The organism is Streptacidiphilus fuscans (assembly GCF_015690355.1).
Taxonomy (GTDB): Bacteria; Actinomycetota; Actinomycetes; order Streptomycetales; family Streptomycetaceae; genus Streptacidiphilus; species Streptacidiphilus fuscans.
Genome location: NZ_JADPRT010000003.1, coordinates 341,339 through 399,009 on the forward strand (window position 1 = coordinate 341,339; position 57,671 = coordinate 399,009).

Here is a 57,671-nt window from a genome sequence, read left to right on the forward strand (position 1 = left end):
CCCTCGCACATCGAGCTCCAGGTCGACGGCGCGGTCTGGCAGTACTTGCCCGTCTACAACATCGGGGCGTTCGGCAGAACACCGTCGGGCACGTGCCTCCTACCCGTGCTGGGCGGTTCGTCCTACAACCCAAAACCCCTGCCTTACGGCAAGCACACCCTCACCTGGGTGGTCACCGACAGCAACGGGGTTCAGGAGAGCGTCGACCAGCCGGTCACCGTGGCAGCGCCGCTGACGGCCACCTGGCCGACCGGCTCCGAGACCCTCGTCACGGGCAGCACCATCCACGTGGCCCCGACCGTCTCGTCGCCCGACGGCTTCAGCACGCTGCAGTCATGGACCGTCACCGACCAGAACGGCAACACGCTCGCCTCCGGCACCGGCGCGACCCCGCCCGCGCTGTCCCTGGCCACTCCGGCGGCTCAGGAGACCGGCGGTCGCCTCACGCTGAACCTGGTATCCAGCGCAGGGCTCACCACCACGCAGAGCTTCACCTACCAGACCGGCTGGCAGACCGCCGCGTTCGCAGGACTCTCCGCAACCTCCGCCGTCAAGGGGACCTGGGTCAAGCTGTCCTCCTCCGCCTGGGCGAAGGTCAACGGCAAGTGGATCAACCCCGGGGTACAGGCCCACGTCCAGTACCAGTGGAGCGTCCCGGGCAGCGGGGTCTGGCACAACGGCTCGGCCTACCCGGTCGGCCCGACCACCGCGCCGCTGCCGACCACCTGGATCAAGGCCGGCAGCAACGCCTGCTTCCGTGCCGTCTACACCGAGGAGTTCCCGCTCACCACCTCCTACGGGACGGACCTGATCCCCGCCACCAGCGCGCCGGTCTGCCTGACCGTCAAGCCCTGAGCTGGCTATCGTCCTCACCATGACTGCCAACGCACGCATGGTCGGCCTTCAGGGCCGGGTGACGGGAACGGTCGGGCCGGGCCTGGTCGGTGAGGTGATGGTGTACGTGCCGGCGCGCGGCGGGACCGAGGCGTTCCTCGCCCATCCCGCCGTGCCCGGCGAGCGGTTGACCGTCGGGACGGCGGTGGTGGTGCAGGAGTACCAGCCGCCGCGCACCGTCTACGTCGCCGCGCTGCTGCCGTCACCGTCCTGACCGACGACCGCCGACCGCCGACCGCCGACGGCGGCCCCCTGACCAGTCACAGCGTCAAATTCTCGTCAAGAGAAGCCCCCGCGCGTTAACACCGCGGCCGGAGGGTGCACACTCTCCGCCGGCCGCCATTAAAAGCCCGCGTTCCTCCTGCGCCACCAGTTCGACGCAGCCACGGGCCGGCGGCGCAGAAGGGGGCATGCGCCGATGTTCATCGGTGTTATCGCGGGGGGCATTGTTGTCGCCCTGCTGATCGTGATCGTGCTGTTCAAGCTCATGTGGCGGGTCGCCGAACCCAACGAGGCGCTGATCATCTCGGGTTCCAAGCACCGGACCGAGGGCCTCGACGAGGGGCTCGGTTTCCGGATCGTCACCGGGCGCGGAACCCTGGTCACCCCGGGCATCCAGGTGGTCCGCAAGCTCTACCTCGACCTCAACGAGGCCGACCTCGACGTCGAGTGCGTCACCAGCCAGGGCATCCCGGTCCGGGTCAAGGGCGTGGTGATCTTCAAGGTCGGCGACGACCACGTCTCCATCGCCAACGCGGCCCGCCGCTTCCTGGACCGCCAGGACCACATGGGCGACCGGGTGCACAACGTCTTCGCCGGTCATCTGCGGTCCATCGTCGGCGGGTTGACCGTCGAGGAGATGATCCGCGACCGCGAGCGGCTCACCGGCGAGACCCGCTCCGCGTCCGGTTCGGAGATGGAGAAGCTCGGCCTGATCATCGACTCGCTGCAGATCCAGGAGATCGACGACCCGACCGGCTACATCAAGAACCTGGCCGCCCCGCACGCCGCCGCGGTCCACCGCGACGCGCGCATCGCCCAGGCGGAGGCGGACCGCGCGGCCACCCAGGCCGAGCAGGAGGCCGCCGCCCGCAAGGCCGAGTCGACCCGTAACAGCGAGATCCTGCAGGCCGGTTACCGCGCGGAGATGGAGAAGGCCGCCGCCTCCGCACGCCAGGCCGGTCCGCTGGCCGAGGCCGCCGCCAAGCAGGAGGTCGTGGTCCAGGAGACCCGCGTCGCCGAGCTCGAAGCCCAGCGCCGCGAGCAGCAGCTGCAGATCGACGTGCGCAAGCCCGCCGACGCCGCCGCCTACCAGACCCGCACCATCGCCGAGGCCGATCGCGACGCCCGGATCTCCGCCGCACAGGCGCAGGCCAAGGAGACCGAGCTCCGTGCCGCCGCCGAGGCCACCCGGCTCAAGACGGCGGCCGGCGCCGAGGCCGAGTCCACCCGGGTCCGCGGTGAGGCGGACGCATCCGCGACCCGCGCCCGCGGCATCGCCGAGGCCGAGGCGGTGCAGGCCAAGGGCCTGGCCGACGCCGAGTCGGCCCGCGCCCTCGGTCTGGCCGAAGCGGAGGCCATCAAGGCCCGCGCCGCGGCCCTGGCCGAGAACCAGGAGGCGGTCGTGGCCCAGCAGTTGGCCGAGAAGTGGCCGGAGATCGTGCAGGCGGGCGCGTCCGCCTTCGGCAACGTCGAGCACATGGTGCTGCTCAACGGCGCCGAGGGCATGGGCGAGATGTTCGCCAAGGCGCTCACCATGGGCGGCACCGGACTGGGCCTGGCCCGCCAGTTGCTGTCCCAGATGAAGGGCGACGGCGAGGGCGACGGCAAGGGCGACGGCAAGGGCGGCAGCGAGCCGCCGACCGTCCCGCAGCAGATCACCGTCGAGTAGCAGATCGCCGTCGAGCAGCAGCTGACACCTGCCAAGCCGAAGGGCCGACCCGTCAGGGTCGGCCCTTCGTCACGTTTCTCTGGGACGTCAGCTCTCGGACGTCTCGGACGTCAGCTCTTGGACGCCTTCTTCACCAGGATGACCACCACGGCCGCCAGCGCCACCACCAGCAGCGCCTTGATGACGAAGGTCATCAGTCCGAAGACCAGGCCCACGATGGCGGAGAGCACCCACCAGGCCACGATGATCGCCAGAATCGGGACCACGATGTTGCGCACCCAGCTGGGGAGTGCCTTCCACAGTTCAGTCATGATGTCCGTCCTCCCCCTCGGGTGTCCTCGTTACGTCTCCGATCGTACGGGCGGATCGCCCGCTCCCGAAGGGTTCCTGCCCCTGAGAAGACCCGGATAAGACCCTGATCAGGCCGTCCCGCGCACCAGGGTCGGGACTCGGGGATTCAGCCCTCCGGAGGGGCGAAGACCACCAGAACCCGCAGGTCCTCACTGATGTGGTGGAAGCGGTGCGGCACCCCGGCCGGAACGTAGACGACGCTGCCACGCCCCACAGTCGTGGTCTCCTCACCCACCGTGATCGCACCCCGTCCGCTGACGATCACGTAGAGCTCGTCCTCACGGTGCGGATTCTGCGTGTCCAACTCGCCGGCACCCAGGGCGTACAGCCCGGCCGACATGTTGCGTTCCCGCAGGAACTGCAGGTAGGCGCCCTCGTTGGCGGCACGCTCGGCATCGAGCTCGTCCATCCGGAAGACCTTCATGGAGCCATGATGGCAGTCCGGTGATCGCCCCGTGTTCGCACGTGTCGACGCGTTCCAAGCTGTGACACCGACATGACCGTCCGGGACTACCGTCGCCCGCGACGGACTGCGACGATCGCACCATGATGAAGTTCGCTCTCAAGATCCTGATCAACGCGGCGGCCATCTGGGTGGCCGCCGCGCTCGTCACAGGCATTCACCTGACCGCGGCCGACTGGCAGCACCAGGCCTTGACCGTGGTCCTCGTGGCCCTCGTCTTCGGCGTGGTGAACTTCTTCATCAAGCCGCTGGTCAAGCTCTTCTCGTTCCCGCTGTTCATTCTCACCCTCGGCCTGATCACCTTCGTGATCAACGCGCTGATGCTCTGGCTGACCTCCTGGACCTCGGGCAAGCTCAACCTCGACTTCCACGTCGACGGCTTCGTCCCGGCCCTGCTCGGCTCGCTGATCATCAGCATCGTCGCCTGGGCGCTGCACCTGGTCGTCCGCGACGACGACTAGGACCGGCCGGCACCAAGACCGGCCGGCACCAGAACCGGCCGGCACCAGGACCAGCACTAGGACTGCCCGAGGATCAGCTCCAACTGACGATCCAGGTCTGCGGCCGTGTGCTCCTGACCCATCGGGAGCACACGGTCGGTGCGGCCGAGGAAGGCGATCAACGGAATCGCCGCGGAGAGCAGCACCGCCGTGCCGTCGGGGGAGTGCAGTTCGATGCGGACGTCCATGAAGTCCTCGTCCTCCCCCGGCACCGGCAGCACCCGGACGTCACCCTCGCCGGTCGGGCGGGTGATCCCGTCCAGCAGGAGTTCGCGACCGAAGACCCAGGTCACCGGCGGGTCGCCGGGCAGGTGGAAGGTGAGCCGGACCGCAAAGGGGTCGGCGGGGTCGTAGACGAGCTCGACATGGGTGTCGAAGGCGAGGTCCTCCGACACCACCAGACTCATCACCAGCTGGCCCTTGACCAGGCTCTGCATCTTCATTGCGGTACCTCTCGATCCCCGACGTCCGTACGGTACTGCGTATGGGAACCATGCTCTCTTCGTCCCCATTCGCTACCAAGGGCGAAGTTTTCAGATGGTGAACGACAGCCGGTCCATCACCGCCCCGACCCGCATGGCGAGCCGGTCGGCAGCTGCGGAGAGCCGATGCGCCTGAGCGACCGGCAGTGACAGACCGATGGTGCACAGCGCGGCGCCGACCATGATCGGTACGGCCGCGCAGACCACTCCTGGCAGGTATTCCTGCTGCTCCAGCACCGGACGCGCCGGATGGCGGGCGTCGAGTCTGCGCAGCAGGACGGTCGAGTCGGTCACCGTGCGCCGGGTCAACGACTGCGGACGGTGACGCGAGAGGTAGTCAAGGCGGCCCTCCCGATCGAGTTGGCCGAGAAGGCACTGCCCGACGGCGTGGGCGTTGCCGGTGACGCGAAAGTCGGCCCACTCCTCGACGGCCGGAACGCCCGGCGCCTCGGAGACGTCGACGACCTCGATCTCGCCGTCGCGGTAGGTGGCGAAGTAGGTGGCCGCGCCGAGTTCGTCGCGCAGCCGGTCCAGGGCGGACGCGATCGCGTCCCGTCCCTGGGAGACCTGGTGGTTGCGGCCGAGCGAGCCGACCGCCTCGCCGAGGACGTACTCGCCGTCGACGCGGCGCAGATAGCCCTCGTGGGTCAGCGTCCTGAGCAGGTGGTACGTGGTGGCAAGGGGGAGTCCGGCCTGACGGGCGAGCTGTTTGGCGGTCGCGCCGTCGCCCTGGAGGCCCACGGCCTCCAGCAGACGGAGCGCGCGCTGGACCGACCCGATCAAGGTCGGCGCGGCCTTCTCCGTCGCCATCGCTACCCCTCCAACCGCCGGACATATGCCATTTGGACGCAACTCCTCCACATAATGCCCTTCAGATCACAGTAATGTCTCGCACCCCAGACGGAGCACCACCCCCGCCAATCGGCGGGGGTGGAAATTTGACCAGGACTTAACCTGCGCACAACGGAAGCAGGTTCGGGTTTGGCTGGATGTCACCTGCGGCACACTCCAGTCGTGGTGGCACAGCACGCTGCAGGAGCAACGCGACACGCGGTACGACACGCCGAGCGACGCGGGGACCGGCCCGCGCAAACGCCCACGGAAGCGCCCGCGAATCCCCTCGCGGATTCGCTCGAGGCCGCGTCCTCCGAGCCGCACCGCCCGCCCGGCCAGGGCCGCGCGGAACGCTCGCCCGCCCGGCACGGCGTCCGCCCGGTGGTCAAGCGCACCGCCCGCGCGATCCTGCTGGACCAGGGGCCCGACGGCCTGGAGCTGGTCATGATCAAACGGACCAAGCCCGGCAAGCAGCCCTACTGGATCACCCCGGGCGGCGGGATGGAGCCGACCGACGCCTCCGTGGTCGCCGCCCTCCACCGTGAGCTCTCCGAGGAACTGGGCGGCAAGGCGCGGGACATCGTCCCCGCCTTCGTCGACACCGTCTCCCACACGCACCACGAGGACGGCCGCGAACTGCACCCGCACGGCGTGAAGATCCAGCACTTCTTCGTCTGCCGTCTGGCCTCGATGGACCTCTCGCGCCGGCACGGACCCGAGGTGGACGAGCCCAACGGCGAGTACGAGATTGTCCGGCTGCCCTTCACCCGCGAGGGCGTCACCTCCGTCAACGTGGTGCCGCCGTCGCTGCGGGCCTATCTGGCGGCCAACATCGAAGGCGTGACCGCCCTCCTCGCGGACGACCTCGGCGCCTGAGCGCCTGGTCGCCTGGTCACCCGATGACCCTGAGCGCCTGACGGAGGCTCAGGTGCCGGACCCGGCCTCGGCCCCGGACTCCGTCCCGGACGAGTCGAGGTCGTCGTGGATCCGCTCGGCCGGAACGCCCGCGCTGAGCAGCATCGCGCGCACCCGCCGGATCATCGCCGACGGCCCGCTGAGGCAGGCCTCGTACCCCTCCCACGGACCGAACCGGGCCAGCACCTCGGACACCATCCCGCGTTCCGGCTTCCCGTCGACAAGATCCGCAGGGTCAGCAGGACCAGCAGGGTCAGCGGCGTCCGCAGCCGCCGCTGCCGTGCCCGCCGGAAGCGCTCGCAGCGTGGCGGCCGAAGTCGACGCGGCTCCGGGGAAGTCGGCGAACTCGGGCTCCGACAACGACGTCCGCACCGTCAGCCACGGCAGCGCCCGGTCCAACTCCCGTAGCCCGGCGTCCGCGTAGCAGTCCTCGGCGCGGCGCGCGCCGTAGAAGACCTCGACGCGGCGGCGCGTCCCCGCCTTGGCCAGCTCCTCCACGATGGCGATGATCGCGCCGATCCCCGTGCCACCGCCGACCAGCAGCAGCGGCTCGGGCGCGGCGGGATCGACCACCATCGAGCCGCTCGGCGGACCCAGCCGCACCACGTCGCCCGGCTGCGCCCGGTGCACCAGCGCGTTGCTCACCCAGCCCGCCGGAACCGCCTTGACGTGGAAGCGCAGCAGCCCGTTCTCGCCCTCGGGAGCGGACGCCATGGAGAACCGACGCCACACCCGCGGCCACCACGGCACCTCGACGTCCGCGTACTGCCCGGCCTGGTACGGGTAGGGCTGGTCCGTGCTGAGCGTCACCACGGCCACGTCCCGGCCGACCCGCTCGACGGAGCGCACCTCCCCCTGCCACCAGGCCGGTGAACTCTGCGCCTCCCTGGCCGCCGCGGCCATCATCACCTGCGAGATCACCGCGAAGACCTTGGACCAGGCCCGCCCGGTCGCTGCGGTCCACTCCCGTCCGCAGTAACGTTCCAGCGCCGCCAGCAGCGCGGAGCAGACGGGTGCGTAGTGCTCGTCCCGCACCCCGTACTTGCGGTGGCTGCGGGCCAGCCCCTCCAGGTACTCGACCAGCTGCGGCGGATCGTCCGCCGCGCGACCGGCCTCCAGCAGCGCACGGAACAGCCGGTCGCGGTGCACGTCCATCGCGGCCGGGAAGAGCGCCCGCAACTCCGGACGCTCCAGGAAAAGCACGGCGTAGAAGTGCGCCGTGGCCCGGTCCGCGATCGGCTCGATCTGGCTGAGGCTCCGTCGGATCAGCACGATGTCCTGCGGTGTCGGCCCGACAGGCCCTCTCGGCATGACCCCCGCGCTGCCCGCCTGAGCGGCCGGGGTTCCGCTTCCAGCTGCGGTCCTGGCACCGGCCGAGGCTGCTGTCTCCGCCCCGCGTCCCACCGTGGACTGGCGCTGACGGGACGCCAGCGGCACGACCGCGACCACCGATCCGGGCAACGGCAGCGGAGGCGGCGGCAACGGGGCCGTCGAGATCCCGGACGGGACCGGCACCGGGGCAGGGACGATCGGCATCGGCGGTACCGGTTGCGCGGGAGCCACGGGCACTGTCCACGCCCGACTCCACGCATCGTCGGGCCCGGCCCAGTTCAGCGCGGGAGCATCGGTGAACATCGGACTGTAGTCCGGCCGTAGCGCCAAAGCCTGCCCAGGCCCGGACGCCTCCGCGTCCCGCGCGCCGTGGTCCTGCTGGTCCTGAAGCTGCGAGGCGGGCGCCTCGGACTCGCGTTCAGGAGCCGCCCCGGGCCCGGAGTCGGGCTCCTCGTGCGGACCCGACTCCGCTTCCTGCTCCAGGAGCGCCGGCTCCCGGAACAGCAGTTCGGAGACGTCCGCGGTCGGCGGGCGGGTCAGCTCCAGAGCCGCCGTGGACGGCCCGGGAGCGGCCTTGGCCGCGTCCACCCGCCTCTCCGCCCGGAGCTGTCGGCGAGGACGACCGTTTCGATTGAGAGCGCTTCCGATCGACACCTGGGGGTTCTCCCGTCGGATCCGTGCTGCTCTCCGCAGAGTGGCACGGGTGCACAGTTGATCCGACAAATAGCGGCAAGAAGGGGGCGCATCCGCCCCCTGCGCGCTACGCTGCCGCGCGCGCCCGCTCCAACGCCTCCGTCACCTCCTGTCCCAGGCGACGCTTGGGCCGCGCGCCCACCACGGTCCAGATGGGTTCGCCCTGCTGAAAGAGCATCATGGTCGGCATCGACAGCACCCCGTAGGCCGACTGCGTGCCGCCGTTCGCGTCGACGTCGATCGTCACCACCCGCAGCTCCTCGCGTCGCTCTTCGGCCAGCTGCGCCAGCACCGGCGCCATCATCCGGCACGGCGGGCACCACGCCGCCGTGAACTCCACCAGCACCGGCTTCTCGCTCGCCAGCACCTCGGCCGCGAAGTCCGCGTCGGTCACCTCGGCGACCAGCTCACTCGTCCCCGCCATCGGTCCACTCCCTCTCGCTCGTCCTCGTCGCCCATATCGGTAGAACGGCTGCACGGCTGCACGGCCTCGCGACTTCGTGGCTACCGGCCTCGCGGCCGTACCCGCCTCACTCCGCGTCGAGCTCGCACCGGGCCGGCGGCGGCTCGTCGGCCGTCACCGCGACCTCGGCACGGGCCAGCTGGGCCCCGACCTGGTCCCGCACCTCGCGCAGCCGCTCGATGCAGGAGTCCAACTCGGCCAGCTTGCGGCGGTAGACGTCGAGCGAAGCCGGGCAGGAGTCACCGCTCGGGTGCCCCGCACGCAGACACTCGACGAAGGGCCGGGTCTCCTCCAGCTCGAACCCGAAGTCCTGGAGCAGCCGGATCTGCCGCAGCAGCCGAAGGTCGTCCTCGTCGTAACTGCGGTAGCCGTTGCCGCCGCGTCGCGCGGTCAGCAGACCGCGCGTCTCGTAGTACCGCAGCGTCCGGGTCGTCGTTCCGGCCCGCCGCGCCAGCTCACCGATGCGCATGTCTTCGACGTTAGACCTTGCCCCTGACGTCAACGCCAGCACGCTGTCCCGAGCAGGTCGAGGCTCGATGTCCGAGGCCCGAGGGCCGACGCCCGGCGTCGACTCAGGCGCGCGAAGTGTTCGCCTGCGCACTCTGCCGCAGGATGGCCGGGAGGGTCAGCTCCGCGTACGTGGCGTTCATCGCCGCGACCAGCGCGTCGGCGTCGTCCGGGTGGGCGGCCAACTGCGTGTCGAACTCCCGCAGGTAGTCGCCGGTGAAGGCGAGCACCCGGCGGGCGTCGTCGTCCTGGCCGGGCGCACGGTGACCGGCGACCAGCCGCTCCGGGCCGAGGCCGCGCACCGTCTCCAGACCGGCGAGCCAGTCCGAGCGCTCCTCGGGCGTGGTGTCAGCGGTCCAGACATGGGTGCCGTTGAAGACCACGTCGCCCGCGATCACCGTCTTCGCCCCCGGGACATGGACGACGGTGGAGGCGTCGCAGTCGCCCTGACCGATGTCCAGCACGTGCACCTCCGCGCCGTCGACCCGGAGCGTGCCCGCCGGCAGCGGGCCGGGGACGATCGGCGCGGAGGTCACGTCGTCCCCGAAGACCTGCCGCCACTGGGCGACCTTGGCCAGCCCGGTCCGGGTGATCGCATCGATCACCACCGGGTCCGCGTAGACGGGCGTGCCCGGGAAGAGGCGGAGCACCTCCTCGGTGCCGAAGTAGTGCTCCGGATGCGGGTGGGTGATCACGATCGCGCTGAGCGACCGCGCCCGACCGGCGATCCATTCGGCCAGCTCACGGCCGGCGCTCCGGGTCAGCTGGGTGTCGACGAGCACGGCGTGCTCCGGACCGAGGATCAGCGAGGAGGTGGCGAAGTACGCCCCCTCGGGCCCGGTGAACACCTCGACCTCGACCTCGATCGCTCCTTGAACGCCGGCCGTGCCCTCGTTGCCGTCGGTGTCCTTCGCCATCGCCCAGCCTCTTCCAGCTCGTCCAGCCGGCTCGTCCCGGCTCACCGGCGTCCGGCACCTACCGCCGCGGACACAGGTCCATCGGCATCATGGCAAATTCCACCGGTTCGTCAGGGATTTCACCACTTCTCGGCGCGCCAGCCAGCCGGGTCGACCGCGCCGGGGGTGGGCCCGTCGAGGGGGTACGGCTCCCGGGTCAGCACGAAGGTGCCCATGTCCAGGTGGCTGATCCCGGCTTCCCGTCCCGCCTCGGCCGCCATGTCGGCGCTGCGCACCACGCGCATCGTCTCGCCGTGCCAGTAGCCGCCCGTCACCGTCCAGGTATCGCCGTCCCATGCCTCACCGTCGGCCGGACGCAGCAGCGAGACCCGCTCGCGCGGGGCTGCCAACTGGACCAGCTCCAGCTCGTTCTCGCCGACCAGGCGCAGCCCGCACGCGGTCGGTCCCCAGTACCAGGGGCCGGTCAGCGCCAGCACCGCCGGATCGCAGGAGCTCAGCGGGCGCCACGGCTCGGGGAAGTCCGGCTCCCGCTCGGCGACGATGCCGACCAGGTCGGCGGCGAGGTCGCTGACGCTGAAGTTCGCGGCCGAGGTGGTGTTGGTCAGCACCACCGCGCCCAACCGCTCCTCCGGAGCGATCCACAGCGCGGCCAGGAAGCCGGGCATGGAACCGGTGTGCCCAGCCAACGCCAGCGTGCCGGTGCGGTTCAGGGCCAGACCGAGGCCGTAACCGTCCTCGCCCGGGGCCTGCGGCTCGCGCATCTCGGCGAGCGTGGCCGCCGACAGCACCCGGTCGTCCCCCGCCGCAAGGAACCCTGCCCAGCGGAGCAAGTCGTCGACGGTGGACCAGAGTTGCCCGGCCGGAGCCATCCGCCCGGTCTGCTGCAACGGCTCGGCGAGGATCACGTCCGCCCACGGATGCACGGCCCAGCCACCCGCGTGCGGCGCCTCCGGGAGGGCCGAGGTCCGTCGCATCCCGAGAGGGCTCAGCACCTCGCGGTGCAGCACGGTGTACCAGTCGTCGCCCCGCAACCGCTCCACCAGCGCGCCCAGCAGGCCGAATCCGACGTTGGAGTAGTGGAACACCCGCCCGGACTCATGCCGAAGCGGCGGGTCCTGCAGCAGGTCCGCGAGCTCGGGACGCAGCGATCCGTCGGTCCGCTCCCACCACGGCCCCGGCGGCTCCGCCGACAACCCGGACGTGTGCGACAGCAACTGGCGAACGGTCAGCTCCCCGGCGCCCGGGCCGACGTCCGGCACGTGCTCACCGAGCCGGTCCGACAGGCGGAGCAAGCCCTCGTCCCGGAGGCGCAGCACCAGCACCGCCACAAAGGTCTTGGTGATCGAGCCGATCCGGAACTGCACGTCCGTGGTGGGCACATGGCCGTCGACCATGCTGCGCGCGCCCCACCAGAGCGGCTCCCCGTCCCGCAGCACGCCCGCGACGACGCCGGGCAGCCGCGCGTCGCGCTGGGCCACCGAGATCCGATGGGCAAGGGCACGCCGGGTCTCCGGCAGCAGGTCGGTGAAGTCGTCGTCACCGACGACATGGCGAGAGTGAGTCTTCGACGTGGGCATGCGCCGACGCTAACGCCCTGGGGGTGACCACCGGAAACGAATTGCCGCGACCGCGGACCAAGATCACCAACTGTCACACGCGTGACACTTGACGATCTTGATCCCTCAATCGCCGAACGCCACCAGCACATTGAGCTCGGCCCGCAACCGCTCGGCCTGCTCACCGCGCCCGGCCCGCTCACATGCCTCGACAGCGGCCTCCCGCTCGGCGACCTCGGCCCGCACGATCGCACGCACGTCCGCCTCCGTCAGCACCCGCCTGTCGACCTCCGCAGCGCCAACCCCGAGCGGGGTCGCCTCGATCGCCAACGACCCGGGCCGCTCACCCTCCGCCCGCCCGGGCTCGGGCCGCTCGACCGCCTCCGCGTTCTCGATCGCCCCCAACGTCGCCCGCAGCACAGACGCGGCCACCCGGTCCCGCCCCTTGAGCGCCACCGTCAGAGCATCCCGCAGCCGCTGCCGGATCGGCACCACGGTCTCGTTCGTCGTCATCCTGCGACGCTATCGCGCAGCCACGTCCACGAGCAGCGCATTTCCCCTTGCGCACCGAACTTGCCCAGGCGCGAACCACACAGGTCCGCGCGCGGCACTCAGCTCTGCGCCATGTCCACAAACCGCGAGTAGTGCCCCTGGAACGCCACCGTGATCGTGGCCGTCGGACCGTTACGGTGCTTGGCCACGATCAGGTCCGCCTCACCCGCACGTGGGGACTCCTTCTCGTACGCGTCCTCGCGGTGCAGCAGGATGACCATGTCCGCGTCCTGCTCAATGCTGTTGTGCAGGATGACCCCGTCCGCGATGAAGTTGTGCGTCCCGAGCACCGTCGCATCGAAGACGGGCTGTTCACCCAGCGACTCGATCTCGACGATCCGGTCCCAGGCCACATCGCTGGTGGCCAGCAGGTCCAGCTCGGCGTCCTGCAGGATGCTCGCCACCCGGGCAAGACGCTGCCTGCTCGGCGCTGACTTGTACAGCGAACTGCCGCAGTACGCCGTGCCCAACTGCTGCTGGAAGGCGCGCGTGGTGACAGATCGTTCCACCATGGCCTCACGCACACGGTCCCAGACCTGGACCGGAATGGTGTCCAGATTGGTGTTGGCGGCCACTGCGGCAAGCCGGTACAGGGCAGCCCCGACGCGCTCGCCGCGCGCGCCGTGCACCCCGACGTCGTGAAGGAAGAGGCGCTGGTCCGTCACGCCGGAGACGTCGACCGTCCACCCTGGCCGACCCTTGGTGTTGCCGACCGCCCTGAGTCGGGCCTGCACATCGACGCGGAGCAGCAACTGCTGCAGATCCCGCGCCAAACGCTCCGACGTGGTCGTGTAGTAGACACGCACCGCGCCGGAGTTGGAGACCGTGACCGACCCGTCCGTCGCCCACAGGTGGCGCAGGAACAGACGGATCTGCTCGTCGGGAAGCCCGAACACCTCCGCCGGAAGGAACTTCTCGTGCGCACGCTTGCCGTACAGACCGAACCGGTCCAGCCACGCCGCGATCGGATTGCGGCGACCGTGCGTCAGGTGGTGCGGGGACGGCAGGTAGACATGCGACCAGGTGCCCTGCGCAACGCGGCGCGGGGTGATGCCGAAGTGCGCGGCAGCCTGCTCCACGGCGGCCAGGTTGGCCGGATCCGCGCTGGTGTAGTGGATCGGCTGCCTGGGCGCTACGCACCCGTCACCCAGCAGGTGCGCCAGCATGACCACCTCGGCGTCGGCCCACGCCACGACCGATGACGGAGCGGGCATCTTGCGGGGCGTCGCCACACGGGTGTCCACGGCCAGCTCACCCAGTGGCTTCCACCCGTCATACGTGAGGAACGGGTGGTTGGCCGTCGCCTCCACCACCCGGCCCGAGGCGAGCCGCACCCGGAAGACCTCCTTGGTGCCGCTCGGGAACGCGTGCGTCAAGGTCCTCGGCACCAGGCACAGCCGCTCGTCCACCGACCACACCGGGATGTCCCGGGCACCGGTGGCCAGCAGCTCCCCGATGGTCACCTCGGCCCCGGTGTCGGCCCGCAGCAGCCGCGTGGACGCGGGAACACAGCCCGACTCACGCAGGTCGGAGACCATCGGCCGCTTGTCGGTGCGCTGCTCGGGACCACGGTTCAGCTGCGACAGCGCGATGACCGGCAGCTCCAGCTCCTTGGCCAGCAGCTTGAGGTTTCGGGACATCTCCGAGACCTCCTGCTGCCGGCTCTCGGCCCGCCGCGAGCCGCCGTTCTGCATCAGCTGGAGGTAGTCGATGACCACCAACCGCAGGTCGTTGCGCTGCTTGAGGCGACGGCACTTGGCCCGGATCTCCATCATCGACAGGTTCGGCGAATCGTCGATGTAGAGCGGCGAGTCGTTCAGGTCCTGCATCCGGCGCGCCAGACGCGTCCAGTCCTCGTCCGTCATGGCGCCCGTACGCATGTGGTGCAGCGCGACCCTCGCCTCCGCGGAGAGCAGACGCATGGCGATCTCGTTGCGCCCCATCTCCAGGGAGAAGAAGACGCTCGGGATCTTGTGCTTGATCGAGGCGGAACGCGCGAAGTCCAGCGCCAGCGTGGAGTTGTGGACGACGATGTCGTCCGCGACGAAGTTGTGCGTGCCGTCCACCGTGAGGTCGAAGACCTCTGCCTCACCCGCCGGGGTCACCGACTCGATCCGGTCCCACTGCACGTCGGACGTGGCGATGTCGGCGAGCGTCTGCGACTCCAACGCCTTTGCCAGCTCCAGCAACCGGTGACGGCTGAGCTGCTGGCCGACATGCCAGTTGTGGTTGCGCGGGCGTCCCGTCCTGGCGCTGATCTCGGCCCAACTGCGGTCGCCCTTCTCGGCCTTGATCAGCTCCCAGACCTCTCCGGGGATCAGGTCGAGGTTCGGCTGACCGACCCGCTCGCCACAGGCCGCCAGCACCTCCTCGACCTGCCGCTCCTTGGAGAAGATCCCGACCCGCGCGGCGAACGTGCGGATCTGGTCGATGTCATGGATCAGCACCTGGAACGCGGGCCGCCGCTCGCCCTGGTACGCCACGGTCCGCTCGACGACCTTCGCCACGATCCCGAGCCGCAGCAACAGGTGCGCGACATCGCGAGCGAGCCGCTCGCTGACCGAGCAGTACCCGATCTGGGGCTGGTTGCCTGGCTCGGAGACCGACGCCCAGCCGTCGGTCGCGTAGAGACGCGAGAGGAAGAGCGCGATCTGCGCCTCGGGGAGGCGAAAGATGTCGCCGGGGATGAACTTGGTGTGGCTGTTCGTCCCCATCAGCCCCCATGCCTTCAGCCGCAAGGTCAGCTGGTTGGCGCCCGGTACCGCGGAGGTGAAATTCACCCGGCACGGATGAACGTGGTCCTTCACCCCGCTGCGGGGGCAGTCGGCATCACTACAAGGCCGGTCGACGGACAGAACGGGCCGGACCAACAGCTCTCGTGCCCACGCGGAGGCGTCCTGTCGAATGGTCTCGGAACAGGCCGTCAGCTCCGGTGTGGCCCGACAGAGCGAACCGTCACCCAACAGATAACCCGTCAGGGCGATCAATGCACTGGGCAATTCGAGGGAAGGCTCTCCCGGAAGGGTGCGAGGAACGGCGATCCGGTCGCCAACACGCAGTTCCTCCAGCGGAACCCACCCTCGGAAGGTTCGGAACGGATGGTTGCCGGTGGCCGTCGTCTCTCGGCCGAGCTGGGTGCGGAGCCGGAACACCGGCCTGATGCCGTTGGGGATGTAGTCGGACGGCGTGACCGTCTGGAAGCGCCCGTTCTCACCAAGAGTGTGGATCTCGAGTCGCTCGCCCGCCCGCCCCCGTGCAACGAACTCGGCGATGCTGATCCGCTCGCCCGTCAGGGAGTTGACTACTTGACATGCACCCGCCAAACATTTACCCATGGCGGGCCTCGCCGCGACCACGATCATCTGGCCCGGGTGGAGTCCATTGGTCAGCGAGTCGAGGTCGGCGAAGCCGGTCGGGACGCCCGACATCTGGCCGCTGCGGGAGCCGATGGACTCGATCTCGTCGAGGGCGCCCTCCATGATGTCGCCGAGGGGGGCGTAGTCCTCGTTCGTGCGCTGCTCGGTGACCGCGTAGATCTCCGACTGGGCGCGGTTGACGATCTCGTCGACGTCGCCCTCCGCCGCGTAGCCCATGCCGGCGATGCGGGTGCCGGCCTCGACCAGGCGGCGGAGGACCGCGCGCTCGTGGACGATCTCGGCGTAGTACTCGGCGTTGGCGGCCGTCGGGACGGAGTTGACCAGGGTGTGCAGGTAGGACGGGCCGCCGACGCGGGTGATCTCGCCGCGCTTGACCAGCTCGCTGGCGACCGTGATCGGGTCGGCCGGCTCGCCGCGGGCGTAGAGGTCGAGGATGGCGCCGTGGATCAGCTCGTGGGCGGGGCGGTAGTAGTCGCCGGGCTTGAGGACCTCGACCACGTCGGCGATGGCGTCCTTGGAGAGCAGCATGCCGCCCAGAACGGACTGCTCGGCGGCGATGTCCTGCGGCGGGACGCGCTCGTAGGCGGCCTCGTCCGCGCTCCTGCCGGAGCCCGAGCCGGAACCAGCACCGGAACCGAAGGACGAGCCGCTGTCACGGCCGCCCCGCCCGTCACGGTCGCGGTCGCCGCCGCCACCGCCTGGCCCGTCGTCCCGTCGGCGCGAGAACGGCAGCCGGTCGCCCGCACCGCCGGAGCCCTGCGCGGCGGTCCCGGAGGGGGACGGGGACCAGTCGTCGTCCGGCGGCGGAGGCACGTCGTCAAAGCCTCCGTCGTCGTACGGTGCCCCGCTCATCGGTGCCGCCCTCCCGTGCCCGACCCACCGTGGGCCGAGCCTCCGAACCTTGCTGTAGCGCTCCATTCAACGGCACCGGTCTGACAATGGCCAAGACGGTTATCCACAGGGCATGTGGATGAAGGCGCATCAACTGTGGACAACTGCCCGGATCCTGTGCACGACGCGGGGGACAACCTGTGGACAACGCTGCCGACATCTGTTGCCACCCGCACTGACCTGCGATGATTATCCCCGCCGCCCGTGCAGGAGAAAAACTTCACAACACGCCCGAAGATCATGACAAACGGTGTACAGGTGGCTGCTCCACGCAGCGGAACCCTGCTCGCCGTAATGAGCAAAAGCACATTGAACCTATTACCTGTGGATGACTACGGTAGGACCATGCGACTGCGCCCCCACGACCGGGAGATCCTCACCCTCGCCGTCCCGGCCTTCGGCGCACTCATCGCCGAACCGCTCTTCCTGATGGCCGACTCCGCCATCGTCGGCCACCTCGGCACGGCCCAGCTGGCCGGTCTCGGGGTCTCCGCGGCACTGCTGGCCACGCTGGTCAACGTCTTCGTCTTCCTCGCCTACGCCACCACCTCGGCCGTGGCCCGGCGGATCGGCTCGGGTGACCGTCGGGCCGCCGTCCAGCAGGGCATCGACGGCATCTGGCTGGCGCTGTTGATCTCCGTCGTGGTGGTCGCCGCGGCCGTGCCGCTCGCCCGCCCGATCGTCGACCTGTTCGGCGCCTCCTCCAGCGCCGCGCCCTACGCCGTCGACTACCTGCGGGTCAGCAGCTTCGGCATCCCGGCCATGCTGATCGTGCTGGCCGCCACGGGCGTGCTGCGCGGCCTGCAGGACACCCGCACCCCGCTGGTCGTGGCCGTGGCCGGTTTCTCCGCCAACCTGCTGCTCAACCTGACCCTGGTCTACGGCGCGGGCCTGGGCATCCGGGGCTCGGCGCTCGGCACGGTCGTCGCCCAGTGGGGCATGGCCGCCGCCTACCTGACGGTGGTCCTGCGCGGCGCCCGCCGCACCGGCGCCAGCCTGACCCCGGACGTGTCCGGGATACGCGCCAGTGCCACCGCCGGAGTGCCGTTGCTGGTACGGACGTTGAGCCTGCGCGCGATCCTGCTGATCGCCACGGCGGTCGCCGCCCGGCTCGGCAACACCGCCATCGCCTCGCACCAGGTCGCCATGTCGCTGTGGAGCTTCCTGGCCTTCGCCCTGGACGCGATCGCCATCGCCGGGCAGGCCCTGATCGGCCGCTGCCTGGGCGCGGGCGACGTGGCGGGCGCGCGGGCGGCGACCCGGCGGATGGTGCAGTGGGGCGTCGGCACCGGCGCGGTGCTGGGCGCCCTGCTGATCGTCGCTCAGCCGCTCTACCTGCCGCTGTTCACCTCCGATCCGGGGGTGCAGCGGCAGTTGCTGCCGGTGCTCGTGGTGGCGGGGGTGATGCAGCCGGTCTGCGGCGTGGTGTTCGTGCTGGACGGCGTCCTGATGGGCGCGGGCGACGGCCCGTACCTGGCCTGGGCGATGCTGGCGACGCTGGCCCTGTACGCCCCGGTGGCGCTCGCTTTCGGCACGCGGGGGCTGGTCGGCCTCTGGGGCGCGATCGGCTTCGCCATGGTGGTCCGGATGGTCTCCATGGCCCTCCGCGCCCGCACCGGCGCCTGGCTGGTCACCGGAGCGGTCCGCGCCTGACGCGCGGGGCCGCTGACGCAAGAGCGCTGACCACAAGAGCGCCGGTGCAGGAGCGTCGGTGCGAAGACGCTGACGCAGGAGCGCATGCAAAAGGGGCGCGGGGTGGAAACCCCGCGCCCCTTTCAGCTCAATTGAGCAATCGTCAGGCGGCGACGACGTTGACGCTGATGGCAGCGGCAACCTCGGGGTGCAGCTTGACGGTGACCTGGTGGGCACCGGTGGTCTTGATCGGCGAGCCGATCTCGACGCGGCGCTTGTCGACCAGCGGGCCGTCGACGGCCTTGATGGCCTCGACGACGTCGCCCGGGGTCACCGAGCCGAACAGACGACCGGCGTCGCCCGCACGGACGGCCAGCTTGACGCTGAGCGCCTCCAGCTTGGCCTTGACCTCGTTGGCCTGCTCCAGAGTCTGGATCTCGTGGATCTTGCGGGCGCGACGGATCGCGTCCACGTCCTTCTGGCCACCCTTGGTCCAGCGGATGGCGAAGCCACGCGGGACCAGGTAGTTGCGGGCGTACCCGTCCTTGACCTCGACGATGTCGCCGGCGTTGCCGAGACCCGAGACCTCGTTGGTGAGGATGATCTTCATGATTCGGTCACCCTCCTATTCAGCGAGCGGTCGAGGTGTAGGGCAGCAGAGCGACCTCGCGGCTGTTCTTCACAGCCGTGGCCACGTCGCGCTGGTGCTGGGTGCAGTTGCCGGTGACCCGGCGGGCGCGGATCTTCCCACGGTCGGAGATGAACTTGCGAAGCAGGTTCGTGTCCTTGTAGTCGACGTAGGTGATCTTGTCCTTGCAGAAGACGCAAACCTTCTTCTTGGGCTTGCGCACGGGCGGCTTCGCCATCGTGTACTCCAGTGTTCGTGATCAAGTCGTGGTGCAGCGCGCCCGAGCATCGGGGCGCTGCGGTACTGAGCGCTGCTTAGAAAGGAGGCTCGTCCGAGAAGCCGCCGCCGGCCGGGGCACCCCAGCCGCCGCCGCTGCCACCCTGCTGACCGCCGCCCGCCGGGGCGCTGGACGCCCAGGGGTCGTCGGCCGGGCCGGACTGCGGGGCGCCTCCGCCCCAGCTGCCGCCGCCCTGCTGGCCACCGCCGCCGCCGTAATTACCGCCCTGCTGACCGCCGAAGCCGCCACCGCCGCCGCCACCGGAGCGCTGGGCCCGGGTGACCTTCGCGGTGGCCGAGCGCAGGCTCGGACCGACCTCGTCGACCTCGACCTCGAAGACGGTCCGCTTCTCGCCTTCCTTGGTCTCGTACGAGCGCTGACGCAGACGGCCCTGCACAATGACGCGCATGCCGCGCTGCAGCGACTCGGCCACGTTCTCCGCGGGCTGCCGCCAGACGTTGCACGTGAGGAAGAGGCTCTCGCCGTCCTTCCACTCGTTGGTCTGGCGGTCGAAGGTGCGGGGGGTCGACGCGATGCGGAACTTCGCGACGGCCGCACCCGACGGGGTGAACCGCAGCTCGGGGTCGTCGACAAGGTTGCCGACAAGGGTGATGACGGTCTCGCCTGCCATGTTCGACCTCTCGGAGAGTCGTGGGGGGGGATTACGGGTGGTGCGGTGCTACCGGAACGTGCCTCCGGGGCCCTTCAGAAAGCAGGTGCGGGCCCGTGGAAAGCAGTGATGCTCAGTGGGTGTCCGGGCGCAGGACCTTGGTGCGCAGCACCTGCTCGCTCAGGTTGAGCTGACGGTCCAGCTCCTTGACGACAGCAGGCTCAGCCTTGATGTCGAGCACGGAGTAGATGCCCTCGGACTGCTTCTTGATCTCGTACGCCAGGCGACGGCGTCCCCAGGTGTCGACCTTCTCCACCGAGCCGCCGCCGGTGCGGACGACGTTGGCGAAGGACTCGATCAGCGGGGAGACAGCGCGCTCTTCGACCGAAGGGTCGAGGATCACCATGACTTCGTAGTGACGCATTGTGGAACCCACCTCCTCTGGACTCATGCGGCCACGGTCTTTCCGTGGCAGGAGGGTCTTCAATACACGTCGGCAACAGTAGTGGCCGCCACTGACAACGCCGTCCCGTGACGGCGACAAAAACTGTGCCAGGGATGACAATGCCCGATACGACCACACCGGTGCAGACGGTCCAGCCTACAGGCACCCGATCGGGGGCTTGAAATCCACCCCCGTATCGCCGCAATCTGTACACATCGGGTATGGACCGCACTACTGTGCGTAGTCAAACCGCTCCCGAGCATGACCTCCCGAAGGAGGCTGGTCCCATGGCTCAGTCAACCGGCCAGCAGCAGCTCGCCCATCGGAACCCCCTGGCAACGCTGCTGAACACCGACGGCAAAGCGCATCCCCTGGAGAACACCCTCACCGCGGTGACCGCGGTCCTGGGCATCATCGCCATCGCCACCTGCGCCTTCCGGAGCCTGCACGTGCTGGCGTCCTGGGCCGGTCTGATCGGTGTGATCACGGCAGGTGTCGCGCAGTACAAGTCCGCGACCACGGCGGAGCGGTTCATCATCGTGGTCTTCGGCGGCGCGGCGGCGGTCGGCCTCGGTATCGGCCTGGCCCATGGCGGCCTCGTTCCCTGAGGGCGGACGACCGGCGGTTACCCGCCGGTCACGGAAACCGCCCGAGCCGACGGCGGGGACGCCACCCGCACCACCCGTCGGCGCCATGTCGGCTCTATGGGGTGCTCCGGCTGGGCAGTAGGCTGCGCACTTGACGCGATCCATGCCCGAGGAGCACCCCCACATGAGCCTGCGCCTGAGGACCATCAGCCGCGAGGAGCACCTGGCCTTCATCCGTAGCCTGCCCTCCGCGAGTCACATGCAGGTGCCCTCGTGGGCAGACGTCAAGGCGGAGTGGCGCAACGAGAGCATCGGCTGGTTCGACGACCGCGGTCAGATCGTCGGCGCGGGCCTGGTGCTCTACCGGCAGCTGCCCAAGGTCAAGCGGTACCTCGCCTACCTGCCCGAGGGCCCCGTCATCGACTGGTTCGACCCGAATCTCGAGGGCTGGCTGCGCCCGATGCTGGACCACCTGAAGGGCAAGGGCGCCTTCACGGTGAAGATGGGCCCGCCGGTGATCATCCGCCGCTGGCAGGCCGAGACCATCAAGAACGCCATCGCCGCGGGCGAGGCCAAGCGGCTGCGTGACGTCGAGGCGGACTGGTACGAGCCGCGCGCGATCGACACCGCGGACCGGCTGCGCCGGATGGGCTGGCAGCAGGGCGAGGACGGCGGGGCCGGCTTCGGCGACGTCCAGCCGCGCTACGTGTTCCAGGTGCCGCTGGCCAACCGCTCCCTGGACGACGTGCTCAAGGGCTTCAACCAGCTCTGGCGCCGCAACATCAAGAAGGCGGAGAAGTCCGGGGTCGAGATCGTCCAGGGCGGCTACGACGACCTGCCGGTCTTCCACCAGCTCTACCTGGAGACCGCCGAGCGCGACCAGTTCATCCCGCGCCCGCTGTCCTACTTCCAGCGCCAGTGGACCGCGCTGGCCGCCGAGGACCCCAACCGGATGCGCCTCTACCTGGCGTACCACGACGGGGACGCGCTGGCCGGGACCACCATGATCACGGTCGGGCAGCACGTCTGGTACTCCTACGGCGCCTCCACCGTGCACAAGCGCGAGGTGCAGCCGAACAACGCGATCCAGTGGCGGATGATGCGCGACGCGTACGCGCTCGGTGCGACGGTCTACGATCTGCGCGGCATCAGCGACACGCTCGACGAGTCGGACCACCTGTTCGGCCTGATCCGGTTCAAGGTGGGCACCGGCGGCCAGGCGGCGGAGTACCTGGGCGAGTGGGACTTCCCGCTCAACAAGCTGCTGCACAAGGCGCTCGACATGTACATGCAGCGTCGCTGACGCCCCGCACCCGCGGCAGCCGACGCCCACGCTCACCTCACGCTCGCTCGCTCGCAACGATCCCGGAAGGCCCCTCCCATGGCGCTCAGTCTCTACGTGGACACCCCTCGCTGGCGTGACCACCAGCGCAAGGTGCTGGGGGCCTTCCCCGGCCTGGTTCCGGTCGCCAAGGGCAACGGCTACGGCTTCCGCAACACGCGTCTGGCGGAGGAGGCCGCCCGGCTGGGCGCCGACATGCTGGCCGTCGGCACCGCCTACGAGGCGGCCGAGCTCAAGGACATGTTCGGCCGCGACATCATCGTGCTGACCCCCTACCGGATCGGCGAGGACCCGGTCCCGCTGCCGCACCGGGTGATCCGCACGGTCGGCACGGTCGAGGGCGTCCGCGCCCTGGTCGGCGGCCGGGTGATCGTGGAGTGCATGACCAGCATGCGCCGCCACGGCGTCGCGCCCGAGGACCTGGCCAAGCTCCGGATGGCAGTCGACGACGTGCGCCTCGAAGGCTTCGCGGTGCACCTGCCGATGGACCGCCCGGACGGCGTCGACCCGCTGGCCGAGACCGCGCGCTGGGTGGACCAGCTGCGCACCGCCGGGCTGCCGCTGCGAACCCTCTTCGTCAGCCACCTGAGCGCCTCGGAGATGGAGCAGCTCCAGGGCTGGTACCCGGAGGTCCGGTTCCGGGCGCGGATCGGCACCCAGCTCTGGCTGGGCGACCACGAGGCGATCGACTCCCGCGGCACGGTCATGGACGTCCACCGCCTGGCCAAGGGCGAGCGCTTCGGCTACCGCCAGCACCGGGTCTCCGGCGACGGACACCTGCTGGTGGTCGCGGGCGGCACCGCGCACGGCGTGGGCCTGGAGGCCCCGAAGAACATGAGCGGCCTCACCCCGCGCGCCAAGAACCTGGCCCGCGCGGGCCTGGCCACCCTGGGCCGCAACACCTCGCCCTTCAGCTGGAACGGCGCCAAGCTCGCCTTCGCCGAGCCCCCGCACATGCAGGTCTCGCTGCTCTGGGTCCCGGGCGAGGTCGCCCCGCCCGCGGTGGGCGAGGAGCTGAAGGCCACGCTGCGGCACACCACCACGCTCTTCGACCGGGTCGTCGACCGGCACTGAACCAACGAAGACGAAAACGGACCAAGATCGACAACTGTCACACGCGTGACATTTGGTGATCTTGGTCCGTTTTCGTTGTCGCGTCTCTCGGAGCCGCCAGAAGCTACGCCCCCGGATCGGCCGCCGTCCCCGCCGCGAAGCTGGTCGGTCCCGCCGGGCTCGTCGAGCGCCGCTCCACAGCGGCGGGCTGCACCTTGACGCCGCTCAGCGTGAAGACGTCGCCCGCGCCGTCCAGCACGCCGCCTGACGGGTCATCACTGCCGTCCGCCCGCACCGGGTCCCAGGACGGCAGCAGGATGTCGCGGACGATCATCACGCACATGAAGAGCGTCCCCATGATGTGGACCGCCACCGCAGCGTGGTACCAGTCCATCGGCAGGCCCTTCTGGACCGTGCTGGAGGTGTACGCGAGGTAGTACCAGATCCCGAGGAAGTAGAGCACCTCGCAGGACTGCCAGATCAGGAAGTCACGCCACCTCGGCCGGGCCAGCACCGCCAGCGGCACCAGCCAGAGCACGTACTGCGGCGAGTAGACCTTGTTGGTCAGCACGAACGCCGCGATCACCAGGAACGCCAGCTGCGCGAAGCGCGGACGCCGCTGCGCACCGAGCGCCAGCCAGGCGATGCCCAGACAGCAGAGCCCCAGCAGCACGGCCGTCAGCGCGTTGACCGTGCCAGTCGAGACGTTGAGCCAGCCGTTCTGCGACAGGATCAGCCAAAACGAGCCGAAGTCCACGCCACGGCTCTCACTGAACGTGTAGAAGGTGGCCCAGCCGCTGAAGTTGGCCACCATGAACGGGATGTCGACCACCAGCCAGGCCACCGCCGCGCCCGCGAAGGCCCGCCAGAACTCCTGCATCCGGCCCGCCCGCAGGCAGAGCAGCAGCAGCGGGCCGAGCAGGAACACCGGGTAGAGCTTGGCCGCCGTCGCCAGGCCCAGCAGCACGCCCGCCCAGACGGGATAGCGGCGTGACCAGAGCGCCATGCCGACCGCGGTCAGCGCCACGGCGAGCAGGTCCCAGTTGATCGTCGAGTCCAGGGCCAGCACCGGCGCCAACGCGAAGAGCAGCGCGTCCCAAGGACGCCGGCGGTGCGTGCGCGAGACAGCGACAACCGCGACGACCGCGCAGATCATCAGCATGCCCGCGTTGACCAGCCAGAACATCTGCTCGCGGTACATCTCCGCGCCCGTGCCCGGCGTCAGTGCCGCAGCGGCCCACATGAAGACGCCGGTCAGCACCGGGTACTCCAGGTACTGCATGCTCGGGTCGGTCGAGCCGGGGATCTTGTCGACGTAGGGGATGTTGCCGGGCAGGTTGAAGCCGCGCAGCGAGAACAGATGCGGAATGTCGCTGTAGCAGGCGTGGTCGTACTGCGCGGTGGCGCCGAAGAACCAGCCGCTGTCGTAGCACGGCACCTTCTGGATCATGCCGAGCGCGAAGATCACGATGGTGAGCACGGCCAGCATCCGCGCCGCCGACCACCAGCCCACGCCCAGCAGGGCGCGGCGTCCCGGCGGCCCACCGAACAGCTCGCTGCCCACCGCCGCGACCGGGTCCTCGTCGGCGGGCACCACCACGGTGTCCTCCGGCGGCGGGACCGGCAGGCGGGGCTGCGGGCGCCGGTGGGCGGCAGCGTCGTCCGCCACCTCCGAGGCGTGCGACGGGCCCTCGGGCGCGGGCGAGCCGGACGCGGCGTCCCCGACGGGGGCGTCGGCCTCGTCGGCCTGGTGGTCACTCGACGTCATACCGCTCATCCTGCCGCACGATCCTTTCCTCAGGTTGTGGACAACGCGCTGCGGCCCCGACCCGTAGGGGGGTCGGGGCCGCAGCGTACCTGCCTCAGCTGGGTCCGGGGGACGGCTCAGCCGTCCCGGCCGGAACCGGCCGGATCAGCTCCGTCAGCCGCCCGGAACGTTGTTGGTTCCGGCTGTCGCCGGTCCGGACGGGTTACCGCCGCCGTGATGGCGTCCCGTCGGAGACGGGTTGGTCGACGGGCCACCGCTCGGGCTGCTGGTGTTGCAGTTGCCGGAGAAGATGTCCGAGATCGAGCACCCGGTGTTGCTGGGAGAGGGCGACGAGGTGTCGCTCGGCTGGCCCGACGGGTTGGTCGACGCGGTGCTGCTTGCCGACGCGGTCGCGCTGGCCGTCGGAGTGGGCTGCGTGGTCGGCGACGGCGCCGGCATACCCGGCTCGTTGGAGCCCAGCTGGGTGAAGGGCTGCGGAGTCGGGAACTGCACGGTCGGGAGAGTGTTCAGTGCGGCCGACATGTAGTCGGTCCACACCTGCGTCGGCATGTCGGCGCCGAAGACCTTCGGGTAGCCACCGACGCCGGCCATCGACTCCAGCTGGCCCTTCACCGGGTCTTCCTTGTAGAGCACCACCGAGGTGGAGAGCTGCGGCGTGTAGCCGATGAACCAGGCCGACTTGTAGTCGTCGGTGGTACCCGTCTTACCGGCTGCCGGACGGCCAAGGGCCTGCGCATTGGTACCGGTGCCCTTCTGGACCACGGACTGGAGGACGTTGGTGACGGTGTTGGCGACCTGCTGGGACATGGCGTACTTCGCCGTCTCCGCAGGCAGCCAACTCTCCGTAGTCCCTTCGTACGTCACCTGCTTGACCGAGACCGGCTCGTGCTCCATGCCCTGGTCGGCGAAGGTCGCGTAGGCGTCGGCCATGCGGATAGCGCTGGGAGTTGACGTGCCGATGTAGAAACCGGCGGTGTCGGTCTGCAGCGAGGACTCGTTCAGCCCGACGCCGAGGGCCATCTTCTCGACATTGCTGTACCCGACGTCCTCGCCCAGCTGCACGTACGGCGTGTTGATGGAGTTCTCCATCGCGTACCGGAGCGTCTGGTAACCCGGCATGGCTGTGCTGTCGTTGGCCTGGTGCAGCAGGCCGTCCGGCTCGGGACAGGCCGAGGTACCGGAGTTGTCCTGAATAAAGCTGCCGTCCTGCCTGTGGATCTTCAGGCAGTCGTCGGCGTTGTACTTGCTGTCCGGCGTGATCGGATTCGCCGTTCCGTTGGGCGTCTGGACCGCGCCGTTCGTCATCGCCGCCGCGAGGTCGATCGGCTTGAAGGTCGAACCGACCGGGACACCAAGGGTGTTGGCGTTGTCGACATAGTAGCCCTTGTCCATGCCCACGCCGCCGTAGATCGCCTTGAGCTCACCGTTCGCCGGGTTGACGGAGGCAGCGCCCACCTGGACGTTCTGGTCGGCAGTACGCACCTTCGGGTTAATGTGCTGCGACTCCATCTTCTGCACGGAAGACGAGAGCGCGTCGACATCGGCCTTGTTGAAGGTGGTGTAGATCTTGTAACCGCCTCGCGCCAGCAGAGCATCGGTCAGCTGACCGCTCGAGTGCGACTCGGCGTAGGTGGTCGCCAGGTCGACCAGGTAACCCACCTGGCCGGTCAGACCGGGGTTGTGCTTCCACTTCTGCGGGCTCGGGAAGCCCTTGGCCAGAGCCTCCTGCTCGTCGGCCTGGGTCATCCAGTTGTTGACGACCATGCGGCTGAGCACGTACTGCCAACGTCCGGTCGCAATGGACAGCGCCGTCTTGTCCGTGTCCACGTTCTGGAAGGTGGACGGCTGGTTGACCGTCGCAGCGATGAAGGCACCCTCACTGAGGGTCAGCTGGTTGGCGTGGACGCCGTAGTAGGCCTCCGCCGCAGCCTCGATGCCGTAGGCGCCGCGTCCGTAGTAGTTGGTGTTGAGGTAGCCCTCGAGCACCTGGTCCTTGGACATGCCGCCGTTCCCGATCTTTATCGAGATCAGGATTTCCTTGAGCTTGCGGGACGCGGTCTGCTGGCTGTTGAGGTAGACGTTCTTGACGTACTGCTGGGTGATCGTCGAACCCGACTGGACGCTGCCACCCGTCGCCATGTTGCGCACGGCGCGCAGGATGGACATCGGGTCGACACCGCTGTTGGTCTCGAACGTCTCGTCCTCGGCGGCCATGAAGTCGTGCTGGATGTCCTGCGGGACGTCCGCCAGCGACACGTTCTGCCGGTTGTAACCGGTGGTCGCCATGACGGTCTTGCCGTCGTCCCAGTAGTAGACGTTGCCCTGCAGCTGGCTGGCCGCGTTCGCGGAGGGAATGCTCACCGACGCGTACGCGTAGCCGACCACGCCGGTCAGACCACCGAAGATCACCAGGAAGGTGCTGAGCACCAGCTTCCACGAGGGCAGCCAGCGGCGGACGCCGCTCTTGCCCCAGCGCGGATAGTCGATGAGCCGCTTGGGCTTCGGCCCGCTCGGCGGCTGCTTGCCGGCGCCGCGGGAGCCGCGACCCGGTCCTGCGCTGCCTCCGCCCCCGCCCTTGCCCTGCGCGGCACGGCGCATCTCGGCACGGGTCATCCGCGGCTGGGCCGCGGTCTGCCCGGGCGCGCCGCCCGGCTGCGGACGGGCCGTGGTCCGGCGCGGCGGCAGGCCGCCGCTGGCGTTGGACCCGACCGAGCCGCGACCGGCAGACGTGGGACCGTCGGGGCGGCGACCGTTCTGCGGCGGTTTGCGCCGATGTTCGCTCATGCTGCTTCCAGCTGCTCCTCGGACTGCAGGCGGTACTGCCTGAAGGCGGTGATCCTGATCCCCCAAGGCGCAAGCCGAAGAGACCAGACTGCGCCGTGGACGGGGACGCCACAGGGGCATCCCTGGTTCCCGTCGGTCCCGGCGGCTTTCTGCATAGGCGACAGAGTACGCAGCCCGGGAAGGCCCCTAACCGGGCGTCAACTGTCAATTCGGGCAAAACGGCTGCAGATCCTTATCAAAGGGCGGCCAAACTCGCGTGCACACCGGCCTTTGGGCACACCGCCACCACAGGTCGCTTATGCGCAACTGACAACTGTGAGCGCCACCACCGAGCCGCCTCTTGCCCGAGGCACGGCCGCGGCATATCGTCTCGATGTATCGGCTCGATACATCGCAGTGGCATACTTGCGAGTGTCGGACCGCACGCTACACGGACCACGCGGAGTGAAGGGAGGCGGGCCCGTCCATGAGCAGACGCTCAGGAATCCTGGAGTTCGCCGTCCTCGGCCTGCTGCACGATTCGCCCATGCACGGCTATGAGCTGCGCAAACGACTCAACGTGTTGCTGGGTTCCTTCCGCGCCTTCTCCTACGGCACCCTCTACCCCTGCCTCAAGGGCCTGGTGGCCCAGGGCTACCTGGTCGAGGACAACCCGGACACCGAGTACATCCCGGCCACCGCGCTCAACGGCAAGCGGTCGAAGATCGTCTACCGGCTGACGCCCGAGGGCAAGCAGCGCTTCGAGGAGCTGCTGGCCGACTCCGGCCCGGACGCCTGGGAGGACGAGCACTTCGGCGTGCACTTCGCCTTCTTCGGCCAGACCGACAGAGCCGTGCGCATGCGCGTGCTGGAGGGACGCCGGAACCGCCTGGAGGAGCGACTGGAGCGCATGCGGGCCTCGCTCGCACGCACCAGGGAACGCCTGGACGCCTACACCCTCGAACTGCAACGCCACGGCCTGGAGTCGGTCGAGCGTGAGGTCCGTTGGCTCAACGAGCTGATCGAGACCGAGCGTGCCAACCGCAACGGCCGTGGTCCCGGAGCCGCCCCACCGGGCGGCGACCCACTGATTTCGGACGGCCTCGGATCGGCAGGCAGCGCCCCGCCCGGTCCCCCCGACCGCCCGGAGCGCTGACGCGCTGAAACCGCGCCTCTCCACCGAGGTGTTCCACACACCGAGGTCTTGTACGACGCCGTGACATTGGCGGCGCCGTCGAACCAGGAGACCGAAGGCGCATGCGGGCGGCAGGGGGACTGCCGGCATCAGGTACTGACGTACCGCTTGACGTACCGCAGGGAATGAAGACAGAGAGCTTCGCGCTTCGGCGCGACTCTCACGATCAACAGGGAGCAACCGGAATGAGTTCGGTTCGCGTAGCCATCGTGGGTGTCGGCAACTGCGCCGCCTCGCTGGTGCAGGGTGTCGAGTACTACAAGGACGCCGACCCGAACAGCCGCGTGCCGGGCCTCATGCACGTGCAGTTCGGTGACTACCACGTCCGTGACGTCGAGTTCGTCGCCGCGTTCGACGTGGACTCGAAGAAGGTCGGCCTCGACCTCGCGGACGCGATCGGCGCGTCCGAGAACAACACCATCAAGATCTGCGACGTGCCCTCCACCGGCGTCCAGGTGCAGCGCGGCCACACGCTCGACGGCCTCGGCAAGTACTACCTGGAGACCATCGAGGAGTCCTCCGAGGAGCCGGTCGACGTCGTCCAGATCCTCAAGGACCGCCAGGTCGACGTTCTGGTCTGCTACCTGCCCGTCGGTTCCGAGAAGGCGGCGAAGTTCTACGCCCAGTGCGCCATCGACGCCAAGGTCGCCTTCGTCAACGCCCTCCCGGTCTTCATCGCCGGCACCAAGGAGTGGGCGGACAAGTTCACCGAGGCCGGTGTCCCGATCGTCGGTGACGACATCAAGTCCCAGGTGGGCGCCACCATCACGCACCGCGTGATGGCGAAGCTCTTCGAGGACCGCGGTGTCATCCTCGAGCGCACCATGCAGCTGAACGTCGGCGGCAACATGGACTTCAAGAACATGCTCGAGCGCGAGCGCCTGGAGTCCAAGAAGATCTCCAAGACGCAGGCCGTCACCTCCCAGATCCGCGACCGTGAGCTGGGCGCCAAGAACGTCCACATCGGCCCGTCCGACTACGTCGCGTGGCTCGACGACCGCAAGTGGGCCTACGTCCGCCTCGAGGGTCGCGCCTTCGGTGACGTTCCGCTGAACCTGGAGTACAAGCTCGAGGTCTGGGACTCCCCGAACTCGGCCGGTGTCATCATCGACGCGGTGCGCGCGGCGAAGATCGCCAAGGACCGCGGCATCGGTGGCCCGATCCTGTCGGCCTCCTCCTACTTCATGAAGTCCCCGCCGGTGCAGTACTTCGACGACGAGGCCAAGGAGAACGTCGAGAAGTTCATCCGCGGCGAGGTCGAGCGCTGAGCACTCAGCCGAAACGCTGAGCGCTGAGCGGGGATGTGATCCTTCCGGCGTGAGAGAAGCGCCCTGCAGGCCGCACCTGGCCTGCGGGGCGCTTTTTCATGATCGCCAACTGTCACGCGTGTGACATTTCGCGATCTTGGTCGCGTTTTCGCGTGATTCCTGCCGTGTGGCGTGCCACGCTTGGCCGGTGGCGACGACCGCGAGCAATCCCTCCCTGCGTGAGCTGCTCACGCTCCGCGGCTTCCGCCGACTGCTGGCCACGCGACTGCTCTCCCAGCTCTCCGACGGTGTCTTTCAGGCCGCGCTGGCGGCCTATGTCGTCTTCTCCCCGGAGCGGCAGCCGACGCCGGCTGCCATCGCCTCCGCGTTCGCCGTCCTGCTGATGCCGTTCTGCCTGGTCGGACCCTTCGCCGGAGTACTTCTCGACCGGTGGCGACGACGCCAGGTGCTCGTCTACGGCAACCTGCTGCGTCTGGTCTGCTGCCTGGCCACCGGCGCACTGGTCGCGATCCAGGCCCCGACCTGGGTTTTCTTCACCGCGGCCCTGGTGGTCACCGGGGTCAACCGCTTCGTACTGGCGGGCCTCTCCGCCGCGCTGCCGCATGTCGTCAGCGAGCAACTGCTGATCGGCGCCAACGCACTCGCACCGACGGCCGGTACCTTGGCCGCCACTCTCGGCGGCGGCGCGGCCTTCGTGGTGCGGCTGGCGTTGCCGGCCAGCGCGGGCAGCAACGCCCTGCTGGTCTGTCTGGCCGGGTTCGGCTACGCGTCGTCGGCGCTGGTCGCCGCGACCATGGGCAAGGACTCCCTCGGCCCGGACCGCTCGGATCTGGACCACGCCCACGAGACTACCGTCCGGACCGCCGTCGCCGACACCGCACGCGGACTGCTCGACGGTTTCCGCCACCTGATCCACGAGGGCAAGCCCGCCGCCCGCGCCCTCGGCGCGATCACCGTCTGCCGGTTCTGCTACGGACTGCTGCTTGTGCTCCTGCTGATGCTCTGCCGCAACACCTTCGCCGCACCCAGCGACCAGACGGCGGGCCTGCGTTGGCTGGGCCTGGCGCTGGGCGCCTCGGCCGCGGGCTACTTCTCCGCCGCCGCCCTGACGCCCTGGGCAGGTCGACGGCTGACCGTGCCGGGCTGGCTGACCACCTGCTGCGCCCTGGGCGCGGTAGTGGTCGTCGCGCTGGGCCTCTTCTTCACCCCCTGGCCGACCATGGTCGCCGCCTACGCGCTGGGGCTGGTCACCCAGGCCGCGAAGATCAGCACCGACACCCTCGTCCAGAGCAACGTCGACGACGCCTACCGGGGACGCGTCTTCGCCCTCTACGACGTCCTCTTCAACGGGGCCCTGGTGGCCGCAGCCGCGCTCTGCGTGGCGCTGCTGCCGACCTCGGGGCGCTCGGCGACCGTGGTGCTGACGGCAGCGGCGCTCTACGGCGCCGCCGCCGTCGTGTACGGGAGCACCCGGCCCTGGCGGACGGGTGCCACCGCGGCGGGGCCCGCTAAGCCGACCGCTCCGTCCACCACTGCCTGAGTGCGGCCGTCGCCGCCTCCTCACCCAACGGGCCCTGCTCCAGGCGCAGTTCCAGCAGGAACTTGTACGCCTCGCCGACCTCGCGACCCGGCTTGATGTCGAGCAGCGCCATGATCTGGTCGCCGTTCAGGTCCGGGCGGATCGCGTCGAGCTCCTCCTGGTCCTTCAGCTCGGCGATGCGCCGCTCCAAGCTGTCGTAGGTACGGGAGAGCGCCTGGGCCTTCTTCTTGTTGCGGGTGGTGCAGTCCGAGCGGGTCAGCTTGTGCAGCCGGTCCAGCAGCGGCCCGGCGTCGCGCACGTAGCGGCGCACTGCCGAGTCGGTCCACTCGCCGCTGCCGTAGCCGTGGAAGCGCAGGTGCAGCTCGACCAGCCGGGAGACGTCCGCGATCAGCTCGTTCGAGTACTTGAGGTCACGCAGCCGCTTCTTGGTCATCTTCGCGCCGACCAGCTCGTGGTGGTGGAAGGAGACGCCGCCGCCCGGCTCGAAGCGGCGGGTCCGCGGCTTGCCGATGTCGTGCAGCAGCGCGGCCAGACGCAGCGTCAGGTCCGGCTTTCCGTCGCCCTCGCCGGTCTCCTCCAGCGCGATGGCCTGCTCCAGCACGGTCAAGCTGTGCTCGTAGACGTCCTTGTGGCGGTGGTGCTCGTCGCGCTCCAGGCGCAGCGCGGGCAGCTCCGGCAGCACGCGCTCGGCCAGGCCGGTGTCGACCAGCAGGGACAGGCCCTTGCGCGGGTGCTGCGACAGCACCAGCTTGTTGAGTTCGCCCTGGATCCGCTCGGCGGAGACAATCTCGATACGGTCGGCCATCTCCGTCATCGCGGTGACGACCTCGGGCGCGACCTCGAAGTCGAGCTGCGCGGCGAACCGGGCCGCGCGCAGCATCCGCAGCGGATCGTCGGAGAAGGACGCCTCCGGCGTGCCCGGGGTGCGCAGCACCCGCTCGGCCAGGTCGGACAGCCCGTGGTGCGGGTCGATGAACTCGACCTCGGGCAGCCGCACCGCCATCGCGTTGACCGTGAAGTCGCGGCGGACCAGGTCCTCCTCGATGGTGTCACCGAAGGAGACCTCGGGCTTGCGCGAGTTCCGGTCGTAGAGCTCGGAGCGGTAGGTGGTGATCTCGATCTGCAGGTCGTTCTTGCGCACGCCGACGGTGCCGAAGGCGATGCCGACGTCCCAGATCGCCTCGCCCCAGCCCTTGACCAGCTTGAGGATCTGCTCGGGCCTGGCGTCCGTGGTGAAGTCCAGGTCGTTGCCGAGCCGGCCCAGCAGTGCGTCCCGCACCGAGCCGCCGACCAGCGCCAACGTGAATCCGGCCTGCTGGAACCGGCGCCCGAGCTCCTCCGCCACCGGGTAGGCGCGCAGGATCTCACGCACGCGATCAGCCTGTTGCTCGCTCAGCGAGCCGCTGTGCGACACAGCGGCCTGGACAGCTGGATCGGCGGGTGCGGTTTCGGGTGTGGGGAAGCCGGACGGCATAGCGTTGGACACGACAGACAAGGGTACGGGCCGACGGGCCCGCCGCGCTGCGAGTAACCGGCAGGACGATCAAGCGGTCCGCAGATCCGATCTTCCCCCCATCCGGTCCTGCCCACCGGCACACCGAACGGCCCAGCGTCGTTACCATGCCAGGGCGCGGAACGCGCGGGCAGCTGGGGCAGCAATCAGGACGGCGAGGGCGCGTGGGCGAGGCGGCGACGGGGAGGTGGCGGGCGAGCGATGCGCCCAGGAACAGCCGGGTGGTGCGGCGACGCTCACCACGACTGCAACGGCTCGCACGACTGAGTCGCCTCTCACTGGCCTCGGGCCTGGTGCTGCTGGCAGGCCCCACCCTGGCCCCGGCCGCACAGGCCGCGCCACGGATCACCGTCACCGGTGTGCCCACCGTCACGCAGAACGCCGCCCGCGCCCCGCAGGCGACGACCGAGGCACCGGCTGACGCGCACGCCTCGGTGCAGGTGACCTTGAACACGGTCAGCCCGGCCGCACCCGCACCCGACGGCGACGTCACGCTCAGCGGCGTGGCCACCAACCGCGCCTCGAACGCGGTCAACGGACTGCACGTCGGTGTCACCTACGGCAGGCAGATGTCCAGCCGTTCCGACATCGAGGCGGTCGCCTCCGCGGGCGGCCCGCAGCAGAGCGACCCGAACGAGATCGACGACCAGAGCCTGCAGGACCAGATCGGCACGCTGGCGCCCGGCGCGAGCGCGTCGTTCTCGCTCAAGGTCCCGGTCAGCAAGCTCGCCCTCGGGTCGAGCCCCGACGGCGTCTACTTCGTCGGTGTGGACGCGCAGACCGCGAACGGCGTCGCGCTCGGCACCCTGCCGCTCGGCATCGCCCGAACCTTCCTGCCGATCCACCCGTCCAGCGACACCGCCAAGGCCACCCAGGTCGCGACGCTCTGGCCGGTGACGGACGCGCCGACGATCCAGGCGCAGACCTACGTCGACAGCAACGGCGTCGAGCAGCCGGTCCTCACCAACGACCTGGCGACCTCGCTCGGCCCCGACGGCCGGCTGGGCCAGCTCGCCTCGATCGGCGCGCAGAACACCAATCTGCACCTGACCTGGGTGGTGAACCCGGACCTGATCGACACCGTCTACGCGATGACGGGCGACTACCAGGTCCTCACCGGCAGCGACACCTCCGGCGCCAACGCCACCTGCAACTGCGTGCGCAAGGGCAGCGGCCAGGACGCCGCCAAGGCCTGGCTCACGGCCATGCAGCAGGCGCTCGCGGCAGGCAAGCCGGAGGTGGTCTCGCTGCCCTACGCCGACCCGGACCTGGCCTCGCTCGCCCACAGCGCCAACGGCCGTCAGCAGCTGAGCGCGCTGCTGCCGCTTGCCAACACCTCCCTCGGCCTGGACCGGCTGCAGGTGGACGGCGAGCACAACGTGGCCTGGCCCTACCAGGGCTATGTGGACACCTCCATCGCCTCACTGGCCAAGTCGATGGGCGCGGACGAGGTCGTCGTCAACGGCGCGAGCATGCCCGACAGCGGCAACCTCAACTTCACGCCCAACGCGGCCCGCCCGATGGGCGACGGCATGACCGCCGTCGTGGCCGACAACCAGCTGACCGACATCTTCTCCGGCGACCTGTCCACGCAGAGCGAGCAGACCGCGGCCACCCAGCGGTTCCTCGCCGAGACGCTGGAGATCACCCTCGAACACCCGGACCAGCAGCGCGACATCCTCGTCCAGCCGCCGCGGGAGATGTCCACCGCGACCGCGCAGACGCTGGTCAAGGCTTTGAGCGAGGCCCAGGACGGCAAGTGGGTGCAGAGCGCCAACCTCGACGACGTCGTCAAGGCCGGTGCCACCCCGGGCGCCAACACCTCGGTGCCGTCGCCGCACGCCTACCCGTCCTCGGCGCGCGGCAGCGAGCTCGGCGACACGACCGTCAACCAGCTCGGCACCTACCAGGGGCAGCTGTCCCAGCTGCAGCAGATCCTGACCCGCCCGGACCGCCTCCGCGACCCGTTCAGTGCGGCCATGGTCCGCTCGGTCTCCACCGCCTGGCGCGACAACCCCATCGCCGGTGACAGCTATCGCACGGACATGGGCCAATATCTGAGCGTCCTGCAGGGCTCGGTCCAACTGATCCCCAAGACCACCGACGTGGTCGTGCCGGGCGACAACTCCTCCGCGACGGTCGCCGTCAGCGTGGAGAACGACCTGGAGCAGACGGTCAGCAAGATGCAGCTGAAGCTGATCGTGGGGGGGTCGCCGCGCCTGCGCATCGACTCGGACCCGGTGCAGGACGTCACCATCGCAGGTGGCCGCACCAAGACGACCTACCGATTCCGCGTCACCGCGCTCGCCAACGGAACGGTCGACATGAAGGCGGAGCTGGCCACGGCCCAGAACCCCGACACGCCGTTCGACACCATGAGCTTCCAGGTCAATGTGACCTCGGTCTCCGCCGGAGTGATCGCGGTCATCGCCAGCGGCGGGTTGCTGCTGGTACTCGCCGGTCTGCGGCTCTACTGGAAGCGCAAGAAGAACGCGGCGCTCGCCGCCGCGTCCGCCGAGGGCCCGGAGCCGGACAACGCCGAGTAGCGTCCCTCAGATGAGAGGCTAGGCATTCGGTAAACGGTTGACGGGCCTTTTCGGGCCAGAACGTGACGATCCGGAGAGAGACGCATGAGCGCGCCGCGCGACGGCAGGACCCCGCAGGGCCCGGGCGGGCACGCGCCTGATCCGTACCTGGATCAGACCTATGCCCACGACCCGTACGCGACGGACGCATACGCAACGGACGGCTACACCGCCGAGGGTTACGTACCGGAGGGCTATCCGGCAGAGGGTTACCCCGCCCAGGGCCAACCCGGCCAGGGCTACCCGGCCACCGACGGGTACGCCGGTGCGGGCGGATACCCGCAGCAGCCGGGCCAAGGCGCCGCGCCCCAGGGCTACCCGCAGCAGCCCGCCCACTTCGACCCCGCGCAGCAGGCCCAGCAGCCGTACCCCGGACAGCCCTATCCGGATCAGCAGTACCAGGGGCAGCAGTACCAGGGGCAGCAGTACGAGGGGCAGCAGCCGTTCCAGGGCCAGCAGCCCTACCCCGGCCAGGTGCAACAGCCCGGCCAGGTGCAACAGCCTGGACAGCCGCAGCCTCCCTACCCCGGCCAGCAGTACCCGCCGCAGGGCTTCAGCCAGGCCTATGTCGACCCGAACCAGCCGCAGCAGCCCCAGCAGCCGTACGTCGGCGTCGACGAGCTGATCAGCGGTGCGGGCAGACGCCAGCAGGCGCACGAACAGGCCCGGCACGAGCAGCAGCAACAGCGGCCGGACCAGAACTACGACTTCCTCTTCCGTGACAGCGGCCCGAGCCTCTACGGCGAGGCCGGCGGCGACGCCGTCGCGGAGACCACCAGCACCATCCCGCTGCTGGTCCCCGCCGACCTCCCCGGCCGCGAGCCGGGCGAAGCGGAGGACGGCGACGGCAAGGCCGCGCCGAAGGGCAAGGTCGCCAGCGTCCTCAACTCCAGCGCGATCATGGCGGCCGGCACCCTGGTCTCCCGCGCCACCGGCTTCCTGCGGACGATGATCATCGCCGCGGCCATCGGCACCGCCGCCCTCGGCGACCGGTACAGCGTCGCCAACACGCTGCCGACCATGCTCTACATCCTCGTCGGCGGCGGCGCGCTCAACGCGGTCTTCGTCCCGCAGCTGGTCCGCAGCATGAAGAACGACGAGGACGAGGGCGAGTCCTACGCCAACCGGCTGCTGACACTGGTCATCGTCGGTCTCGGCTTCGTCGTCCTGCTCGCCGTCCTGGCCGCGCCGCTGCTGGTGCGGATGGTCTCCAACACCGCGATGACCGACTCGGCGTCCTCCGCCAGCGTCACCGTGGCGCTGACCCGCTACTGCCTGCCCACCATCTTCTTCATGGGCGTGCACGTGGTGATGGGCCAGATCCTCAACGCGCGCGGCAAGTTCGGGCCGATGATGTGGACCCCGGTCCTCAACAACATCGTCATCATCTTCACCTTCGGCATGTTCATCTGGGTCTACGGGCCCTGGTCCAGCACCCAGATGAACACCGACACCATCCCCTCCGCGGGCGTCCGCCTGCTCGGCATCGGCACCCTGCTCGGTCTGGTGGTCCAGTCGCTGGCGATGCTGCCGTACCTGCGCAAGGCGGGCCTGCGATTCCGGCCGCGCTTCGACTGGCGCGGACACGGTCTGGGACACGCCGCCAAGCTGGCCAGGTGGACCTTCCTCTTCGTGCTGGCCAACCAGGTCGGCTTCCTGGTCGTCACCCAGCTGGCCACCGCCGCCGGTGACGCCTCGCACGACGCCGGAAAGGGCCTGGTCGCCTACCAGAACGCGCTGCTGATCTGGCAGCTGCCGCAGGCCGTGATCACCGTCTCGATCATGAGCGCGGTGCTGCCGCGGATCTCCCGCGCCGCCGCCGACGGCGACGGCACCGCCGTCCGCGACGACATCTCCTACGGCCTGCGCACCTCCGCTGTGGCGATCATCCCGGCCGCCTTCGCCTTCCTTGCCCTCGGCCCCGCGATCGGCGCCGTCATCTACGGCGAGGTCTCGATCGGGTACATGGTCTCGGCCTTCGCTCTCGGCCTGATTCCGTACTCCGCCCAGTACGTGCTGCTGCGCGGTTTCTACGCCTACGAGGACACCAGGACGCCGTTCTACAACACCGTCTGGGTGGCCGTCAGCCAGGCGCTGCTCTCCGCCATCTGCTACGTCGCCCTGCCCGCCGCCTGGGCGGTCACCGGCATGGCCGCCGTCTACGGCGTCGCCTACGTGGTCGGCCTGATGGTGGCCGTCCCCCGACTGCGCCGCCGCATCGGCGACCTGGACGGGGCCAGGATCAAGCGCACCTACGCCCGACTGGTCGGTGCGAGCATCGTGCCCGCGATCGTGGGCGCCGGGATCTGCATGGTCGTCCTCCAGGCCCTGGGATCCGGCCGTGTCGGCGGCCTGGCCGCGTTCGCCGTGGGAGGCGTTGTGCAATTGGGACTTTTCGTGGTGATCGCCCAGCGGATGCGGATCGAGGAACTCAACTCGCTGCTCGGCATGGTACGGGCGAAAATCGGACGTTGACGGGAGACCTGAATTCGACCCTGCCGGGCAACCAACAATCCCCTCCGGCGGTCGTACCTGGGTGGGCGAGTTGGCACAATTGACCGTGGGCCCGGAACCTCATCACGGGCCGCGCGGTTTGGGGAGGCAGGACAACGGTGGCAGAGCGCAGCGAGACGGCCGTGGGCGCGACCACGGGCGGCCCTCGGGCGGACCGGGAGAAGTCGGAGCACGCGACGGAGTCGACTGCGCCGCTGTCCGCAGAAGCGCTGGCCGAGGAACTGGCCGGTCCGGACAGGCCTGCTGACGCATCGACGGATACGTCCTCGCAGGGCGAGGCGGACGACGCGGCGGCGGACGAGGTCGTCGACAGCGCTGACGACGCCGACGGCGATGTCGACGGCGACGCCGAGACGAACAAGGCCGCCGAGACCGACGAGGCCGTCCCTGAGACGTCTGACGAGCCGTCCGACAAGCCGACTGACGCCACGCCGGCCGACACCCCGGCTGACACCCCGGCCGACGAGGACGCCGCCGCGGACCTCTCCGAGGACGCGACCGCTACGCCCGAAGAGCCGGCCGCCGACGCACCCGTCGCCGAGGTGCCCGCGCCGCCCGCGCCGGAGCGCCACAGCGGGGACCGGATCGCCTCCCGCTACCGCCTCGAAGAGTGCATCACCCAGGCGGACGCGTTCAGCTCCTGGCGTGCCATGGACGAGAAGCTGCGCCGCGCCGTCGGGATCCACCTCCTCTCCACCCACCACCCGCGCGCCAAGGCCGTGCTCGCCGCCGCCCGGCAGGCCGCGCTGATGAGCGACCCGCGCTTCGTCCAGGTCCTGGACGCCGTCGAGGACGGCGAGATCGTCTACATCGTCCGCGAGTGGCTGCCGGACGCCACCGGCCTGGACAAGCTGCTGCTGCCGGAGCCGCTGGAGCCCTACGAGGCGTACCAGCTGGTGCGTCAGCTCTCCGAGGCGCTGTCCGCCGCCCATCGCCGGGGGCTGTCGCACCTGCGGCTGACGCCCGCCGCCGTGCTGCGCACCGACAGCGGCCAGTACCGGATCGACGGTCTCGCCGTGAACGCCGCGCTGCGCGGCATCAAGGCCGAGGACAAGGCTGACGCCGCCCTTCAGGACACCCAGGCCATCAGCGCGCTGCTCTTCGCCGCCCTCACCAACCGCTGGCCCTTCCCCGAGGGTCACCACGGGCTGCGCGGGCTGCCGCGCAACGTCGGCATCGTGCCCGCCGAGCAGGTGCGGGCGGGCGTCAACCGGGGCCTGTCCGACCTGACCGCGCGCACGCTCTGCGCCACCACGGGCAGCAAGCTGGAGCCGATCACCACGCCGGACGAGCTCGTCAAGGCGGTCGTGGCCCTGCCCAAGGTCCGCCAGCCCGCTCCCGAGCCGCTGGTGCTGCCCGACTACCCGTCACGTCGGGCCACGGCGGCCCCTTCCCAGCCCGCCGCGCCGGCTGCGCGCGCCGGAGCCGGAGCGCCCGGCCCGGGTCAGGCCGCAGGCGCGGCAGCGCGCGGCAACGCTCCGGGTCCCCAGGCAGGGCAACGGGGGAACAACGGCCGAGGAGGCCGTCCAGGGGTGCCGACGCGCGCCGGTTCACCGGCGGGTCCCGTTCCGTCGAGCCGATCGAGCAAGGCGCTCAAGTGGGTCGTCTCGCTGGTCGTCCTGGGCGCGATCGGGCTGGGCAGCTGGGGCACGGCCGAGGAGCTGCTGTCGCACAACAACACCGGCTCGACCAGCAGCCAGCTCGGCCCGGACGCCTCCAACACCCAGGGCGGCAACGCGAACCACCGCACCCTGAACAAGCTGAAGCTCTTCAGCGCGACCGAGTTCTCACCGCTGGACCCGCAGCCGATAGCGGGTGACAAGGCTCCGTTGGCGATCGACGGCGACACCAGCACCGCCTGGATCACCTCGACCTACAACGGCTACGCCAACTTCGGCAACCTGCCCACCCGCAAGGACGGCAGCGGCATCGTGGTCGACCTGGGCAGTGTGCAGTCGGTCTCCGAGGTCAAGGTGGTCATCCCGATCACCGGCGGCCAGACGATGGAGATCCTGGCCGCGCCCGCGGACGCCACCGCGATCCCGGCCGACACCAGTGGATTCACCCAGCGCATCAGCAACAGCGCGGCCGTCTCCGGCACCAGCCTGGACAGCGGCGTGCTGGCCCAGCCGGTGCGCACCCGATTCGTGCTGGTGCGGATCACCGCGCTGCCGCCGGACCCCAGTCAGGCGGGCAACTACCGGGGCGGGATCTCGGAGATCACGGTCCTGGGCTGACGCGAACACCTCCGAGATGGCAGTCTTGTCCCGACTTTCCCGGCCATCGAGGGGGTGTAGTGCAGGTGACGACCGAACCGGTCGCCGACGACGCGGAGCTGCTGCGTCGCCATGTGGAGGGCGACCCGGACGCCTTCGGTGAGCTCGTGCGGCGCCACCGGGACCGTCTCTGGGCGGTGGCGCTGCGCACCCTCGGGGACCGCGAGGAGGCCGCCGACGCGCTCCAGGACGCGCTCGTGTCGGCCTTTCGGTCCGCGCACACGTTCCAGGGCCGCTCCGCCGTCACCACCTGGCTGCACCGGATCGTCGTCAACGCCTGCCTGGACCGCGCCCGCCGCGCGTCCACCCGTCGCGCCCGTCTCGTCGACGACGAGACGGCGCTGGAGACGGCCGTCGGCCAGGACGAGGGCGCCGACGTCTCGGTCGAGCGGGGCGAACTTCGGCGTGAGCTCGCCTCCGCCCTCGCCACCCTGCCCGGGGACCAGCGGGCTGCACTGGTCCTGGTGGACCTCCAGGGCTACGGGGTCGCCGAGGCCGCACAGATTCTTGGCGTACCGTCGGGGACGGTGAAGAGCCGCTGCGCCCGTGGGCGGGCCAAGCTGCTGCCGCAGCTGAGCCATCTGCGGACCGGCGGAGCACACGAGCCGAAGGCGGAGACGCCGCCCAGCGCATCAAGATCGCTAAGTGTCACACGTGTGACAGTTAACGATCTTGGTCAGGAAACCAAGCCCCCAGGGAACCCGGATCCGGCGCAGGACGTCCCATCGACAGCACCGGAAGCGCGCCCGACCCGAGGCCGCCAGACCCGAGGAGGTGAGCGGACCGCATGAACGAGTCGACCGTTCACCCCGATCTGCCGTCCCCTTCGGCGCATCCGGACACCGATGCCCTGGCCGACCACATCGAGGGCCTGCTCTCGCCCGAGGCGACAGCAGAGCTTGAGGACCACCTGGCGAGCTGCGCCGACTGCCGGGAGACCCACGACGCGCTGCTGGAGCTCCAGGAGCTGCTCCAGGCCGAGCGCTCCGCCGCGGACGCTCCGATCCCGGACGACGTCGCCGCCCGCATCGACGCCGCTCTCGCCACCGCGGCGGCAACCCCGACCGACGCCGCAGCGGTCCCGGCCGAGGCCGAGGCAGTACCGGCCGGGCATGAGCCCGACGCCGAGGCCGCCGCAGGCTCGGACGAGCCTTCCGGGCCCGTGCCGACGCCCTCTCCCGGAGCCGGGCGAGGTCCTGCCGACAACCGCCCCGGGGCCCGCCCTGGCGCGACCTCGCGCGGACGGCGACGCCTGCGGCAGGCGCTGGTCACGTTCGCCGTCCTCGTGGCCGCCGGAGGCATCGGGGTCGCGGTGTCCAGCGGCGGCGACATCGACGCCGGGACCAGCAGCGCCGGTCCGGCCATCGGCACCGCTCCCACCGCCCCGCAGACCAGCGCCACGCGCCCCGACACCGGCCAGCTCGTCTTCACCGACGCGGGCCTCGACACGCAGATCCAGGGGATCGTGCGCCAGGACGCGGCGGGCCAGAACCACACCAAGGCGCCCATGGCGTCCCTCTCCCCAGGGCTGGCCACCGCCTCCGGCGCAGCCACCGCCGGGACGCACGCCTCGCCGAACGGGAACGGGACCGGGACCGGCTCCGGCACGGCGCAGCCGACTCCCTCCGGAACGGGTGCGGCCGCAGAGCCGTCCGCCTCGCCCAGCGCGGCCGCCTGCGTGCTGGCCGCCGCGAAGCAGCCCGGCGTCCCGGTCCACGAGGCGGTGGGCGAGTACCTCGGCGTCCAGGTCTTCGCGCTGATCTACCCCGACACCGCTGATCCTGCGCACACCTGGGACGTCTTCCTGGTGCAGGACTCCTGCTCCTCACCGCTGGTCCTGCTCCAGCGCACCGTGCCGCGCACATGAAGCCCCGGGAATGCGAGACACTGGGGAACCGTTGAGCCGGGTGGAACACGCGGCCACCCGAGAGTCCGGCAACCCGGTGCGATGCATTCAGGAGATTCAGTGAGCGACGTCCGCAACGTGATCATCATCGGCTCAGGCCCGGCCGGCTACACGGCCGCCCTGTACACGGCGCGTGCCTCCCTCAATCCGCTGGTCTTCGAGGGCTCGGTGTCCTCCGGCGGTGCGCTGATGAACACCACCGAGGTCGAGAACTTCCCCGGCTTCCGTGACGGCATCATGGGCCCGGAGCTGATGGACAACATGCGCGCGCAGGCCGAGCGCTTCGGCGCCGAGCTGGTCCCTGACGACATCGTGGCCGTCGACCTCTCCGGCGAGATCAAGACCGTCACCGACACCGAGGGCAACGTCCACCGCGCCCGCGCGGTGATCGTCGCCACCGGTTCGCAGCACCGCAAGCTCGGCCTGGAGCACGAGGACCAGCTCTCCGGTCGTGGCGTCTCCTGGTGTGCCACCTGTGACGGCTTCTTCTTCCGCGACCAGGACATCGCCGTGGTCGGTGGCGGCGACACCGCCATGGAGGAGGCGACCTTCCTGTCGCGCTTCGCCAAGTCGGTCACCGTGATCCACCGTCGTGACGCGCTGCGCGCCAGCAAGACGATGCAGGAGCGCGCCTTCAACGACCCGAAGATCTCCTTCGCCTGGAACAGCGAGGTCGCCGAGCTGCACAGCGAGGGCGGCAAGCTCAGCTCGGTCACGCTCAAGGACACCCAGACCGGCGAGTCCCGCGAGCTCCCCGTCACCGGGCTCTTCATCGCGGTCGGCCACGACCCGCGCACGGAGCTCTTCAAGGGCCAGCTGGAGCTGGACGACGAGGGCTACCTCCGCGTGGACGCGCCGTCCACCCGCACCAACGTGGCCGGCGTCTTCGGCGCCGGTGACGTCGTCGACCACACCTACCGTCAGGCGATCACCGCTGCGGGCACCGGCTGCTCCGCCGCGCTGGACGCCGAGCGCTTCCTGGCCGCGCAGGCGCACGCCGACACGGCCGTCACCGCCGCAGTCTGACCGCGCCAGGTCTGACCGCACGAGGTCTGACTGGTCCAAGGTCCGACCGCCTGCTCGACCGCCCGTACTTCACCGACTCACCCGCTACCCCTGAGGAGATCCCGTGGCCGGCGCCACCATCACCGTCACCGACGACACCTTCGAGTCCGAGGTCCTCAAGAGCGACAAGCCCGTTCTGGTCGACTTCTGGGCCACCTGGTGCGGCCCGTGCCGCCAGGTCGCCCCGGCGCTGGAGGAGATCGCCCGCGACTACGCTGACAAGCTCACCATCGCCAAGATCGACATCGACGCGAACCCGGGCACCCCGGCCAAGTACGGCGTGCTCTCCATCCCGACGATGAACGTCTACCAGAACGGCGAGGTCGTGAAGACCATCGTCGGCGCCAAGCCGAAGAGCGCGCTGCTGCGCGACCTGGCCGAGTTCATCGGCTGAGTCCGCCGCTCGTTCGCACGGCTGGCCTGACAGCAGGAGATCCGGACGGATCTTCACCCGAGGCCCCCATGTTTCCCGTGAATCATGGGGGCCTCGGCGTACGATCTTGGCTATGTCCCAGCAGCGCCCTTCCCACGCGTACCACTGGAAGCTCGGGGACACCGGTCCCGCGGTCGCCGAGATCCGGTTCAAGCTCACCCTGCTCGGCCTCCTGCCGGAAACCCCGCCGACCCGCCCCGGGGGCCGGGTCATCCCCTCCGCCGAGGCACTCTTCGACGTCGAGGTCGACGCGGCGATCCGTCACTTCCAGCAGCAGCGCGGCCTGACGACCGACGGCATCGTCGGGCCGGAGACCTACCGTCACCTCAACGAGGCCCGCTGGCGGCTCGGCGACCGGGTCCTCACCTACATCCCCAGCAACATGGTCGTCGGCGACGACGTCGCCCACCTGCAACAGCGACTGCTCGACATGGGGTTCACCCCCGGCCGGGTCGACGGCATCTACGGCGCCGTCACCGCACAGGCGGTCAGCGAGTTCCAGCGCAACATGGGCCTGCATCCGGACGGCACGCTCGGACCGACCACCTTCGTCGTCCTGGAGCGCCTCTCCCGGACCGTCGTCGGCGGCGCACCGCACGTGATGCGGGAGACCGAGATGCTGCGCCACTCCGGCCCGGCGCTCAGCGGCAAGGTCATCGTCATCGACCCGGGCCACGGCGCCGACGACCACGGCGTGCTGTCGGCGGACGGTCTTTCCGAAGCCGCACTCGTATGGGACATCACCGGCCGCCTGGAAGGACGCCTCACCGCGCTGGGCGTCCGGACCTATCTCACCCGCACGCTGGACAGCGACCCCGACGAGACCGAGCGGGCCCGCTTCGCCAACCAGACGGGCGCCGACCTGATGATCTCGCTCCATCTGGAGGGCCACGCCAACCCCGAGATCGGCGGCGTCGCCAGCTACTACTTCGGCGACGAGTCCCGGGGCCGCTGGTCCCACACGGGCAAGCAGTTCGCCGGCCTGGTCCAACGCGAGCTGGTGGCCCGCTGCGGCCTGGGCGACCTCCGTAGCCACGCCCGTTCCTGGACGCTGCTGCGCTCGACCCGGATGCCCTGCGTGCGCCTGGAGCTCGGCTATCTGACCAACGCGGACGACGCGGCGCGGCTGCGCTCCCCGGAGATCCGGGCGCAGGCCGTCGAGGCGATCGCCGTGGCCGTCCAGCGGGTCTACCTGCCGCCGGAGGACGACTCCCCGACGGGCATGCTGCACCTGCCGCACGCCCTCGCCTGAAGAAGCACCGACCAGAACAAACAAGATCGTTAACTGTCACACGTGTGACAGTTAACGATCTTGGTCTTTGTTGCGCCACCGCCCTCACCTATGCAGACCCCGCATCAGAGCGGCCGGAGCGAGGGTTCCTTCTGCACCGCACCGAGCAACCGCTCCAGCGCGACCTCCACCTCGCCCTTCCAGGAGATCGCCGAACGGACCTCCAGCCGCAGTCGCGGATAGCGGTGATGCGGACGCACCGTCTTGAAGCCGACGGCGAGCAGATGGTCAGCCGGCAGCACACACCCCGGCTCCGCCCAGCGCGCGTCGCCGAAGGCCTCGATCGCCTTGAAGCCGCGGCGCACCAGATCCTTGGCCACCGTCTGCACCAAGGTCCGGCCGATGCCCTGGCCCTGATACCCGGGCAGGACCCGAGCTGTCATCAACTGCACGGCATCCTGGGAGATCGGGCTGGTCGGAAAGGCCAAGGCACGGGGCACGTACGCGGGCGGCGCATAGAGCACGAAGCCGACCGGGACGTCGTCCACATAGGCGATCCTCCCGCAGGAGCCCCACTCCAGCAGCACCGCGGAGATCCAGGACTCCTTCTCCTGCTCCGCCCGCCCGTCCTTGACGGCCGCCTCACCGCTGACGGGGTCCAACTCCCAGAAGACGCACGAGCGGCACGGCAGTGGGAGATCGGCGAGCGAGTCGAGCGTGAGCGGTACCAGCCTGCGTCCCATAGCTCCACGATAAGCGCAGAGTCGACTCACTGACAGCATGATCACGGAGCAGCCCGGAGACGGATCCTCCGAGCCCGCCGCCCACGCATGCAGAAGCCCCCGCGTTTCCGATGAAACACGGGGGCCTCGACGGCGCCGACAGCGCCTGCACTTTTCAAGATCGCCAAGTGTCACACGTGTGACACTTGGCGATCTTGCTCAGTCCTGCTCCTCCTCGATGGGCTCGGCGTGGCCGCCGTCCCCCTCCAGCCCCTGGCGGAGCAGCGCGCCCTCGCCCGGGGCGAACGAGCCGAGGATCCGGTCCAAGTCCTCCACCGAGGCGAACTCGACCACGATCTTGCCGCGCTTCTGACCGAGCTCCACCTTCACCCGGGTGTCGAGACGGTCCGAGAGCCGACTGGCCAGACTCGCGAACGCCGGCGACACGCGACGACCCGCGCGCGGCACGTGCGGCTTGCGCGACGCTGTCGGCTGCTCGGAGTTGATCAGCGTGACGATCTCCTCCAGCTGACGCACGGACAGGCCTTCGGGGGAGATCCGGGCGGCGAGCTTCTCCCGCGTCTCCTCGTCGTCGATGAGGAAGAGCACCCGCGCGTGCCCGGCGGCGAACTCGCCCGCCGCCACCCGCCGCTGGATGAACGGCGAGAGCTTGAGCAGCCGCAGCGTGTTGTTGACGTGAGTACGGGACCGGCCGATCCGGTCGGCCAGCTCTCCCTGGCTGCAGGAGAAGTCGTACATCAGCTGCTCGTAGGCGGCAGCCTCTTCCAGCGGGTTGAGCTGTGCCCGGTGCAGGTTCTCCAGCAGCGCGTCGAGAAGCATCTTCTCGTCGTCGGTGGAGCGGACGATCGCCGGGATCGCGTCCAGGCCCGCCTCACGGGAGGCACGCCAGCGGCGCTCACCCATGATCAGCTCATAGCGCTCCGGGCCGACCTGACGCACCACGACCGGCTGGAGTAGGCCGACCTCCTTGATGGAGGTGACCAGTTCCTGCAGCGCCTCGTCGTCGAAGACCTCACGCGGCTGCCGCGGGTTGGGCGTGATCGAGTCGAGCGGTACCTCGGCGAAGTAGGCACCCTCGACCGGGCGAAGCTCGGTGGAATCGTCCTCGACCACCGTGGTGACGACCGGCGCCGGATCGCGCTCCAGGGTGCTCGTTCCGCCCCCTGACCCAGTGCCGACGGGGATCGACGCGGGACCACCAGGTCCGCCGAGCCCGGCCACCTTGACCGCGGCCACCCCGCGCTCCGAACCCAACGCCGGCACAGCGGACGGGGACGACGGCGAGGCCGCCCCCGGAACCGGCGCGGTGGCCGGTGACGCCGCAGCCGGGATCAGCGCTCCCAGCCCACGGCCAAGACCCCTACGACGCTCACTCACCGGTGGCCCTCCATCGTGCTCTGCCCCTCCATCGTGCTGTGGTCTTCGATCGTGCGGGCCTGCTGGGCGTAGACGCCCGGTACCCCGTCCGCAACGTAGGTCGCGTCAGCGGCAGCGGCATCCGCCTGGGCGCCGCGCAGGGCGATCTCCTTGGCGGCCTCCAGATAGGACAGCGCACCGGTGGAACCCGGGTCGTAGGTCAGTACGGTCTGGCCGTAGCTGGGCGCCTCGGAGACGCGGACCGAACGCGGGATGCTGGTGCGCAGCACCTCCGAGGTGAAGTGGTTGCGCACCTCCTCGGCGACCTGGGAGGCCAGCCGGGTGCGCGCATCGTACATGGTCAGCAGGATGGTGGAGACGTGCAGCTCCGGGTTGAGGTGCGCCCGGACCAGGTCCACGTTGCGCAGCAGCTGCCCCAGACCCTCCAGCGCGTAGTACTCGCACTGGATCGGGATCAGCACCTCGCGACCGGCGACCATCGCATTGACCGTCAACAGGCCCAGCGAGGGCGGGCAGTCGATCAGGATGTAGTCGAGCGGCTGCTCGTAGGCCGCGATCGCCCGCTGCAGCCTGCTCTCGCGGGCCACCAACGAGACCAGCTCGATCTCGGCGCCGGCCAGGTCGATGGTGGCCGGGCAGCAGAAGAGGCCCTCGACGTCCAGCACCGGCTGGACGACATCCGCCAGCGGCTTGCCCTCGACCAACACGTCGTAGATGGAGGGGACTTCGGCGTGGTGGTCGATGCCGAGCGCGGTCGACGCGTTGCCCTGCGGGTCCAGGTCGATGACCAGGACGCGGGCACCGTGCATCGCCAGTGAGGCGGCCAGGTTCACCGTGGTGGTGGTCTTGCCGACGCCGCCCTTCTGGTTGGCGACGACCATCACGCGCGTCTGCGCAGGACGCGGCAGCGGCTCGCCCACGCGGGCCATGACGGTGACCGCGGCCTGGGCCGCGCGACCGATCGGGGTGTCGTCCGCAAGCGGAGGGGTGTCGGAGTCCTGCATGTCCGTCAGTGTTTCATGCGACGGTGTGGGATGGACAACACGTGATGTCGTCCTGGGACCAGGAACCGGCTCGACGACGGCAGGAAGTTCGGCTGACACGGGTCCGCCCCCCTCTGTTTCCGGGCTGTCGCCAGAATCATCGCGCAGCTTGCGGGGCACGGGGGGCAGTTGGGGACGTTCCAGCCCCCTGGGTGCCAGATCTTCACTCGAAGGACGGGCGGGTCGGGTGCGTTGGGCGGCCTCGCGGCTTCGGCTCAGGATGCCGCTGAGCAGGGAGCGACGTTTCACGAGCAACACGATGCCCGTTTTATACGGAATCTGACGGTTCGACACTCCGACGGTTTGTGCGGGCCTCCTGGACGCACATGGGAGAGGGACCGGGAGAAGCAACGAGGACCAAGATCATCAAATGTCACACGTGTGACAGTTAACGATCTTGGTCCTCGTTTCATGATCGTCAAGTGTCACGCGTGTGACACTTGACGATCTTGAAATGCGCCTGCTCGACGCCTCGGCACCGGCGCCTCAGTGCCGACGGCTCAGCGCCGGCGCCTCACGCCGCCTCGGGAAGCGCGGGCCGCCTTGGCCCTGCGCGCCGCAGCCTTCACGCCGCCCGGGCTCTCGCCCGCCTTGACCCGCACCACGTGCGTCGGCGTCGAAACCACGTCCGCGCCGATCACCTCGACCGACCACTCCTCCGCGCCCAGCTTCAGCAGAGCCGCCTTGTGCTCCGCGACCTCCTGCTCGGCCGAGTCGCCCTTGAGCGCCAGCATCTGCCCGTACGGCCGGAGCAGCGGCAGCCCCCACCCCGCGAGCCGGTCCAGCGGCGCCACGGCACGCGCCGTCACCACATCCACCTGGACCTTGCCGACCATCTCCTCGGCGCGACCGCGCAGCACCGTCACATTGTCCAGACGCAGCTCGCGGACCACCTCCTCCAGGAAGGTCGTCCGCCGCAGCAGCGGCTCCAGCAGTGTGATCTGGACGTCCGGTCGGGCCAGTGCCACCGGGATGCCGGGAAGTCCGGCACCGGAGCCGACGTCGCACAGCGAGAGCGAGTGCTTCTCCGGAAGCGCCTCGCCCAGCACCGCGCAGTTGAGGATGTGCCGCTCCCACAGCCGGGGCACCTCACGGGGACCGATCAGGCCACGCGTGACACCGGCATCCGCCAGCAGCTCCGCGTAGCGCACGGCCAGCTCCAGCCGGTCGCCGAAGATCTCAGCCGCGACCGCCGGGGTCTCCCCGAGCTCAGTCGAGAACTCCTCGGGCTGGGGCTCCTCCACGCCGCACCTCTCCTCTACTCGCACCTGTGCTGTTGTGTGCCATTACTCACGACGGCCCCGTTCGCAGCGATCACGATGATCACCGCGAACGGGGCCGGTCCGTTCCACTCACGTACTGCACCTGCCCGGCCGGTCAGGCCGGGAGCACGACCACGCGACGCTGGGGCTCCTCGCCCTCCGACTCGCTGCGCAGACCCGAGGCGGCCACGGCATCGTGCACCACCTTGCGCTCGAACGGCGTCATCGGACGCAGGCGGACCGGCTCGCCGCTCTCCTTGACGTCCTTGGCAGCCTGCTCGCCCAGCGTCGTCAGCTCGGCCCGCTTGTCGGCACGGAACCCGGCAATGTCCAGCATCAACCGGCTGCGCTCCCCGGTCTCCCGGTGCACGGCCAGACGGGTCAGCTCCTGCAGGGCCTCCAGGACCTCACCGTCCTGACCCACCAGGCGCTGCAGCGAACGCTGCGCACCCGGGGCCTCACCGATGATCGAGACGGAGGCACGATCGCCCTCGACGTCCATGTCGATGTCGCCGTCGAGATCGGCGATGTCGAGCAGGGCCTCAAGGTAGTCCGCAGCGATCTCGCCTTCCTGCTCGAGGTTGGCCAGCAGCTCGCTCTTGGACGTGGTGCCCTCGGCGGGGGCCACGGTGCCGTCCGTCACGGATCGACTCCTTCGGTGCACGGGGGTGGATCGGATGAAGGTGGGGGTGGGGCTGATCGGGTTCAGGACTTCTTCTTGGACGACTGACCGCCGCCCTGGCCGCCGCGGTTGCCCCCGCTGCCACCGGCCGTGGCCCGGCCACGGGCCGGAGCGGTCTTGGTGCCGCCGCCCGTCTTGGCCCCGCCGGACTTGGCGGCACCGCCGGACTGCTGGTGACCGCCGCCGGACGAACGCTGCGACTTGGACTGGCGCTTCGGCTGCACCCGCACCGGGGTCGGCTCCGGCTCCACATCCTCGGGAGCCTCAGTGCCGCCCTTCACCAGGGAGGCGATCGAGGTCTTGATCTCGGTGCCGTCCGCGTTCAGCTTGCCCTGGGCCTTGAGGCGCGCCTGGCGCTCCTTCCAGGCAATCGAGCCCGGAGTCGGGTTACGGCGGATGACGACCAGCTGCTGGCCCAGCGTCCACGCGTTGGAGGTGACCATGTAGACCAGGACACCGATCGGCATGTTGATACCGAAGAAGATGTAGATGACCGGGAGGACGTACATCATCATCTTCTGCTGCTGCATGTACGGCGTCTTGACCGTGAGGTCGACGTTCTTCGTCATGAGCTGGCGCGTGGTGAGGAACTGCGAGAAGCACATGGTCAGGATGAAGATCGCGGTGACGACCTTCACACTGGTCGAGCTGGAACCGATGAAGGTGGCCGAGATCGGGGCACCGAAGATGTGCGCACTGTAGGCGCTCACCAGCAGCGAACCGGTGATGACCCCGGACGGCTTCTTGTCGGCAACGTTACGCAGCACGCCGTACAGCGACATGAAGAACGGCGACTGGATCAGAAGAGGAAGACAGCTCGCAGCCGGGTTGGTACCCGCCTCCTTGTAGAGCTTCATCATCTCTTCGGACTGCTTCTGGCGGTCGTTCTTGTAGCGCTCCTGGATGACCTTCATCTTCGGCTGGAGCGCCTGCATGGTCCGCATGGACTTGATCTGCTTGACGAACAGCGGAATCATCGCCGCGCGCACGCAGACCGTCAGCAGCACGATCGAGAGGCCCCAGGCCCAGCCCGAGTTCGGGCCGAAGATCGACCCCAGGACGGCATGGAACTGGACCACAACCCAGGAGACGGCGTAGTACAGGGGTTTGAGAATCGTATCGAGGAACCCCACGGGTCAGACTCCTTGGGCAGTGGTCGGGGGGGCCGGCTTCCGAAGCCGCCGGTACCAGACCGGGTGCTTTCGTTCCGGGACGTAGTCGAAGCCGCCGGGAGTCCACGGGTTGCACCGCAGAATCCGCCAGGCGGTCAGGGCTGTGCCCTTGATCGCGCCGTGGACCTTGATTGCTTCGAAGCCGTAACGCGAGCAGGACGGGTGGTAGCGGCACACCGGTCCCAGCAGCGGGCTGACGGTGAGCTGATAGAGCTTGATCAGCCCCAGCAGCACGTACTTGCCGGCGAACAGCCCGGCAAGTGCCACCCCCACCCACAGCAGGTACGTCACTGCCCTGCTCCCGTCGGCAACGAAGCGCTCAGTTTGCGCAGCGCGGAGTCCAGATCGCGTGCCAGGTCCGCGTACTCCGCCTCGGCAGCCGAGGGCAGCGCGCGTACCACTATCAGGCTACCTGCGGGCAGGCGGCCGATACGCTCGGCCATGAGGTGACGTAGCCGACGCTTGACACGATTCCGGACCACGGCGACCCCGACAGCCTTGCTGACAACAAAACCCGCACGTGCCGGGAGAAAGTTCCCCCCGGCGCCGTGCGGGTTTGCAGGCTCCGTCATCGGCACCCCTGCCGTCTCCGGCGAAACACCGGTACCACCGGTGAAGAGGTGCGCGACAAGCAGCGGGCGGCCGGCTCGCCGGCCACGCCGCACCGCGGTCGCGAAGTCCTCGCGCCGCCTCAGCCGATTCTCGGAGGGCAGCACGACATGACGACCTTGGTGATTCGGAAGATGATCAGGCCGACAGGGTGGTGCGGCCCTTGCCGCGGCGGGCGGCGAGGATCGCACGACCGGCACGCGTACGCATCCGCAGACGGAAGCCGTGGGTCTTGGCACGACGACGGTTGTTCGGCTGGAAGGTGCGCTTGCTCACGGGGGTAACTCCAGGTCAATCGAAGGGGCGGCGGGACATCGCTTGGCCGTCACCGTGCGTCCGCGTGATCCCCATAACCCGTTCTGTACGGTGATCCACGACGCCAGATAGCTGCGCGCCTCGACTGAGGAGACTCCGCGGGCAGGCGGCAGCGGCCATCGACAACTCGACCTCGTTACGGTACGTGGAACGGCGTCCATGGGTCAAACCAGCCGACCTGACCTCGGCAGACACCGGGCGGAAGCCGCCGCACGCTTTCGGCCACGGACCAGCGGCGACACGCTACCCACACCCTGTGGACAACAACTTGAATCGGGGCATGCCACCCGCCTACCGTTGACAGACTTTCCATGGACCTCCCTGCCCACAGTGAAGGCGTGCACCAGTGGCTGAACCGACAAACGATCTCGCTTCCGCATGGGCGCGGGTCGTCGAGCGACTGGCCAGCGACCCCAGCGTCGAGTCCATGGACAAGAAGTGGCTGCAGCGCACCCACCCCATGGGGATGATGCACAACACCGCGCTGCTGGCCACCCCCAACGAGTACGCCAAGAGCGTGCTGGAGGGCCGCCTGGTCGGGCAGATCACCGAGCTGCTCGGCGCCGAGTTCCAGCGGTCGATCCTGATCGCCGTCGTGGTCGACGCCAACGCGGGCACGCTGCCCCAGGCCTCGGCCCCGGCCCCGCAGTCCCACCAGCCGCAGCCCCAGTCGCACCAGCAACACCAGCCTCAGCAGCACCAGGGGCAGCAGGGTCACCAGCCGCAGCCCACGTCGTGGCAGACCGGCTACGGATATCCCCAGCCTGGGGAGAATCCCCGGTCGTACCAGGATTCCCCGCAGTCCCACGGATACCAGGAATCCCACGGGTACCAGCAGCACCAGCAGCACGGGGAGCAGGCCCAACCGCAGCCGAGGCAGTACCCGGAGCCCGCGCCCTACCCGCAGCAGCCCGCCGAGCCCCAGGCGTACCACGACGAGTGGAGCGTGCCGCAGCTGCCGGTGCAGCTGCCGCCCCAGTCCGTTCAGCACGGGCAGCACAGCCAGCAGGGCCCACACGGCCAGCACGGCTCGCCCTCCGGTGAGGACCGGCAGCCGCGCGCCCAGCTGCCCGCCGTTCCCGAGTCGTCGTCCACCGAGCTCGCCCCCCGGCCGGAGCCCGAACCGCCGGCGTCGTCCAACATGCCCGCACCGCCTGCCGCGAGCCGGCCCCCGGCGGTACCGGCCGTCTCGCCGATGCCCCGGCCCGGCACCGGATCCAGCGGGAGCTCCTCGCTCCCCGGAGGCGGCAAGGACGAGCCCGCGGCGCGGCTGAACCCCAAGTACCTCTTCGACACCTTCGTCATCGGCGCGAGCAACCGCTTCGCCCACGCGGCCGCGGTCGCCGTCGCCGAGAGCCCGGCCAAGGCCTACAACCCGCTCTTCATCTACGGCGAATCCGGCCTCGGCAAGACGCACCTGCTGCACGCCATCGGCCACTACGCCCGCAGTCTCTACCCGGGCACCCGGGTCCGGTACGTGAGCTCCGAGGAGTTCACCAACGAGTTCATCAACTCGATCCGCGACGACAAGGGCGACGGCTTCCGGCAGCGCTACCGCGACATGGACATCCTGCTGGTCGACGACATCCAGTTCCTGCAGAACAAGGAGTCGACCCAGGAGGAGTTCTTCCACACCTTCAACACCCTGCACAACGCCAACAAGCAGATCGTGATCTCCTCCGACCGGCCGCCCAAGCAGCTGGTCACGCTGGAGGACCGGCTGCGCAACCGCTTCGAGTGGGGCCTGACCACCGACGTCCAGCCGCCCGAGCTGGAGACCCGGATCGCGATCCTGCGCAAGAAGGCGCTCCAGGAGCAACTCAACGCTCCTGCCGAGGTGTTGGAGTTCATCGCCTCGCGGATCTCGCGCAACATCCGTGAGCTGGAGGGCGCGCTGATCCGCGTCACCGCCTTCGCCAGCCTCAACCGGGCGCCGGTGGACCTGCAGTTGGCGGAGGTCGTGCTCAAGGACCTGGTCCCGGGTGGCGAGGACGACGGGCCGGAGATCACAGTCGGCGTGATCATGCAGCAGACCGCCGCGTACTTCGGACTGTCGGTGGACGACCTGTGCGGGTCCTCGCGCAGCCGGGTGCTGGTGACGGCCCGCCAGATCGCCATGTACCTGTGCCGGGAGCTGACCGACCTGTCGCTGCCGAAGATCGGTGCGGCCTTCGGCGGCCGCGACCACACCACGGTCATGCACGCGGACCGCAAGATCCGCACGATGATGGCCGAGCGGCGGGCCATCTACAACCAGGTCACCGAGCTGACCAACCGCATCAAGAGCTGACACCCGCACCGGAACGGAGCTGAGGGGCGCCCACGGGCGCCCCTCAGTCGTTTCCCGGGGCGCCGGCTGTGGGTGGACGGCGCGGCTGCCCACAGTCATGGGTACCTTTGCCCGTCCACACCCTGGGGAGAAGCGAGTTATCCAGAATCGCTCCACAGGCACTGCCGCTCTGGAAGGATCGTCGCAGGTCACCTGCCTGTGGGTATGTGGGAACCAGTCATCCACAGCCTGTGGAGAACTGAGCGGCCGTCAACCGGCCACCGAGGTTATCCACGCGCTGTCCCCAGGCTTGGCCCGGTTATCCCCAGCATCGGCTCGTTTCTCCACAAGAATGTCCACAGAACGGCAACATCGTGGGCCATTTCACTGGGTCGAGCGAATTGGTCCCCGTGATGTTGCCATCGGGGCTGTGGGTAACCGGGGGAAAAGCTGGGGACGGTGTGGTGGACAACCTGTGCACAAGCCAGGAACCCTGTGCACAGCGGGGGTTACGTCCACAGGGCCGCTAGTTTTTCCACCGTGGCCGTCCCCAGGGAATGTGGATGAAAAAGCGGCCTCGACCTGCGCAGGAAGGGGTTATCCACGGTTTCCACAAGGCCTACTACTACTACCCACTAGAGATAGCTCGGTCTTGATCCAAAAGAAGGTGGGCGGTGGATCTGTGGAGAACGCGGACTGGCCACGCGTTCGAGACCGACTTCGGCCCATCTGCCTCAGCTGTCCGTGGTATGCGTCAGACTGTTCCTCGGCAACAGGAGCGGACGCATGGAGCATCCCCTCCGTCGCGGGCCCTCAACCGCCCGTCCAGATGCCGCGTAGATGCAGTGCAGATGAACAGAGAGAGCGCGTGCGCGCACCGACGCGCAGAGCGACATCCACCTCAGGAGGCGGTTACCGGTGAAGTTCCGGGTCGAGCGTGACGTCCTCGCGGAGGCCGTGGCCTGGGCCGCGCGCAGCCTCCCGGCCCGGCCCCCGGTGCCGGTGCTCGCCGGGCTGCTGCTGACGGCGGAGAGCGAGGGCGGTACGGGCACGCTGAGCCTGTCCGGCTTCGACTACGAGGTCTCGGCCCGCGTCGAGACCGAGGCGGACGTCGAGGAGGCGGGCACGGTCCTGGTCTCCGGTCGTCTGCTCGCGGACATCTCCCGCTCGCTTCCCAACAGGCCTGTGGAGATCTCCACCGACGGCGTGCGCGTGCTGGTCGTCTGCGGCAGCTCGCGATTCACACTCCCCACCCTGCCTGTGGAGGAGTACCCGGCTCTGCCGCAGATGCCGACGGTCTCCGGCATGGTCCCCGGTGACGCCTTCGCCGCCGCGGTCGCCCAGGTGGCCGTCGCCGCCGGTCGCGACGACACGCTGCCGGTGCTGACCGGTGTCCGCGTCGAGATCGAGGACGACCGGGTCACCCTGGCTGCGACGGACCGCTACCGCTTCGCCGTCCGCGACCTGCTGTGGAAGCCGGAGCAGCCCGGCCTGTCGGCGGTGGCCCTGGTCCCCGCCAAGACCCTGCTCGACACCGCGAAGTCGCTCAGCGCGGGCGACAGCGTCTCCATCGCGCTGGCCGGCAGTGGCAAGGGCGAGGGCCTGATCGGTTTCGAGGGCGCCGGGCGCCGGACCACCACGCGGCTGCTGGAGGGCGAGTTCCCGAAGTTCCGCTCGCTCTTCCCGACGGAGTTCTCCGCGGTCGGCACGGTGGGCACCCAGGCCTTTGTGGACGCCGTCAAGCGTGTCTCCCTGGTCGCCGAGCGGAACACCCCGGTGCGGCTCAACTTCGAGCAGGGCGTGCTGATCCTGGAGGCCGGCTCCGGCGACGACGCGCAGGCCACGGAGCGGCTGGACGCGGACCTCGAGGGCGACGACATCTCGATCGCGTTCAACCCGGCCTACCTGCTGGACGGCCTGTCGGCCATCGACTCCCCGATCGCCCAGCTCAGCTTCACCACGGCGACGAAGCCGGCGCTGCTGAGTGGCAAGGCCTCGCAGGAGAGCGAGGCCGACGAGGCGTACAAGTACCTGATCATGCCCGTTCGCCTGTCCGGCTGACGGTTCGACCTGCCCCAGCCCACGGTTGCACCACCTGGGGCGCGGTGGGTGGTTGCTCGCGCAGTTCCCCGCGCCCCTTCCCGCCCTGCGGGGATAGGCTCGGGGATTGGTGCGGCAACGGGGCCGCGGACAGTCAGCACACAACGAAGGACTGATCATGCAGCTCGGACTCATCGGTCTCGGCAAGATGGGCGGCAACATGCGCGAGCGCATCCGCCGCGCGGGTCACACCGTCATCGGTTACGACCGCGATCCCGCCCTGTCCGACGTGGCGAGCCTGAAGGAGCTGGTCGGCTCCCTCGCCGCGCCGCGCGTGGTGTGGGTGATGGTGCCGGCCGGTGGGCCGACGCAGTCGACCGTCGACGAGCTGGCCGAGCTGCTCGAGCCGGGCGACGTCGTCGTCGACGGCGGCAACTCCCGCTGGACCGACGACGAGAAGCACGCCGCGGACCTGGCGAAGAAGGGCATCGGCTTCGTCGACTGCGGCGTCTCCGGCGGCGTCTGGGGCCTGCAGAACGGCTACGCCCTGATGTACGGCGGCTCCGACGCCGACATCGCCAAGGTGCAGCCGATCTTCGACGCGCTGAAGCCCGAGGGCGAGTACGGCTCCGTGCACGCCGGCAAGGTCGGCGCGGGCCACTTCGCGAAGATGGTCCACAACGGCATCGAGTACGCGATCATGCAGGCCTACGCCGAGGGCTGGGAGCTGCTGGAGGCCGTGGACAGCGTCACCGACGTCCGCGAGATCTTCCGCTCCTGGAAGGAGGGCACGGTCATCCGCTCCTGGCTGCTGGACCTGGCCGTGGACGCCCTCGACAAGGACGAGCACCTCGACAAGCTCAAGGGCTACGCCGCCGACTCCGGCGAGGGCCGCTGGACGGTCGAGGCG

Annotated in this window: 50 protein-coding genes (2 of these 50 running past the window's edge); 23 read left to right on the plus strand and 27 right to left on the minus strand. The window is 69.6% G+C overall.

The window, feature by feature from the left end; genetic code table 11:
• The 3 genes from I2501_RS08710 to I2501_RS08720 form a co-directional block, all read left to right on the plus strand.
• Positions 1 to 855: the 3' portion of a flagellar hook protein FlgE gene (locus I2501_RS08710; protein ID WP_196193287.1), read on the plus strand. It extends 501 nt beyond the left edge of the window; the window shows 855 of its 1,356 coding nt (coding positions 502-1,356); its start codon lies beyond the left edge, outside the window; the stop codon is at positions 853 to 855.
• 37 nt (positions 856 to 892) lie between these two features.
• Complete coding sequence (locus tag I2501_RS08715; RefSeq protein WP_196193631.1) at positions 893 to 1,108, plus strand: hypothetical protein; 216 nt, start codon at positions 893 to 895, stop codon at positions 1,106 to 1,108.
• A 204-nt stretch (positions 1,109 to 1,312) separates the two neighbouring features.
• Positions 1,313 to 2,785, plus strand: coding sequence for a flotillin family protein (locus I2501_RS08720; protein ID WP_196193288.1), 1,473 nt, complete (start codon positions 1,313 to 1,315; stop codon positions 2,783 to 2,785).
• Positions 2,786 to 2,895: 110 nt separating this feature from the next.
• Here the strand turns inward: I2501_RS08720 and I2501_RS08725 are convergent, their stop codons facing one another.
• Positions 2,896 to 3,096 (minus strand): DUF5326 family protein, encoded by a 201-nt coding sequence (locus I2501_RS08725; protein WP_196193289.1) that lies wholly within the window; start codon positions 3,094 to 3,096, stop codon positions 2,896 to 2,898.
• Positions 3,097 to 3,242: 146 nt separating this feature from the next.
• Positions 3,243 to 3,560 carry a cupin domain-containing protein gene (locus tag I2501_RS08730; protein WP_196193290.1) on the minus strand — a complete coding sequence of 106 codons (318 nt, stop codon included), beginning with the start codon at positions 3,558 to 3,560 and terminating at the stop codon, positions 3,243 to 3,245.
• A 122-nt stretch (positions 3,561 to 3,682) separates the two neighbouring features.
• Between I2501_RS08730 and I2501_RS08735 the strand changes: the two genes are divergently transcribed.
• Complete coding sequence (locus tag I2501_RS08735; RefSeq protein ID WP_196193291.1) at positions 3,683 to 4,060, plus strand: phage holin family protein; 378 nt, start codon at positions 3,683 to 3,685, stop codon at positions 4,058 to 4,060.
• 56 nt (positions 4,061 to 4,116) lie between these two features.
• Here I2501_RS08735 and I2501_RS08740 read toward each other — a convergent pair whose 3' ends face one another.
• Both I2501_RS08740 and I2501_RS08745 read right to left on the minus strand, forming a co-directional pair.
• On the minus strand, positions 4,117 to 4,536 hold the full coding sequence (locus tag I2501_RS08740; protein ID WP_196193632.1) for an SsgA family sporulation/cell division regulator: 420 nt from the start codon (positions 4,534 to 4,536) through the stop codon (positions 4,117 to 4,119).
• Between the two features lie 96 nt (positions 4,537 to 4,632).
• Positions 4,633 to 5,391 carry an IclR family transcriptional regulator gene (locus I2501_RS08745; RefSeq protein ID WP_196193292.1) on the minus strand — a complete coding sequence of 253 codons (759 nt, stop codon included), beginning with the start codon at positions 5,389 to 5,391 and terminating at the stop codon, positions 4,633 to 4,635.
• A gap of 405 nt (positions 5,392 to 5,796) precedes the next feature.
• Between I2501_RS08745 and I2501_RS08750 the strand changes: the two genes are divergently transcribed.
• A complete protein-coding gene (locus tag I2501_RS08750; RefSeq protein ID WP_196193633.1) occupies positions 5,797 to 6,291 on the plus strand; it encodes an NUDIX domain-containing protein in 495 nt (164 codons plus the stop codon).
• Positions 6,292 to 6,339: 48 nt separating this feature from the next.
• Here I2501_RS08750 and I2501_RS08755 read toward each other — a convergent pair whose 3' ends face one another.
• The 7 genes from I2501_RS08755 to I2501_RS08785 form a co-directional block, all read right to left on the minus strand.
• Positions 6,340 to 8,250 (minus strand): globin domain-containing protein, encoded by a 1,911-nt coding sequence (locus I2501_RS08755; RefSeq protein WP_196193293.1) that lies wholly within the window; start codon positions 8,248 to 8,250, stop codon positions 6,340 to 6,342.
• 172 nt (positions 8,251 to 8,422) lie between these two features.
• Complete coding sequence (trxA, locus tag I2501_RS08760; RefSeq protein ID WP_196193294.1) at positions 8,423 to 8,779, minus strand: thioredoxin; 357 nt, start codon at positions 8,777 to 8,779, stop codon at positions 8,423 to 8,425.
• Between the two features lie 106 nt (positions 8,780 to 8,885).
• Positions 8,886 to 9,287 (minus strand): MerR family transcriptional regulator, encoded by a 402-nt coding sequence (locus I2501_RS08765; protein ID WP_196193295.1) that lies wholly within the window; start codon positions 9,285 to 9,287, stop codon positions 8,886 to 8,888.
• 103 nt (positions 9,288 to 9,390) lie between these two features.
• Positions 9,391 to 10,242, minus strand: coding sequence for an MBL fold metallo-hydrolase (locus tag I2501_RS08770; protein WP_196193296.1), 852 nt, complete (start codon positions 10,240 to 10,242; stop codon positions 9,391 to 9,393).
• Positions 10,243 to 10,361: 119 nt separating this feature from the next.
• Positions 10,362 to 11,819 carry a serine hydrolase domain-containing protein gene (locus I2501_RS08775; RefSeq protein WP_196193297.1) on the minus strand — a complete coding sequence of 486 codons (1,458 nt, stop codon included), beginning with the start codon at positions 11,817 to 11,819 and terminating at the stop codon, positions 10,362 to 10,364.
• 105 nt (positions 11,820 to 11,924) lie between these two features.
• Positions 11,925 to 12,311 (minus strand): GatB/YqeY domain-containing protein, encoded by a 387-nt coding sequence (locus I2501_RS08780; protein ID WP_196193298.1) that lies wholly within the window; start codon positions 12,309 to 12,311, stop codon positions 11,925 to 11,927.
• A 98-nt stretch (positions 12,312 to 12,409) separates the two neighbouring features.
• On the minus strand, positions 12,410 to 16,645 hold the full coding sequence (locus I2501_RS08785; RefSeq protein ID WP_328806276.1) for a replicative DNA helicase: 4,236 nt from the start codon (positions 16,643 to 16,645) through the stop codon (positions 12,410 to 12,412).
• Between the two features lie 318 nt (positions 16,646 to 16,963).
• On the opposite strand from I2501_RS08785, the gene I2501_RS08795 reads away from it, so the two are divergent.
• Positions 16,964 to 18,271 carry an MATE family efflux transporter gene (locus I2501_RS08795; RefSeq protein ID WP_196193299.1) on the plus strand — a complete coding sequence of 436 codons (1,308 nt, stop codon included), beginning with the start codon at positions 16,964 to 16,966 and terminating at the stop codon, positions 18,269 to 18,271.
• Between the two features lie 142 nt (positions 18,272 to 18,413).
• On the opposite strand, the gene rplI is transcribed toward I2501_RS08795, so the two are convergent.
• The 4 genes from rplI to rpsF form a co-directional block, all read right to left on the minus strand.
• Complete coding sequence (gene rplI, locus I2501_RS08800) at positions 18,414 to 18,860, minus strand: 50S ribosomal protein L9 (protein ID WP_196193300.1); 447 nt, start codon at positions 18,858 to 18,860, stop codon at positions 18,414 to 18,416.
• 19 nt (positions 18,861 to 18,879) lie between these two features.
• Complete coding sequence (gene rpsR, locus I2501_RS08805) at positions 18,880 to 19,116, minus strand: 30S ribosomal protein S18 (protein WP_030254746.1); 237 nt, start codon at positions 19,114 to 19,116, stop codon at positions 18,880 to 18,882.
• 76 nt (positions 19,117 to 19,192) lie between these two features.
• On the minus strand, positions 19,193 to 19,786 hold the full coding sequence (locus I2501_RS08810; protein WP_196193301.1) for a single-stranded DNA-binding protein: 594 nt from the start codon (positions 19,784 to 19,786) through the stop codon (positions 19,193 to 19,195).
• Between the two features lie 112 nt (positions 19,787 to 19,898).
• Positions 19,899 to 20,189, minus strand: a complete 291-nt coding sequence (gene rpsF / locus I2501_RS08815; RefSeq protein WP_196193302.1) for a 30S ribosomal protein S6 — start codon at positions 20,187 to 20,189, stop codon at positions 19,899 to 19,901.
• Between the two features lie 308 nt (positions 20,190 to 20,497).
• Here rpsF and I2501_RS08820 point away from each other — a divergent pair, with 308 nt between their 5' ends.
• The 3 genes from I2501_RS08820 to I2501_RS08830 all read left to right on the plus strand — a co-directional run bounded on the left by I2501_RS08820 (position 20,498) and on the right by I2501_RS08830 (position 23,213).
• On the plus strand, positions 20,498 to 20,818 hold the full coding sequence (locus tag I2501_RS08820) for a hypothetical protein (RefSeq protein ID WP_196193303.1): 321 nt from the start codon (positions 20,498 to 20,500) through the stop codon (positions 20,816 to 20,818).
• 163 nt (positions 20,819 to 20,981) lie between these two features.
• Positions 20,982 to 22,100, plus strand: a complete 1,119-nt coding sequence (locus I2501_RS08825; protein WP_196193304.1) for a lipid II:glycine glycyltransferase FemX — start codon at positions 20,982 to 20,984, stop codon at positions 22,098 to 22,100.
• Between the two features lie 78 nt (positions 22,101 to 22,178).
• Positions 22,179 to 23,213 (plus strand): alanine racemase, encoded by a 1,035-nt coding sequence (locus tag I2501_RS08830; protein ID WP_196193305.1) that lies wholly within the window; start codon positions 22,179 to 22,181, stop codon positions 23,211 to 23,213.
• Positions 23,214 to 23,316: 103 nt separating this feature from the next.
• Here the strand turns inward: I2501_RS08830 and I2501_RS08835 are convergent, their stop codons facing one another.
• Together I2501_RS08835 and I2501_RS08840 are read right to left on the minus strand one after the other, a co-directional pair.
• Positions 23,317 to 24,960, minus strand: a complete 1,644-nt coding sequence (locus I2501_RS08835) for a glycosyltransferase family 87 protein (RefSeq protein ID WP_196193306.1) — start codon at positions 24,958 to 24,960, stop codon at positions 23,317 to 23,319.
• 153 nt (positions 24,961 to 25,113) lie between these two features.
• Positions 25,114 to 27,744 (minus strand): transglycosylase domain-containing protein, encoded by a 2,631-nt coding sequence (locus I2501_RS08840; protein WP_196193307.1) that lies wholly within the window; start codon positions 27,742 to 27,744, stop codon positions 25,114 to 25,116.
• A 466-nt stretch (positions 27,745 to 28,210) separates the two neighbouring features.
• On the opposite strand from I2501_RS08840, the gene I2501_RS08845 reads away from it, so the two are divergent.
• The 3 genes from I2501_RS08845 to I2501_RS08855 all read left to right on the plus strand — a co-directional run bounded on the left by I2501_RS08845 (position 28,211) and on the right by I2501_RS08855 (position 31,726).
• Positions 28,211 to 28,879: a PadR family transcriptional regulator gene (locus I2501_RS08845; RefSeq protein WP_196193308.1), complete on the plus strand. Its 669-nt coding sequence runs from the start codon at positions 28,211 to 28,213 to the stop codon at positions 28,877 to 28,879.
• 224 nt (positions 28,880 to 29,103) lie between these two features.
• Positions 29,104 to 30,186, plus strand: coding sequence for an inositol-3-phosphate synthase (locus I2501_RS08850; protein ID WP_196193309.1), 1,083 nt, complete (start codon positions 29,104 to 29,106; stop codon positions 30,184 to 30,186).
• A gap of 187 nt (positions 30,187 to 30,373) precedes the next feature.
• Positions 30,374 to 31,726, plus strand: a complete 1,353-nt coding sequence (locus tag I2501_RS08855) for an MFS transporter (RefSeq protein WP_196193310.1) — start codon at positions 30,374 to 30,376, stop codon at positions 31,724 to 31,726.
• Here I2501_RS08855 and I2501_RS08860 read toward each other — a convergent pair.
• The gene (locus I2501_RS08860; protein WP_196193635.1) at positions 31,695 to 33,200 is read right to left on the minus strand and encodes a CCA tRNA nucleotidyltransferase; all 1,506 of its coding nucleotides are present in this window, start codon (positions 33,198 to 33,200) and stop codon (positions 31,695 to 31,697) included. The two genes, I2501_RS08855 and I2501_RS08860, sit on opposite strands and share 32 nt — an antisense overlap.
• Before the next feature lie 263 nt (positions 33,201 to 33,463).
• Between I2501_RS08860 and I2501_RS08865 the strand changes: the two genes are divergently transcribed.
• The 8 genes from I2501_RS08865 (at position 33,464) to I2501_RS08900 (ending at position 45,270) form a co-directional block, all read left to right on the plus strand.
• Positions 33,464 to 35,785 carry a DUF6049 family protein gene (locus tag I2501_RS08865; RefSeq protein WP_196193311.1) on the plus strand — a complete coding sequence of 774 codons (2,322 nt, stop codon included), beginning with the start codon at positions 33,464 to 33,466 and terminating at the stop codon, positions 35,783 to 35,785.
• A gap of 84 nt (positions 35,786 to 35,869) precedes the next feature.
• Entirely contained in the window at positions 35,870 to 38,299 is a 2,430-nt protein-coding gene (gene murJ, locus I2501_RS08870) for a murein biosynthesis integral membrane protein MurJ (RefSeq protein ID WP_196193312.1), read from the plus strand.
• Between the two features lie 137 nt (positions 38,300 to 38,436).
• Positions 38,437 to 40,575 (plus strand): serine/threonine protein kinase, encoded by a 2,139-nt coding sequence (locus tag I2501_RS08875; protein WP_196193313.1) that lies wholly within the window; start codon positions 38,437 to 38,439, stop codon positions 40,573 to 40,575.
• Positions 40,576 to 40,634: 59 nt separating this feature from the next.
• Positions 40,635 to 41,405, plus strand: a complete 771-nt coding sequence (gene sigM / locus I2501_RS08880) for an RNA polymerase sigma factor SigM (RefSeq protein ID WP_196193314.1) — start codon at positions 40,635 to 40,637, stop codon at positions 41,403 to 41,405.
• Positions 41,402 to 42,481 carry a zf-HC2 domain-containing protein gene (locus I2501_RS08885; protein WP_196193315.1) on the plus strand — a complete coding sequence of 360 codons (1,080 nt, stop codon included), beginning with the start codon at positions 41,402 to 41,404 and terminating at the stop codon, positions 42,479 to 42,481. The genes sigM and I2501_RS08885 overlap by 4 nt, the downstream gene beginning before the upstream one ends.
• A 99-nt stretch (positions 42,482 to 42,580) precedes the next feature.
• Positions 42,581 to 43,546 carry a thioredoxin-disulfide reductase gene (gene trxB / locus I2501_RS08890; protein ID WP_196193316.1) on the plus strand — a complete coding sequence of 322 codons (966 nt, stop codon included), beginning with the start codon at positions 42,581 to 42,583 and terminating at the stop codon, positions 43,544 to 43,546.
• Between the two features lie 103 nt (positions 43,547 to 43,649).
• A complete protein-coding gene (trxA, locus tag I2501_RS08895; RefSeq protein WP_196193317.1) occupies positions 43,650 to 43,979 on the plus strand; it encodes a thioredoxin in 330 nt (109 codons plus the stop codon).
• Between the two features lie 112 nt (positions 43,980 to 44,091).
• Positions 44,092 to 45,270: an N-acetylmuramoyl-L-alanine amidase gene (locus I2501_RS08900; protein WP_196193318.1), complete on the plus strand. Its 1,179-nt coding sequence runs from the start codon at positions 44,092 to 44,094 to the stop codon at positions 45,268 to 45,270.
• A 104-nt stretch (positions 45,271 to 45,374) separates the two neighbouring features.
• On the opposite strand, the gene I2501_RS08905 is transcribed toward I2501_RS08900, so the two are convergent.
• From I2501_RS08905 to rpmH, 9 genes are all read right to left on the minus strand, one after another.
• Entirely contained in the window at positions 45,375 to 45,992 is a 618-nt protein-coding gene (locus tag I2501_RS08905; protein ID WP_196193319.1) for a GNAT family N-acetyltransferase, read from the minus strand.
• A 198-nt stretch (positions 45,993 to 46,190) separates the two neighbouring features.
• The gene (locus I2501_RS08910; protein ID WP_196193320.1) at positions 46,191 to 47,369 is read right to left on the minus strand and encodes a ParB/RepB/Spo0J family partition protein; all 1,179 of its coding nucleotides are present in this window, start codon (positions 47,367 to 47,369) and stop codon (positions 46,191 to 46,193) included.
• The gene (locus tag I2501_RS08915) at positions 47,366 to 48,373 is read right to left on the minus strand and encodes a ParA family protein (RefSeq protein ID WP_328806279.1); all 1,008 of its coding nucleotides are present in this window, start codon (positions 48,371 to 48,373) and stop codon (positions 47,366 to 47,368) included. The genes I2501_RS08910 and I2501_RS08915 overlap by 4 nt, the downstream gene beginning before the upstream one ends.
• Before the next feature lie 539 nt (positions 48,374 to 48,912).
• Positions 48,913 to 49,656, minus strand: coding sequence for a 16S rRNA (guanine(527)-N(7))-methyltransferase RsmG (gene rsmG, locus I2501_RS08920; RefSeq protein WP_196193321.1), 744 nt, complete (start codon positions 49,654 to 49,656; stop codon positions 48,913 to 48,915).
• Positions 49,657 to 49,789: 133 nt separating this feature from the next.
• Complete coding sequence (locus I2501_RS08925; protein WP_196193322.1) at positions 49,790 to 50,317, minus strand: Jag family protein; 528 nt, start codon at positions 50,315 to 50,317, stop codon at positions 49,790 to 49,792.
• 62 nt (positions 50,318 to 50,379) lie between these two features.
• A complete protein-coding gene (gene yidC, locus I2501_RS08930) occupies positions 50,380 to 51,489 on the minus strand; it encodes a membrane protein insertase YidC (RefSeq protein ID WP_196193323.1) in 1,110 nt (369 codons plus the stop codon).
• Positions 51,490 to 51,492: 3 nt separating this feature from the next.
• A complete protein-coding gene (gene yidD / locus I2501_RS08935; RefSeq protein ID WP_196193636.1) occupies positions 51,493 to 51,780 on the minus strand; it encodes a membrane protein insertion efficiency factor YidD in 288 nt (95 codons plus the stop codon).
• Between the two features lie 35 nt (positions 51,781 to 51,815).
• Positions 51,816 to 52,244: a ribonuclease P protein component gene (gene rnpA / locus I2501_RS08940; protein ID WP_196193324.1), complete on the minus strand. Its 429-nt coding sequence runs from the start codon at positions 52,242 to 52,244 to the stop codon at positions 51,816 to 51,818.
• Positions 52,245 to 52,275: 31 nt separating this feature from the next.
• Positions 52,276 to 52,413, minus strand: coding sequence for a 50S ribosomal protein L34 (gene rpmH / locus I2501_RS08945; protein WP_196193325.1), 138 nt, complete (start codon positions 52,411 to 52,413; stop codon positions 52,276 to 52,278).
• Positions 52,414 to 52,798: 385 nt separating this feature from the next.
• Between rpmH and dnaA the strand changes: the two genes are divergently transcribed.
• The 3 genes from dnaA to gnd all read left to right on the plus strand — a co-directional run.
• A complete protein-coding gene (gene dnaA / locus I2501_RS39130) occupies positions 52,799 to 54,742 on the plus strand; it encodes a chromosomal replication initiator protein DnaA (RefSeq protein WP_196193326.1) in 1,944 nt (647 codons plus the stop codon).
• Between the two features lie 897 nt (positions 54,743 to 55,639).
• Positions 55,640 to 56,782 (plus strand): DNA polymerase III subunit beta, encoded by a 1,143-nt coding sequence (dnaN, locus tag I2501_RS08955; RefSeq protein WP_196193327.1) that lies wholly within the window; start codon positions 55,640 to 55,642, stop codon positions 56,780 to 56,782.
• 157 nt (positions 56,783 to 56,939) lie between these two features.
• On the plus strand, positions 56,940 to 57,671 hold the 5' portion of the coding sequence (gene gnd, locus I2501_RS08960) for a phosphogluconate dehydrogenase (NAD(+)-dependent, decarboxylating) (protein ID WP_196193328.1). The gene runs 144 nt beyond the window's last position; only the first 732 of its 876 coding nucleotides appear in the window; its start codon is at positions 56,940 to 56,942; its stop codon lies beyond the right edge, outside the window.

Excerpts from the sequence above, each read along its gene's own strand:
- I2501_RS08715 (WP_196193631.1), top strand. The coding sequence starts at position 893 with ATGGTCGGCCTTCAGGGCCGGGTGACGGGAACGGTCGGGCCGGGCCTG.
- I2501_RS08720 (WP_196193288.1), top strand. The coding sequence starts at position 1,313 with ATGTTCATCGGTGTTATCGCGGGGGGCATTGTTGTCGCCCTGCTGATC.
- I2501_RS08725 (WP_196193289.1), bottom strand. The coding sequence starts at position 3,096 with ATGACTGAACTGTGGAAGGCACTCCCCAGCTGGGTGCGCAACATCGTG.
- I2501_RS08730 (WP_196193290.1), bottom strand. The coding sequence starts at position 3,560 with ATGAAGGTCTTCCGGATGGACGAGCTCGATGCCGAGCGTGCCGCCAAC.
- I2501_RS08735 (WP_196193291.1), top strand. The coding sequence starts at position 3,683 with ATGATGAAGTTCGCTCTCAAGATCCTGATCAACGCGGCGGCCATCTGG.
- I2501_RS08740 (WP_196193632.1), bottom strand. The coding sequence starts at position 4,536 with ATGCAGAGCCTGGTCAAGGGCCAGCTGGTGATGAGTCTGGTGGTGTCG.
- I2501_RS08745 (WP_196193292.1), bottom strand. The coding sequence starts at position 5,391 with ATGGCGACGGAGAAGGCCGCGCCGACCTTGATCGGGTCGGTCCAGCGC.
- trxA (WP_196193294.1), bottom strand. The coding sequence starts at position 8,779 with ATGGCGGGGACGAGTGAGCTGGTCGCCGAGGTGACCGACGCGGACTTC.
- I2501_RS08765 (WP_196193295.1), bottom strand. The coding sequence starts at position 9,287 with ATGCGCATCGGTGAGCTGGCGCGGCGGGCCGGAACGACGACCCGGACG.
- I2501_RS08770 (WP_196193296.1), bottom strand. The coding sequence starts at position 10,242 with ATGGCGAAGGACACCGACGGCAACGAGGGCACGGCCGGCGTTCAAGGA.
- I2501_RS08775 (WP_196193297.1), bottom strand. The coding sequence starts at position 11,819 with ATGCCCACGTCGAAGACTCACTCTCGCCATGTCGTCGGTGACGACGAC.
- I2501_RS08780 (WP_196193298.1), bottom strand. The coding sequence starts at position 12,311 with ATGACGACGAACGAGACCGTGGTGCCGATCCGGCAGCGGCTGCGGGAT.
- I2501_RS08785 (WP_328806276.1), bottom strand. The coding sequence starts at position 16,645 with ATGGAGCGCTACAGCAAGGTTCGGAGGCTCGGCCCACGGTGGGTCGGG.
- I2501_RS08795 (WP_196193299.1), top strand. The coding sequence starts at position 16,964 with ATGCGACTGCGCCCCCACGACCGGGAGATCCTCACCCTCGCCGTCCCG.
- rplI (WP_196193300.1), bottom strand. The coding sequence starts at position 18,860 with ATGAAGATCATCCTCACCAACGAGGTCTCGGGTCTCGGCAACGCCGGC.
- rpsR (WP_030254746.1), bottom strand. The coding sequence starts at position 19,116 with ATGGCGAAGCCGCCCGTGCGCAAGCCCAAGAAGAAGGTTTGCGTCTTC.
- I2501_RS08810 (WP_196193301.1), bottom strand. The coding sequence starts at position 19,786 with ATGGCAGGCGAGACCGTCATCACCCTTGTCGGCAACCTTGTCGACGAC.
- rpsF (WP_196193302.1), bottom strand. The coding sequence starts at position 20,189 with ATGCGTCACTACGAAGTCATGGTGATCCTCGACCCTTCGGTCGAAGAG.
- I2501_RS08820 (WP_196193303.1), top strand. The coding sequence starts at position 20,498 with ATGGCTCAGTCAACCGGCCAGCAGCAGCTCGCCCATCGGAACCCCCTG.
- I2501_RS08825 (WP_196193304.1), top strand. The coding sequence starts at position 20,982 with ATGAGCCTGCGCCTGAGGACCATCAGCCGCGAGGAGCACCTGGCCTTC.
- I2501_RS08830 (WP_196193305.1), top strand. The coding sequence starts at position 22,179 with ATGGCGCTCAGTCTCTACGTGGACACCCCTCGCTGGCGTGACCACCAG.
- I2501_RS08835 (WP_196193306.1), bottom strand. The coding sequence starts at position 24,960 with ATGACGTCGAGTGACCACCAGGCCGACGAGGCCGACGCCCCCGTCGGG.
- I2501_RS08840 (WP_196193307.1), bottom strand. The coding sequence starts at position 27,744 with ATGAGCGAACATCGGCGCAAACCGCCGCAGAACGGTCGCCGCCCCGAC.
- I2501_RS08845 (WP_196193308.1), top strand. The coding sequence starts at position 28,211 with ATGAGCAGACGCTCAGGAATCCTGGAGTTCGCCGTCCTCGGCCTGCTG.
- I2501_RS08850 (WP_196193309.1), top strand. The coding sequence starts at position 29,104 with ATGAGTTCGGTTCGCGTAGCCATCGTGGGTGTCGGCAACTGCGCCGCC.
- I2501_RS08860 (WP_196193635.1), bottom strand. The coding sequence starts at position 33,200 with ATGCCGTCCGGCTTCCCCACACCCGAAACCGCACCCGCCGATCCAGCT.
- murJ (WP_196193312.1), top strand. The coding sequence starts at position 35,870 with ATGAGCGCGCCGCGCGACGGCAGGACCCCGCAGGGCCCGGGCGGGCAC.
- I2501_RS08885 (WP_196193315.1), top strand. The coding sequence starts at position 41,402 with ATGAACGAGTCGACCGTTCACCCCGATCTGCCGTCCCCTTCGGCGCAT.
- I2501_RS08900 (WP_196193318.1), top strand. The coding sequence starts at position 44,092 with ATGTCCCAGCAGCGCCCTTCCCACGCGTACCACTGGAAGCTCGGGGAC.
- I2501_RS08905 (WP_196193319.1), bottom strand. The coding sequence starts at position 45,992 with ATGGGACGCAGGCTGGTACCGCTCACGCTCGACTCGCTCGCCGATCTC.
- I2501_RS08915 (WP_328806279.1), bottom strand. The coding sequence starts at position 48,373 with ATGCAGGACTCCGACACCCCTCCGCTTGCGGACGACACCCCGATCGGT.